Source organism: Pseudomonas sp. LBUM1663, assembly GCF_059695905.1.
In genome coordinates, this window is record NZ_CP166792.1 from 228,996 (window position 1) to 285,761 (window position 56,766).

Sequence of the window (56,766 nt, forward strand, 5' to 3'; positions counted from 1 at the left end):
TTCTTTGGCCAGGGCTTCGGAGAACTCGACTTCGAAACCGGCCAGTTTGCCGTCGGCGTCGACGAAGCTGAACGGTGGGTAGGTGCCTTCCAGACCGACGTTGATCACGCCTGCGTCCTTGATTTTTTGCAGCTGCTCACCGGCAACCGCTTGCCCCAGCAGACCGGCGCTCAGCGCCAGGCCCAGCGAACCGACCAGCAGATTTCGACGTAGTGCGGAAAAATTCATGACAAGCCCCTGTGTTTTCTTATGAAGACGCTTTTAGGAATGTTGGCAAAATCGGGATTTGGACGACTGCAATATCCTGCCCTAAAGCAGCGTATGCGTCTCGCTGCAAATTCGCCTGCGGCGTGACTATATGATGGCGCTTTTAGATAGGAAAATAATAAATATTATGTTTGTTATTGCTTAATTGCATATGCGATTCACACAATCCCCTGTGGCGAGGGAGCTTGCTCCCGTTCGACTGCGCAGCAGTCGCAAACGCAGTCTCCGCGTACAACTGAGAAACCGTGGTGCAGGTCTTGGGGGCGCTGCGCACCCCAGCGGGAGCAAGCTCCCTCGCCACAGGAAGACTTCAACTGGTCAGCGAATCTTTATAGGCAAACAACGCCGGCGCACCGCCCGTGTGCAGGAAGATGATCGGGCCGTCGTTAAAGCGCTGACGACCGATGCCATCAAGCAACCCGGCCATGGCTTTACCGGTGTAAACCGGATCCAGCAACAACCCTTCCTGACTCGCCACCAGCTTTACCGCCGCCAACGTCCCGGCATTCGGCTCGCCATAACGCGGGCCGAAATATTCGTCCCACAGTTCGATCTTGAAACTCGCCGGCAGGCTCACGCCCAGCAACTCGGCAGTGCGCTCGGCCAGGCCCTGGACTTTCGGCCGCTGATCCTCATCGCTGCGGGAAACCGTGACACCAATCACTGGCAAATCCGGCAGTGCTTCACTCAGTGCCAACGCCAGACCACTGTGGGTCCCGGCACTGCCCGAGGCCAGGACCACGGCAGCGAATTGCAGGCCGGTGTCCTTGATCTGCTCGGCCAGTTCCAGCCCGGCGCGCACATAACCCAAAGCGCCCAGCGCATTGGAGCCACCAATAGGCACTAGATAAGGCTTCTTGCCGTTGTTGCGCAGACGGTCGGCCAGGGCTTGCAGTTGCTCGTCGGCGTTGTCGAGGTTTTCCACCAGTTCGACCTTCGCATCGAACAGGTCGAGCAGCAGCCGATTGCCGTTGCCCAGGTAGTTGGCGTCGTCGGTGCCCAACGGGTTTTCCAGCAGCGCGACGCAGCTCAGGCCAAGCTTGGCTGCAATGGCGGCGGTCTGGCGCACGTGGTTGGACTGGAGCGCACCGGCGGTGATCAATGTGTCGGCGCCTTGGGCCAACGCATCGGCCGCCAGGTATTCGAGTTTGCGCAGCTTGTTGCCGCCCATGGCCAGCGGTGTCAGGTCATCGCGTTTGACGTACACATCACGGCCGAGCCAGGTCGACAGCCGTTCGAGTTTTTCAAGTGCGGTAGGGTGGCCGAGGAGGTCGAGGCGGTTAAAGCGGGCAAGCTGTTGTTTGATCATGGGTCCGTACTGGCCAAGGGAGATGTCAGGACTATAGGCACGCCTATATGCATGGGCAACCGCCAATCGCTTATATCCAAACGTGCGGAACACAGCACAATTGGTTCTTAATTCGGCTTCCAGACCTTGCCGTAAAGTAATCGCCGACAACGCGGCCAGACAGTCCGGCCGCCCGTGAGGAGTTTTTACCGTGAGCGAGCGTTCCAGCCATTGGCAATTGCAGACCATCGTCAGTCAACTGCGTACTGCGCGTGACCAGTGGCGCGCACAATACGGCCGCGCCAGCGGCGAGCAGGGCGGTCGCGAGTTGCCTTCCCGTGCCGCCATGGCGGAGATACTTGAAGCGCTGTGCGGTGCCCTGTTTCCGATGCGTCTGGGGCCGGTGGATTTGCGTGAGGAGAGTGAAGACTTCTACGTCGGCCACACCCTGGACGTCGCGTTGAATGCGTTGCTGGCGCAGGCGCGACTCGAACTGCGTTACGCCGCTCGCCACAGCGCCGAGGCCGACACCGAAGTCGAGGCCAAGACCATTGCGATCATTCAGGATTTCGCCCTCGCGTTGCCGGGGCTGCGCAGCTTGCTGGACACCGATGTGCTGGCGGCTTATCACGGTGACCCGGCAGCTCGTAGCGTCGATGAAGTGCTGCTGTGCTATCCCGGGATTCTGGCGGTGATCCACCATCGCCTGGCGCACCATTTGTACCGCGCGGGGCTGCCGCTGCTGGCACGGATCAGCGCAGAAATCGCCCACTCGGCCACCGGTATCGACATCCATCCGGGCGCACAGATCGGTCGCAGCTTCTTCATCGATCACGGGACGGGTGTGGTGATCGGCGAGACGGCGATCATTGGTGAGCGTGTGCGGATTTATCAGGCGGTGACCCTGGGCGCCAAGCGCTTCCCGTCGGATGAGGACGGCCAGTTGCAGAAGGGCCATCCGCGGCATCCGATCGTTGAGGATGATGTGGTGATCTATGCCGGCGCGACGATTTTGGGGCGGATCACCATTGGCAAGGGCTCGACCATTGGCGGCAACGTCTGGCTGACCCGTAGCGTGCCGCCGGGGTGCAACCTGACGCAGGCGAATTTGCAGCATGATGATGGGACGCAGAAGTAAGCCCCGGAATTTTCGCTGACTGAACCGGCCTCATCGCGAGCAGGCTCGCTCCCACAGGTATTGTGTCGAACGACAATTTTATGACCGACACAAAACTTGTGGGAGCGAGCCTGCTCGCGATTGGATTTCAAGGCGAACGCAAATACTGGCATTTAACTAATTTCCCGCTGAACGAATCCTCCCGATCCCCCGTCATACCCATCCTTGAGCTAGCGTAAAGGCACAAGATTTTGTGGCGAGGGAGCTTGCTCCCGCTCGGGTGCGAAGCAGCCGTAATTTTGCAAAAAACCGGGTGCCGCTGCGCGGCACAACGGGAGCAAGCTCCCTCGCCACAGGGTACCGCCGAGCCTTGCGATTAGTCCTTAGCAGCCTATTCATGTTTAACTTGAACGCTCATTCAAGTTAAACCGCCGGTTTGCTGCCCGTTCACAACAGGAGGCTTGCCTTGCCGAGTCCGTTACTGATTGCCCTGTTTCACCCCCTCGAGGTGCGCCTTTCATGAGTGCATCGTCCGTCCCTCCAAGCGGCCAGGTCCGCATGAATCCGCCGGTATTTTATTTCGCGGCGACCTTCATTCTGCTGTTCGGCATTGTCGTCATTGCCATGCCTGAACAGGCCGGCGCCTGGCTGCTGGAAGCGCAAAACTGGGCGGCCAATACGGTCGGCTGGTATTACATGCTCGCGATGACGCTGTATCTGGTCTTCGTGGTGGTCACCGCCTTATCTGGCTACGGCAAGATCAAGCTCGGTGCCGACCACGACGAGCCCGAATTCAGTTACCTGTCTTGGGCCGGCATGCTGTTCGCCGCCGGGATCAGCATCACGCTGTTCTTCTTTTGCGTGTCCGAACCGCTGACCCACTTGGCGCAACCGCCGCAAGGCGAGGCCGGCACGGCGGATGCGGCGCGTCAGGCGATGCAGATTCTGTTTCTGCACTGGGGCCTGCACGGCTGGGGCGTGTTCGCCTTTGTCGGTATGGCGCTGGCCTACTTCGCCTACCGCCACAACCTGCCGCTGGCCTTGCGCTCGGCGCTCTATCCGCTGATCGGCAAACGCATCAACGGCCCGATCGGATACGCCGTGGACGGCTTCGGCATCATCGCCACCGTGTTCGGCCTTGGCGCCGACATGGGCTTTGGCGTGTTGCACCTCAACTCGGGCCTGGACTACCTGTTCGGCATCGCTCACACCCAGTGGATCCAGGTCGGCCTGATCACGTTGATGATGGGCGCGGCGATCATCGTCGCGGTGTCCGGCGTCGATAAAGGCGTGCGTGTGATGTCTGACATCAACATGCTGCTGGCTTGTGCGCTGCTGCTGTTCGTGCTGTTCGCCGGTCCTACCCAGCACTTGCTCAACACCCTGATCCAGAACATCGGCGACTACCTCGGCGCCTTGCCGATGAAGAGTTTCGACCTGTACGCCTACGACAAACCCAGCGACTGGCTGGGTGGCTGGACCGTGTTCTATTGGGCCTGGTGGATCGCGTGGTCGCCGTTCGTGGGCCTGTTCATCGCCCGGATTTCCCGTGGCCGGACCATCCGCGAATTCGTCTTCGGCGTGTTGCTGATTCCGCTCGGTTTCACCCTGGCGTGGATGTCGATTTTCGGCAACAGCGCTATCGACCAGGTGCTCAACCATGGCATGAGCGCGCTTGGCATGTCGGCCATCGATAACCCGTCGATGACCCTCTACCTGCTGCTGGAAACCTACCCGTGGAGCAAAACCGTGATCGCGGTGACGGTATTCATCAGTTTCGTGTTCTTCGTCACCTCGGCCGATTCCGGCACCGTGGTGCTGTCGACGCTCTCCGCCAAGGGCGGCAACCCGGATGAAGACGGGCCGAAATGGCTGCGGGTGTTCTGGGGCGCGATGACGGCGCTGGTGACCAGTGCGCTGCTGTTCTCCGGCAGCATCGATGCGCTGAAATCAGCGGTGGTGCTGACCTCGTTGCCGTTCTCGATGATCTTGCTGCTGATGATGTGGGGGCTGCACAAGGCGTTCTATCTGGAGTCGCAGAAGCAGATCGCGCAGTTGCATTCCCTGGCGCCGGTGTCCGGCTCGCGGCGGGGCGGCTGGCGTCAACGCTTGACCCAGGCCGTGCATTTCCCGTCTCGCGATGAGGTCTATCGCTTCCTCGACACGACGGTGCGCCCCGCGATCGAAGAAGTCTCGGCAGTGTTCGTCGAGAAAGGGTTGAACGTGGTCACTCAGCCAGACCCGACCAATGACAACGTCAGCCTGGAAATCGGTCACGGCGAGGAGCATCCGTTTATCTATCAAGTGCAGATGCGCGGCTACTTCACGCCATCGTTTGCCCGTGGCGGCATGGGTTCCAAGGAACTCAACAACCGTCGTTACTACCGGGCCGAAGTGCATTTGAGCGAGGGCAGTCAAGACTACGATCTGGTGGGTTACACCAAGGAGCAGATCATCAACGACATCCTCGATCAGTACGAACGGCATTTGCAGTTCTTGCATCTGGTGCGTTGATCGTCGGGACGGTGCTGTTCATGCTTCGGTGCTCAGCACCATGAACAGCACGAGCGCCGCCACCGGCACACCGAACACGGCGCTGCCGACGACCAGTTCCGAGCTCAACGGCTGGCCGGCATTGACCATGCCGACTGCGCCGTTGATCAGCGTCAGGGCCAGCCACAGCACCACAAAACTGTAGGCCAGGGTCTGGCGGCTGAAGCCGATTTTCTCGCCGATGAACAGCATCAGTGCCAGCAGGATCAGGCCGAAGGTGATGATGATCGTGGTGTGCATGATGCGTGTCCTCCCTTGAGATGTGTTCTGCCCTCAAGACCGCCTTCGCGGGCAAGCCTCGCTCCTACAGATTGCGCGCACCCCCTATAGGAGCGAGGCTTGCCCGCGAAGGCGTCTGGCCTGCCTGCAAACCAGCTTAAACCAATCCACCATTAGCCCGCAGAATCTGTCCATTGACCCAGGCCGAATCCGGCCCAACCAGAAACGACACCACGCGAGCAATGTCCTCCGGCTGACCCAGACGCTCCAGCGGAGGCATCTTGGCGAAGGCCTGGATCTGCTCTTCGCTCTTGCCGTGCAAAAACAATTCGGTCGCCACTGGCCCGGGGGCTACTGCGTTGACGGTGATGTTGCGCCCGCGCATTTCCTTGGCGAACACCTGAGTCAGGGATTCCACGGCCGCTTTGCTGGCGATGTACACCGCGTAACCCGGTAGATTCATGCCGACCGTGCTGCTGGAGAAATTGACGATCCGCCCGCCGTTATTCAAACGCGTGGCCGCTTCGCGCAGGGTGTTGAAGGTGCCGCGCGCATGGATGTTGAAGGTCTGGTCGAACAGTTCGTCCGTGTGTTGCGCCAGCGGCATCACTTTGAGAATGCCGGCGTTATTGATCAGCACATCGACCTTGCCCAACTGTGTCTCGGTCTCGTCGAACATCCGGCGCACGTCATCGGCATTCGCTACGTCGGCCTTGACCGCTATGGCTTGATGGCCGGCCTGGCGCAATTCAACAACCAGCTTTGAGGCTTCGGTGGCGCTGCTGGCGTAGTTGATGGCGACGGCGAAACCTTCGCTGGCCAGTTGTCTGGCGATCACCGCGCCGATGCCGCGGGAGGCGCCGGTCACGATGGCAACTTTCTGAGTAGTCATGGCGTTGATTCCTGATGAGGTGGTTGTTCGGTGTGAAGCCAGATTCACATGTTTACTCAGGCCGATAAATGCACGAGAGTTGCCTTGACTGTTCAATAATCGCCAACAATCGAGCTTCAGGAGCAACGTCGTGGATCAAGTCAAAGCGATGAAGGTCTTCGTGCGGATCTATGAGCGCAGCAGCTTCACGCTGGCCGCCGAAGACCTGAACCTGCCGCGTGCGACGTTGACTCACACCTTGAACCAGTTCGAAGCGTGGCTGGGTACGCGTTTACTGGAGCGCAGCACGCGCAAAGTGCGCCCGACGCTGGACGGCGAGGCGTATTACCAGCGTTGTGTGCACTTGCTGGCAGAACTCGAAGAAGCCGAACTGGCGTTTCGCGGTTGCGCACCCAAAGGCCGTTTGCGCGTTGACTTGCATGGCACCCTGGCCAAGCATTTTGTGATCCCGGCATTGCCGCAATTCATGGAGCGTTACCCGGACATCGAGTTGTCCATCAGCGAGGCCGATCGTTTTGTCGACTTGATTGCCGAAGGCGTCGACTGCGTGCTGCGCGCCGGCACCTTGAGTGATTCGACACTGATCGGAAAACGCATCGCCAACCTGCGCCAGATCACCTGCGCCAGCCCCGCCTACCTGCGCAAATACGGCGAACCGAAAAGCCTGGAAGACCTGAAACACCACCGCGCGGTGAACTACGTCTCGCGCACCACCGCCAAGTTGTTCCCCTTCGAATTCATGGTCGATGGCGAGCTGAAAGAAGTCGCTATCGAAGGCGCGGTTTCCGTGTTCGGCGCGGAAATCTACGCGGCGTCGGCGATCGCCGGGCTCGGCCTGATCCAATGTCCGCATTACCGAATGGAAGCGCAGATTGCCCAAGGTCTTGTGCGAGAAGTCCTCATCGACACGCCACCCCCGCCGATGCCGGTGTCGGTGTTGTACCCCCACAACCGACACATGTCGCCACGGGTTCGGGTGTTTGTGGATTGGTTGGGGGAAGTGTTTGCCGGGGCTCGGTAGCCGCTGGTCCGGGGGCAAAATTGATCGTTCCCATGCTCCGCGTGGGAATGCCTCAACGGACGCTCCGCGTTCGGCTCTGGATGGGACGCGGAGCGTCCCGGGCTGCATTCCCACGCAGAGCGTGGGAACGATCATCTGTGAAACGTTTCAGCATTTTCTCGAGTCCGAGGTTTATCGGCGTTTGTCTGGGCGTATGCTGGGCAACTTGCGAAACAGTCGATACCAACTTCAAGACCGACAAGAGAGGATTCGATGACTTACACCGCTGCCGAAAACCGCTACGACTCTATCCCTTACCGCCGCGTAGGCCGCAGCGGTCTGGTGCTGCCGGCGCTGTCCCTGGGGCTGTGGCACAACTTCGGCGACAGCACGCCGATCGACACTCAGCGCTCGCTGTTGCGCACCGCCTTCGATCTGGGCATCAACCACTTCGACCTGGCCAACAACTATGGCCCGCCATATGGCAGCGCCGAGATCAACTTCGGTCGTTTGCTGCGTGAAGACTTCAAGCAGTATCGCGACGAGCTGATTATCTCGAGCAAGGCCGGTTGGGACATGTGGCCCGGTCCTTATGGCCAGGGCGGCGGTTCGCGCAAATACGTGCTGGCCAGCCTCGACCAGAGCCTGCAACGCCTGGGTCTGGATTACGTGGATATCTTTTATTCCCATCGCTTCGACCCGGACACGCCGCTGGAAGAAACTGCCAGTGCGCTGGCCACCGCTGTGCAGCAAGGCAAGGCGTTGTACATCGGTATCTCGTCGTACTCCGGGGTGAAAACCCGCGAGATGGCGGCGCTGTTGAAAGAGTGGAAAGTGCCGTTGCTGATTCACCAGCCGGCCTACAACCTGCTCAATCGCTGGATTGAAAAGGATTTGCTGGAGGTCACCGACGAACTCGGCACCGGCGTGATTGCGTTCACGCCATTGGCGCAGGGCTTGTTGACCGACAAATACCTCAATGGCATTCCGAAGGATGCGCGGGTTAACCGTCCGGGCGGTGGTTCGTTGCAGGAATCTCATCTGTCCGAAGCCAACATCGCCCATGTGCGTGGGCTCAACGAAATCGCCAAGCGTCGCGGTCAGAGCCTGGCGCAACTGGCGTTGGCATGGACGCTGCGCGATCCGCGCGTGACCTCGGCGCTGATCGGTGCGAGCCGGCCGGAGCAGATTATCGAGAACGTCGGAGCGTTGAAGAATTTGAGCTTCAGCGTGGAAGAGCTGGCGGAGATTGACCGGTTTGCCCAGGAAGGCGGGATCAATCTTTGGGAGAAGCCTTCGACGGCTGAATAGTGTTCGGCGCCGGGTCTTCCGGCGCCTGTTCCGGCTTCATCGCGAGCAGGCTCGCTCCCACAGGGTTTGTGCCAGACGCAAATCCATTGTGGGAGCGAGCCTGCTCGCGATGGGGCCAGAACAGGCGTAAAGAACTCAGGGCTCACCGAAAGAAAGGCACATCCCCCAACACCGTCGCTCGCTGCATCACCCGCCGCGCCGGCCGGTAATCATCCACGGCGTAATGCTGTGTCACACGGTTATCCCAGAACGCCACATCGTCTTTCTGCCAACGCCAGCGAATCGTAAATTCCGGCCGCGTTGCGTGAGCAAACAGAAACTTCAAAATCGCTTCGCTCTCGGCGTCAGACAGCTCATTGATCTTCGACGTGAAGCCTTCATTGACGAACAACGAGCGGCGCCCGCTCACCGGGTGTGTGCGGATCACCGGGTGTGACAGCGGCGGATTCTTTCTGCGTGCTTCTTCCCACTGGGCCAGGGCTTCAGGCGTGTTGCCATAACGTTCCAGGGGGAACGAGCGGGTGAAATCGTGAGTGGCCGTCAGGCCTTCGAGCAAACTTTTCATCGGCGCGGACAACGCTTCATACGCCGCAATGCCACTGGCCCACAGCGTGTCGCCACCAAATTCCGGCAGCAGCTTGGCGCTCAGCACCGCGCCCATGGCCGGGGTGGGCAGGAAGGTCACGTCGGTGTGCCAGATTGCGTTGTCGCGCACGTCGGTGACGGCGGTGTCGAGGATCAGCACTTCGGGCTGTTCCGGCACATTCGGGTAGATCGGATGGATGTGCAGATCGCCAAAATTCGCAGCGAATCGTGCCTGCTGCTGAGGCGTGATCGGCTGGTCGCGGAAGAACAATACTTGATGCTTGAGCAGGGCTTGCTCGATGGCATCGCGCTGTTCCTGATTCAGCGGTTGGCTCACGTCGATGCCGCTGATTTGCGCGCCGAGGGCCGAGCTTAGGGGGACGATGGTCAGGTTACTCATGGTCTTTCTCTTCAATCCGGGGTGCCGAGCTTTTTTGTGGGAGCGGGCTTGCTCGCGAATGCAGTGTTTCAGTGGAAGCAATGTTGTCTGACACACTGCCTTCGCGAGCAAGCCCGCTCCCACATGAGTATGTTCAGTGGGCCTGGCCGTGCCACGGCACCAGTTTGCGCTGCAGGGCGCGCAGGCCCATTTCCATGGCGAAGGCGATCAGTGCGATGACCAGAATCCCCAGCACCACCACATCGGTGACCAGGAATTGCGCGGCCGACTGCACCATAAATCCCAAGCCGCTGGTGGCGGCGATCAGTTCGGCGGCAACCAGCGTCGACCAACCCACGCCCAGCCCGATGCGCACACCGGTCAAAATGTCCGGTAAGGCACTCGGCAGAATCACATGGCGAATCAACTGCGCCCGGGTCGCTCCCAGCGACTGAGCGGCGCGCAACTTGGCCGGGTCAACCGTGCGCACGCCAGTCGCGGTGGCGATGGCGATCGGGGCAAAAATCGCCAGATAGATCAGCAAGACTTTCGACAACTCACCGATGCCGCACCAGATCACGATCAGCGGCAGATAAGCCAGCGGTGGAATCGGCCGGTAGAACTCGATCAACGGATCGAGCACGCCGCGAGCGATGCGGTTGTGGCCGATGGCGATGCCGACGGGCACGGCGGTCAGCACCGCGAAACCAAGGCCCAGACCGATACGGCTGAGGCTGGCGCCCAGGTGCTGCCACAACGTTGAATCCATGTAGCCACTGGTCACCAGCAGCCAGCCTTTTTGCAGGACGGCGGACGGTGGCGGCAGGAACAATGGCTCAATCATCCCCGTGGCGGTGACGGCCCACCAAATGCCAACAAGCGCCACCAGCGTCAGCACGCTGATCCACCGAGTGCTGAGGCTGCGGCGTACCGGGATGACCGTCGAACCTGGTTTCACCGCAACGGCGGGAATTTGATAGCTGCTCATGCGCGCTCCTGCCGCAGGGCGGTGCTGCGTTGGGAGAACACTTTGGCGAGCACGTGTTCGCGGGTTTCGATGAAGCGCGGGTCGGACTTGATCGAGCGCGCCGACTCACCGGCCGCATACCGCTGACCGAAATCCAGGCTCAGGCGCTCTACGATTTGCCCCGGATTCGGCGCCAGCAGAATCAAATCCGTGGCGAGGAACACCGCTTCTTCGATGTCGTGGGTAATCAGGAATACCGGTTTGGCGGTGCGCTGCCAGACTTGCAGCAGCAGCTCCTGCATCTGTTCGCGGGTGAAGGCATCGAGGGCGCCAAAGGGTTCGTCCATCAGCAAAACGCGCGGGTCGGCGGCCAGCGCGCGGGCCAAGCCGACACGCTGTTTCTGGCCGCCCGAGAGCTGCCAGATGCGGCGACTTTCGAAGCCGGAAAGGTCCACCAGTGCGAGCATTTCCCGAGCGCGCAGTTCACGTTTTTCCCGCGCAATGCCGGCCAGCTCCAGGCCGAAACCGACGTTGGCCAACACGTCCTGCCAAGGCAGCAGGGCGTCGTCCTGGAACACCACGCCGCGTTCAGCGCTCGGGCCTTTGACCGGCACGCCGTCAAGGGTGATGCGCCCGGCACTGGGCTCGACGAAACCGGCAATCAGGTTCAACAGCGAAGTCTTGCCACTGCCGGACGGACCGAGGGCAACCAGCAACTGCTGGGGGCCCAGGCTCAGGGAAATATCCGCCAGTACCGGTTCCGGGCTGCCGGGGTACTGTGCGCTGATGCGCTCCAGCTGTAGCAAAGCCATCGCGGTTAACTCCCGATCAGTTGGTGATGTACTTGGCGCTGACGTAAGGGGCGTAGTCCGGCAGCACAGCCTCGACCTTGCCTTGTTCCTTGAGGAAGGCGGCGGTGTCGGTAATGGCCTTGGTGGTCGGCGCGCCGAGGGTGATTACCTGGTCAGCCGCCAGCGGGAAGACGTTGCCTTGCAGCAGCAACGGAATATCGCTGGCCTTGGCGCCGGAGAGTTTCACCAGTTTGTCGACGTTGCTTTGATTGGCCAGCCAGGCTTTCGGGTCTTTGCGGTAATCGGCGTAGGCGTCCAGGGTCACTTTGGCGAACGCAGTGACGATCTCCGGGTGCTTCTCGGCGAAGTCTTTACGCACGATCCAGGCATCGAAGGTCGGCGCGCCGAACTTGGCCAGTTCGCCGGAGGTAATCAGCACTTTGCCGTTTTCCTTGGCGACACCGAGGGCTGGATCCCACACGTAAGTGGCGTCGATGTCACCGCGTTTCCACGCCGCGATGATGGCGGGCGGCGCGAGGTTGAGCACGGTGACTTTCGAAGGGTCGATGTTCCAGTGTTTCAGCGCGGCCAGCAGGCTGTAGTGGCCGGTGGAAACGAACGGCACGGCGATTTTTTTGCCGATCAGGTCCTGCGGGGTCTTGATCCCGGAACCGTCGCGGGCGACCAGAGCTTCAGCAGCACCGATCTGGGTGGCGATGAGGAAGGTTTCTACCGGGACTTTGCGGGTGATCGCCGCCGTGAGGGGGCTGGAACCGAGGTAGCCGATCTGCACGTCGCCGGAAGCGATGGCGGCGATGATGTCGGCGCCGTTGTCGAATTTTCGCCAGTCGATCTTGGCGTTGGTGGCTTTTTCGTAAGCGCCGTCGGCCTGGGCGACTTTCGCCGGGTCAACAGTGGTCTGGTAGGCGACGGTCACGTCAGCCGCCTGGGCAAAGAAGCTCGCCGCAGCCAGAGACGCGGCCGCCAGGAGGCGAAGAGGGAAATTCAGTTTCATTGAGAAGCTCCTTGTCAGGCGACCGAGAGTCGGCGTGAAAGGAGACTAAATGATCTAAGAATACGAAAATAAATAACTTTTTCGAATGAGCTTATGAGCGGAAAAATCTAAGCGAGCATAGTCGCGGATTGCTTTTGTGCCGAGGGAGCTTGCTCCCGCTGGAGGCCGAAGGACTCCCATTTGCGGCTGCTGCGCAGCCGAGCGGGAGCAATCTCCCTCGCCACAATGATTTGCAGTGACTGAGGGAGCATTTGCAGATTAGTTGCTGATCGCCAGAATGCTCGCCTGATACGACCCGACAAACACATCGAAATCGCCGACTTCGTTCTGTTCCAGCTCCACTTGCTCAGCCAGCGACGAACGCGCGCGTTCTTCAAACTTCGCCTGATCTTCGCTATTCAACGGCTTGCTACGGAAAAACTCCGCATGCACCTGGCTCTGACGCAGGGAGAACTGGGCAAAGCTCTCCTTGTTCTCGGCCATCGCCGCCAGCACCTGGGCCGATGGGGTCAGGGACGGGTCCCTGACCTTGGCAAGTTGCACATCCAATGCCTTGCTGTGGGCATCGCCGCCATGGCTTTGATCAAGCAGCGCTGCGAGCGGAGCTATTTTTTCCAACAATTCGCCGGCCCATTCCTTCAGGTCGACCGGTTTACCGTCACGCTGCAATTGCAGGCCCGGACGACGACCTTCCTTCACCACGCTGAGGAAGTTCGAGGTCGCGTTGCCGCATGAAGTATTGGTCAGCAGCGGGCTGTCGTTCAGCGCGCAATACAGCAGGAACGCATCAAGGAAGCGCGACTCTGGCAGGTCAATGCCCATTGGCAGGAACGGGTTGATGTCCAGGCAGCGTACTTCGACGTACTGAATACCGCGAGCCACCAGCGCCTGGATCGGCCGTTCGCCGGTATAGGTCACGCGTTTCGGGCGGATGTTGGAGTAGTACTCGTTTTCGATCTGCAGGATGTTGGTGTTGAGCTGAACCCACTCACCGTCCTGATGCGTGCCGATTTCGACGTAAGGCGGGTACGGCGTGGCGACCGCTTTGCGCAGGCTGTCGGTGTAGCTGGCCAGATCGTTGTAGCAAGGGGTCAAGCCGGCCTGGGCGTTGCTCTGGTAACCCAGGTCGCTCATGCGCAGGCTGGTGGCATACGGCAGGTATAAGGTGTCCGGGTCCAGTTGTTCCAGCTGATGCGAACGACCGCGCAGGAAGCCGCCATCCAGCGCAGGGGAGGCGCCGAACAGGTACATCAGCAGCCAGCTATAGCGACGGAAGTTGCGGATCAGCGCAATGTAGGCCGACGACTGATAGTCGCGGTCGGTGCCGACAAAGCCTTCAGACTCGCGAAGCAGTGGCCAGAGCTTTTCCGGGAGGGAAAAGTTGTAGTGAATCCCGGCGATGCACTGCATGGTTTTGCCGTATCGCAGGGCCAGGCCCTTGCGGTAGACGTACTTGAGCTGACCGATGTTCGACGTGCCGTAATAGGCGATCGGGATGTCTTCCTCGGCCGGCAACGGGCACGGCATCGATGGACTCCACAGAAACTCGTTGCCGAGCTTGCTGTAGGCAAAACGGTGAATCTTGTCCAGGCTCGCCAGCGTATCGGCCGGGTCTGGCAGGGCCGGGGTAATGAACTCCAGCAGCGACTCGGAATAGTCGGTGGTGATTTGTTCATTGGTCAGCGCGGAACCCAATTCTTCCGGGTGCGGCGTTTGCGCCAGGCGACCTTCGCCGGTCACGCGCAGGCATTCACGTTCGATGCCGTGAAGGCACTGTTCGAGCAGAGAGAGGTTAGCGCGCTCGCCAAGCAGAGCCAGGCGGCGATTGAGAAGTTCGCTCAAGTTGGATTCCTTCACGCGTCAGTCGCCCCAATATGGGGGTGGGCAAGACGGTCTACAAGGGTGAAGTTGAAACTGGCGTTTTCGCCTGGTTTTTGAGCAGCTCAGACTAATGTCAGTCAGCCAAGTCGCCACAATCCCTGTGGGAGCGAGCTGTGGCGAGGGGGCTTGCCCCCGTTTGAGTGCGTAGCGCTCACAAGATCCTGGAAATTCAGAGATTTTGGTGCTGCTTCGCAGCCCAACGGGGGCAAGCGCCCTCGCCACAGGCTCCCACAGGTTTTCTTAGAGCCGAAATTACCTCAAATGAGTGACATCTAGCTACAGGACAGCGAACGTGCCTTGTGCTTTTGCGACGAGTTTGTCGCCTTGCATCACGTCAGCTTCAACCACCAGCGTGCGGCGGCCCGGGTGAATCACCCGCGCCGTGCACATCACTTCACCGTCGGAAACGGCGCGAATGTAGTTGATCTTGCACTCGATGGTCGCGCTCTGCTGGTCAAAGCCGTGGGTGCTGGAACAGGCCAGCCCCATGGCAATGTCCACCAGACTGAACAAGGCCCCGCCGTGCAGCTTGCCGCCGCGATTGCGCAACTCTGGCTCAAGCGCGATGGCAACTTGCGCCACCCCGGTTTCCAGGCTGTGCAAGCGACAGCCCAGAAGCTTGAAAAACGCGCTTTCGGTCAGGCCGGCGGGAATCTCCATCAACGTTTCTTCAACTGCTTGGCGTTGGCGAACAGCGAAGCCATGGCGTTGTTGGCCGGAGCTGCCGCCGTGGTTTCTTTACGCGGTGCGTTGTTCTGGGACTGGCGTGGAGCCGACCCCGGACGTGCACCACGGGCACCGTCGATTTTCTCGCCCGGGGTGTCGCTCATGCGCATCGACAGACCCACGCGTTTACGCGGGATATCGACTTCCATGACCTTCACTTTCACCACGTCACCGGCCTTCACTGCTTCACGCGGATCTTTGATGAACTTCTCCGAAAGCGCAGAGATGTGCACCAAACCGTCCTGATGCACGCCTATATCGACGAAAGCGCCGAAGTTGGTCACGTTGGTCACCACGCCTTCGAGGATCATCCCCAACTGCAAGTCCTTGAGGTCTTCGACACCTTCCTGGAACTCGGCGGTCTTGAACTCGGGACGCGGGTCACGGCCCGGTTTTTCCAGCTCTTGCAGGATGTCGGTGACCGTCGGCAGGCCGAAGGTTTCGTCGGTGTACTTCTTCGGATCGAGACGCTTGAGGAAGCTCGCATCGCCAATCAACGAGCGAATATCGCGGTCGGTCTCAGCAGCAATGCGCTGCACCAGCGGATAGGCTTCCGGGTGAACCGCCGACGAATCCAGCGGGTTGTCACCGTTCATGACACGCAGGAAACCGGCCGCCTGTTCGAAGGTTTTCTCGCCCAGACGAGCGACTTTCTTCAGCGCTGCGCGGGTTTTGAACGCGCCGTGCTCGTCGCGGTGGCTGACGATGTTTTGCGCCAGGGTCGCGTTGAGGCCGGAGATGCGGGCCAGCAGCGCCACGGAGGCGGTGTTCACGTCCACGCCCACGGCGTTCACGCAGTCCTCGACCACGGCATCCAGGCCACGCGCCAGTTTCAGCTGCGACACGTCGTGCTGGTACTGGCCGACGCCGATGGATTTCGGATCGATCTTCACCAGTTCGGCCAGCGGATCCTGCAAGCGGCGGGCAATCGACACGGCGCCACGGATCGACACGTCGAGGTCCGGGAATTCCTTGGAAGCCAGTTCCGACGCCGAGTAAACCGATGCGCCGGCCTCGGAGACCATGACCTTGGTCATCTTCATCGCTGGGTATTTTTTGATCAGCTCAGCGGCGAGCTTGTCGGTTTCACGGCTGGCGGTGCCGTTGCCGATGGCGATCAGGTCCACTGCATGCTTGGCGCACAGGGCCGCCAGAATCGCGAGGGTCTGGTCCCACTTGTTGTGCGGGACGTGCGGGTAAACCGTGGCGTGATCCAGCAGCTTACCGGTGGAATCGACCACGGCGACTTTGCAACCGGTGCGCAGGCCCGGGTCGAGGCCCAGGGTGGCACGCGGGCCGGCCGGGGCCGACAGCAGCAAGTCGTGCAGGTTATGGGCGAACACGTTGATCGCTTCAGTTTCCGCGCCATCGCGCAGTTCGCCGAGCAAATCGGTTTCGAGATGGGTGTAGAGCTTGACCTTCCAGGTCCAGCGCACCACTTCGCCCAGCCATTTGTCGGCGGCGCGGTTCTGGTTCTGGATACCGAATTGCTGACCGATCATGCCTTCGCACGGGTGCATGGTGCCCGGCAGCTCGTCGCCGACTTTCAGCGCCGAACTCAGGATGCCTTCGTTGCGGCCACGGAAAATCGCCAGTGCGCGGTGCGACGGCATGCTTTTCAGCGGTTCGTCGTGTTCGAAGTAATCGCGGAACTTGGCGCCTTCCTCTTCCTTGCCGGCAATCACGCGGGCACTGAGGGTCGCTTCCTGCTTGAGATAGCTGCGCAGCTTCTCCAGCAGGCCGGCGTCTTCGGCGAAGCGTTCCATCAGGATGTATTTGGCGCCTTCGAGGGCTGCCTTCACATCGGCCACGCCTTTTTCGGCGTCGACGAAGCGTGCGGCTTCGGCGTCCGGTGTCAGGCTTGGATCGTTGAACAGGCCGTCGGCCAGCTCGCCGAGGCCGGCTTCCAGGGCGATCTGGCCCTTGGTGCGGCGCTTCTGCTTGTACGGCAAGTACAAGTCTTCGAGGCGGGTCTTGGTGTCGGCGAGTTTGATGTCGCGTTCGAGTTGCGGGGTCAGCTTGCCTTGCTCTTGAATGCTGGCAAGGATGCTGATGCGCCGTTCGTCGAGTTCTCGCAGGTAGCGCAGACGCTCTTCCAGATGACGCAACTGGATGTCATCGAGGCTGCCGGTCACTTCTTTCCGGTAACGGGCGATGAAGGGAACGGTAGAGCCTTCATCGAGTAGCGCGACGGCCGCTTCGACCTGTTGTGGGCGTACACCGAGTTCCTCGGCGATGCGGCTGTTGATGCTGTCCATAAAACCACCTGACAAATTGTGAAAGCAGGCTCGCAGGCGCAGGGATAAAGGCTCGGCGAGTCTGGTTGAGCGGCCTGGCGTGCGCCGCTACCTGGATCAACAGGTATCCCGTTGACCCGTGAAATCGAACAATGACTGCCGGCACCATGAAAATAAAAAGCGGCCACTTGCAGCCATGATCAGACGTTGCCTGACACAAAAGGCCGCGCATTATAACCAGCGTTCTATCATTCAGGGGCATCGCAGGCATTAGCGCGAAGGCTGGATTTCTGGCAGTGAAGGAAAAATCTGCTAACAATGCACACGGTGCGTATAACGGCAGCTACGCCATAATGCGCGCCGAGATCAAAGGAGCATCTAATGAGCAGCACTGCAAACAATGCTGAAGGCGAAAAAATTCTTATTGTTGACGACGATCCAGGGCTGAGCAGCCTGCTGGAACGTTTTTTCGTCAGCAAGGGCTACCGCGCCCGCGCCGTGCCGAACACCGAACAAATGGATCGCCTGCTGGCGCGTGAAGTGTTCAACCTGGTCGTCCTCGACCTGATGCTGCCCGGCGAAGACGGTCTGACCGCCTGCCGCCGGCTGCGCACGGCGAACAATCAGATCCCGATCATCATGCTGACCGCCAAAGGCGATGAGCTGAGCCGCATCAAGGGCCTGGAACTGGGCGCCGACGATTACCTGGCCAAGCCCTTCAACCCGGATGAGCTGATGGCCCGTGTCAAAGCGGTCCTGCGCCGTCAGTCGACACCTGTGCCGGGCGCACCGGGCAGCGAAGACGAAAGCGTGACCTTCGGTGATTACGAGCTGTCCCTGGCCACCCGCGAACTCAAGCGCGGTGACGAAGTGCACATGCTGACCACCGGTGAATTCGCGGTGCTCAAGGCCTTGGTCATGAACGCTCGTCAGCCACTGACTCGCGACAAGCTGATGAACCTGGCCCGGGGCCGCGAATGGGATGCCCTGGAGCGTTCCATCGACGTGCAGATTTCCCGTCTGCGCCGGATGATCGAGCCTGATCCATCCAAACCGCGTTACATCCAGACGGTCTGGGGCGTGGGCTACGTGTTCGTACCGGATGGCGCCGCCACCAAGTGATCGGCGATTTGTAGGAGCGGGTCTTGCGGACGATTGTCCGCAGACTCGCGATCCGCAATATGCGAGCATCGCTCGCTCCTGCAAGTGTGTAGCGGTTATTCATGAAAACCCCCGTTTGGTTCCCCCAGAGTTTCTTCTCCCGCACCCTGTGGCTGGTGCTGATCGTCGTCCTGTTTTCCAAGGCACTGACCCTGGTTTATCTGTTGATGAACGAAGACGTGCTGGTGGACCGCCAATACAGTCACGGCGTCGCCTTGACGCTGCGCGCTTATTGGGCCGCTGATGAAAAGAACCGAGAGAAAATCGCTGATGCCGCCACCCTGATCCGGGTCGTGGGCGCGGGTGTGCCGGAAGGCGAGCAACATTGGCCTTACAGCGAGATCTATCAGCGGCAGATGCAGGCTGAGTTGGGTGCCGACACCGAAGTGCGATTACGCATGCACTCACCGCCGGCCCTGTGGGTTCGGGCACCTAGCCTGGGTGATGGCTGGCTGAAAGTGCCGCTGTATCCGCATCCGTTGCGCGGCCAGAAAATCTGGAACGTACTCGGCTGGTTCCTTGCTATCGGCTTGCTGTCCACCGCCTCGGCGTGGATCTTCGTCAGCCAGCTCAATCAACCGTTGAAACGTCTGGTGTATGCCGCACGGCAACTCGGCCAGGGGCGCAGTGTGCGCCTGCCGATCAGTGACACGCCGAGCGAGATGACCGAGGTGTATCGCGCCTTCAACCAGATGGCTGAAGACGTTGAGCAGGCCGGTCGCGAGCGCGAGCTGATGCTGGCGGGGGTGTCACACGACCTGCGTACACCGTTGACTCGTTTGCGCTTGTCCCTGGAATTGATGGGCGACCACAACGACCTCACCGACGCGATGGTGCGCGACATCGAAGACATGGACGCAATCCTCGACCAGTTCCTGGCATTTATCCGCGATGGTCGTGACGAGTCTGTCGAAGAAGTGGACCTGAGTGACCTGGTTCGTGAAGTCGCTGCTCCCTATAACCAGAACGAAGAAAAAGTGCGTCTGCGCCTGGAACCGATCCAGGCGTTTCCCCTGCGTCGGGTGTCGATGAAGCGGTTGCTGAACAATTTGATCGGCAACGCTTTGCACCATGCTGGCAGCGGGGTTGAGGTGGCAGCTTATGTCTCCGGTGATACCAGCGCCCCGTATGTGGTGCTGAGCGTCATGGACCGTGGGGCGGGGATTGATCCGTCGGAGCTGGAGGCGATCTTCAATCCGTTCACTCGAGGTGATCGTGCCCGGGGCGGGAAGGGGACAGGACTTGGACTGGCCATCGTGAAGCGGATTGCTTCGATGCATGGCGGGAATGTCGAGTTGCGCAATCGGTCGGGTGGCGGGCTTGAAGCGCGGGTGCGGTTGCCGCTTGGGTTGATGCTGCCGCGGGATGCGGTGTAAAGACTGATAACTCCGTTGCAGCGGAGGGCCTCATCGCGAGCAGGCTCGCTCCCACATTGGAATGCATTTCCCTTGTGGGAGCGAGCCTGCTCGCGATGGCGGCATCACTGCCGCCGCAAAGAATAGGATCAGCCCTTGCCTTTAGTGCGCGTCATATTCGGCCCGCCATTCTTCTCAAGATGCTCAATGATGATCCCCGCCACGTTCTTCCCGGTGGTGGTCTCGATCCCTTCCAGCCCCGGCGACGAGTTCACTTCCATCACCAGCGGCCCGTGATTGGAGCGCAGGATATCCACGCCCGCGACCGCCAAACCCATGACCTTCGCTGCGCGCAACGCCGTCATGCGTTCTTCCGGGGTGATCTTGATCAGGCTGGCACTGCCACCGCGATGCAGGTTGGAGCGGAACTCCCCCGGCTTGGCCTGGCGCTTCATCGCCGCGATCACCTTGTCGCCCACCACGAAGCAGCGAATGTCCGCGCCCCCGGCTTCCTTGATGTATTCCTGAACCATGATGTTCTGCTTCAGGCCCATGAAGGCCTCAATCACCGACTCTGCCGCCGTCGCGGTTTCACACAACACCACACCGATGCCTTGCGTACCTTCCAGCACCTTGATCACCAGCGGTGCGCCGTTGACCATGTCGATCAGGTCGGGAATATCATCCGGTGAGTGCGCAAACCCGGTCACCGGCAAACCGATGCCGCGGCGCGAGAGCAATTGCAACGACCGCAGTTTGTCCCGCGAACGGGCAATGGCCACCGATTCATTGAGTGGGAAAACCCCCATCATTTCGAACTGGCGCAACACCGCGCAGCCATAAAACGTCACAGACGCACCGATCCGCGGGATCACCGCGTCGAAACCCTCCAGCGGCTTGCCGCGGTAGTGGATCTGCGGCTTGTGGCTGGCGATGTTCATATAGGCGCGCAGGGTGTCGATCACCACCATTTCATGGCCACGCTCGGTACCGGCTTCGACCAGACGACGAGTGGAATACAGACGCGGGTTCCGCGACAGCACAGCGATCTTCATGCAACACCTGTGGAAGAGGTAGATACCGGGAACACCGGCTTGTCTTGTACATATTTAATGCCCGGATTGACCACCAGTTGGCCGTCGATCAGGGCTTTGGAGCCAAGCAGCAGGCGATAACGCATGGACTTGCGGCAGGCGAGGGTGAATTCGACCCGCCATACCCGATCACCCAGGGCCAGTGTGGTGCTGACCACGTAACGCATCTGCGCGTGACCGTTGGAGCTCTTGATGGTTTTGCGCGTCACCAGTGGCGCCTCGCAGCGTCGATGACGCAATTGCACCACCGTGCCCAGGTGCGCGGTGAAGCGCACCCAGCTTTCTCCGTCGCGCTCGAACGGCTCGATGTCGGTGGCATGCAGGCTTGAGGTGCTGGCGCCGGTGTCGATTTTTGCGCGCAGGCCCGCAACTCCCAGATCCGGGAGCGCCACCCACTCGCGCAGACCGATAACGGTCAAATGGTCAAATGTCTTCAATAGGAAAAAAACCGGCGATTAACGCGTCCAGGCCTCAGGTGTTACCTGGGCCAACGCTTTGAATGCAGGCTTGGCGAACCAGTAACCCTGCATCAGAAATATTCCACAGTCCGCCAGGAAATCCCGTTCTCCGGCGCTTTCGATGCCTTCGGCGATGACTGTAACGTTCAACTCCGCACACATTGTGACAACTGCTCGAACGATAGCCTGACGAACACGGTCGCGATCGACATCGCGGATCAGTGCCATGTCGAGTTTGATCAGGTCCGGTTGGAAATCAGCCAGCAGATTGAGCCCCGAGTAGCCCGCGCCGAAATCGTCGATGGCGGTCTTGAAGCCGAATTCGCGGTATTCACGCAGAATATTAGTCAAATGGCGATAGTTATCTACGTGCTGGCTTTCCAGCGTTTCGAAAATCAGACGGTTGATGGGGAAGTTGTGTTTTTTCGCGGCCTCCAGAGTGGTGCGGATGCACAGCTCCGGGCGGTACACGGCGTTGGGCATGAAGTTGATGGACAAGTGTGTCTGCATGTTTAGATTGGCCGCCCCTTCAATGGCGCGGGTCCGGCAGAGCTGGTCGAAACGGTAGCGATTCTTCTCGTTGACCTGGTCGAGCACCGACAGTGCGCCTTCCCCGGCAATGCCGCGTACCAACGCTTCATGAGCGAAAATCGACCGGTCGCGCAGATCGACGATCGGTTGGAAGGCAAAAGAAAAATCGAAGCCCAGCGGCTCACTTTGCTGACAGCCCTGGCAGCCGCCCTGCGGCGAGGTCAATGAAGACGGAAATATTGTCACTCGATCACTCCATGCCGGAACGCCGGCCAAGATCACAGTCTATCTGGAGGGCCCGGTTCTTGCGCCCGACAGAAACGGTAGTACAGTTCCGACTATGGGCTGAAAGAGGAATTCAAGTGGCACAAAAAAACGAAGAGGACGACAAGGTCCGTCTCGATAAGTGGTTGTGGGCCGCGCGTTTTTATAAAACACGTGCCTTGGCCAAGGCAGCGATTGAAAGTGGCAAGGTGCATTGCCGGGGTGAGCGCTGCAAACCGGGCAAGGAACCGAGGGTGGGCGACGAGTTCCAGATTCGTGTGGGGTTCGAGGAACGCACGGTGGTAGTTCAGGCGCTTTCGATTGTGCGCCGTGGCGCGCCAGAGGCTCAGACATTGTATGCGGAAACCGATGCCAGCATTGTCAAGCGCGAAGCGGCCGCGGCCATGCGCAAGGCCGGCGCGTTGGGCGTGAGCACCGACGGCAAGCCGAGCAAGAAACAGCGGCGGGATTTGTTCAAGTTTCGTGGGAGCAGTAACGACGAGTGAGGTAGATGCTTCTGTGTCGTCTGGGCTGACGTCTTCGCGGGCAAGCCACACGCTCCCACAGGTATAGCGCAGACCTTTGTGGGAGTGAGCCTGCTCGAGATCGAGTGCGCAGCACTCGCCGGCAGCACCACAAAATCAGTCGCTAAGCACCACACTCATCCGCGAAACTCCCCACATCGAATGGACGCAGACTTGCAATCGCCCAGATGCGTAGCCATATCGGGTTGCTGGCCAGCGGCGCATTCAGCAGATGAAACAGCCACTCGTCGAAAATCACACGCAGCATCTGACCCGTAGGCCATAACCAGAAGGTCAGCAGTGCCAGAGGCACGAAATTGCACAGAGCCAGCCGGCGCAGGTTCCACCTTGTTTGGAACAAGCCCGGATTGTTCATAAAATGCCTCCCGTGGCTGAACATCGCGCACCAAAATGGTGCCGCAAAGGCGCAATTTCACGACCTGTAACCATTTTGTCATTACTTCAGAACCCAGACCTATGACCGATCTAACGGATACCGACTACACCCAACGCTTCATCTTCGATGACAGCGACACCCGCGGCGAGCTGGTTTCGTTGGAACGGAGTTACGCCGAAGTCCTCGCCAAACATCCGTATCCTGAGCCGGTCGCGCAACTGCTCGGCGAGCTGATGGCGGCTGCGTCGTTGCTGGTCGGCACCTTGAAGTTCGATGGCTTGCTGATTCTTCAGGCCCGTTCCGAAGGTCCGATTCCGCTGCTGATGATCGAGTGCTCAAGCGAGCGTGAAATCCGTGGCCTGGCCCGTTACGAAGCCGACCGGATTGCCCCCGACGCGACACTCGCCGACCTGATGCCCAACGGCGTTCTGGCACTGACCATCGACCCGACTCAAGGTCAGCGTTACCAAGGCATTGTTGATCTGGATGGTGAAACTCTGTCGGAGTGCTTCACTAATTACTTCGTCATGTCGCAACAGGTTGGCACCCGTTTCTGGCTGTACGCCGATGGCCGTCGTGCCCGTGGCCTGTTGCTGCAGCAACTGCCTGCCGACCGCTTGAAAGACGAAGAAGAACGCGCCGCCAGCTGGCAGCACATCACTGCGCTGGGTAACACCCTGACTGCCGACGAATTGCTGAGCCTGGACAACGAAACCGTGCTGCATCGTCTCTACCATGAAGAACAGGTGCGCCTGTTCGATGTGCAGAGACTGCGTTTCCGTTGCAGTTGCTCGCGAGAACGTTCGGGCAATGCTCTGGTCAGTTTGGGTATGGAAGACGCGCAGGCGCTGGTCATCGAGCACGGCGGCAACATCGAGATTGATTGCCAATTCTGTAACCAGCGCTACCTGTTTGATGCGGCCGATATCACCCAACTGTTCGCCGGTGCGGGTGTCGATACGCCGTCAGATACCCGTCACTAAAACGGTTCAGCGCAGGTAAATTCACTGCTTAGCGCCGGAATAACGCCGTTACGACGGGAGGGCCCTACTATTTTTGGGCGTTTCTGGCATAATCCGGCCCACTTTTTGTCGCGGTAGTAGTGCACGACTTTCTACTACAAAACGTTTGGAGCACACTCGGCCACTGGCCGACGGGGAATCTCATGACGCAAGCCAATAACGCCGTGTACACCGATCTGAGTGTTGATGATCTGGTAAAAGAAGCTCTGAGTCGCGGTGAAGGCGAGCTTGCCGACACTGGCGCGCTGGTTGTTCGCACCGGTCACCGTACCGGCCGTTCGCCAGTCGACCGTTTCATCGTTGAAGAGCCGTCCACTCAGGCCGCCATTGCCTGGGGCCCGATCAACCGCAAGTTCCCGGCCGACAAGTTCGACGCCCTGTGGGACCGCGTCGAGGCCTTCAACAACGCGCAAGAACATTTCGTTTCCCACGTTCACGTAGGTGCGTCGGAAGATCACTACCTGCCCGTGAAAATGACCACGCAGACTGCCTGGCAGAACCTGTTCGGTCGTTGCCTGTTCATCAATCCGGCCCAGTACAACCCGGCTGGTCGTGATGAGTGGCAGGTGCTCAACGTCGCCAACTTCGAATGCGTTCCAGAGCGCGACGGCACTAACTCCGACGGTTGCGTGATCCTCAACTTCGCACAGAAGAAAGTGCTGATCGCCGGCATGCGTTACGCCGGTGAAATGAAGAAAGCCATGTTCTCGGTGCAGAACTTCCTGCTGCCGGCCGCCGATGTGCTGCCAATGCACTGCGCCGCCAACATCGGTGAAGCGGGCGACGTAACCTTGTTCTTCGGTCTGTCCGGCACCGGTAAAACCACCCTGTCCGCCGACGAAAGCCGTTACCTGATCGGTGACGATGAACACGGTTGGGGCGAAGGCGTTGTCTTCAACATCGAAGGCGGCTGCTACGCCAAGTGCATCGACTTGTCCGAGAAGAACGAGCCGGTCATCTGGAAAGCCATCAAGCACGGCGCAGTCCTGGAAAACGTCGTTATCGATGACGCCAAGCACGCCGACTACGCCGACGTCAGCCTGACCCAGAACAGCCGCGCGGCCTATCCGCTGGAGCACGTTGCCAAGCGTTCCGAGAAGAACCTCGGTGGCGAGCCAAACGCTGTGATCTTCCTGACCTGCGACCTGACCGGCGTACTGCCGCCAGTCTCGATTCTCAGCGAAGAACAAGCGGCCTACCACTTCCTGTCCGGCTACACCGCACTGGTGGGCTCGACCGAAATGGGTTCCGGCAGCGGCATCAAGTCGACTTTCTCCACCTGCTTCGGCGCACCGTTCTTCCCGCGTCCGGCCGGCGAATACGCAGAACTGCTGATCAAACGCATCCGCGGCTTCGGCTCCAAGGTCTACCTGGTCAACACCGGCTGGACCGGCGGCGGCTACGGCGTTGGCAAACGCTTCAACATCCCGACCACCCGTGGCGTGATTGCAGCGATCCAGAGCGGCGCGTTGATCGGTGCTGAAACCGAGCACCTCGACACCATCAACCTGGACGTGCCGTTGGCAGTGCCGGGCGTTGAGACTGGCCTGTTGAACCCACGTAATACCTGGGCTGACAAGGCTGCTTACGATGAAGCGGCTAAGGCACTGGCTGGGTTGTTTGTTGAGAACTTCAAGAAGTTTGAGGTTAGTGACGCGATCAAGGCTGCGGGTCCTAAGCTGTAAGGCTTGGATTTAGCGAATGAAAAAGCCGCCCTTTGAGGGCGGCTTTTTTGTGGGCGTTCGGTTCAGGTTTTCAGGTGTAAAACGAACGCTCCGACCAACACCAAAACCACGCCCAGCACCTGTAATTTCGCCAGCCTCTCCTTGAAGAATACGTATCCCAGAATAGCCGCAATGCCTCCGGATAGTGTGCTGATAACTGTCACCACGGAAACCGATCCTGCCACCGCGCCCCAAGCGAATGATGAGAATCCGCCAAGGTTCATGAGACTGGCACCGGTCAGCGTCATGCAGTTCTTCAGTGGTGGAATTTTCAGACCATCCTTTACCCTCAACACGATGACCACCAGCACGATCAGCCCGATCAGATACGCGAGCCAAAGCATCGTCACCGGACCCAGCACCGGAAGCACGAAGCGACCTTGCAGCCAGAAACTGGTGCCATAAAAAACAGCCGCCAACAGTGCATAGGCAATCGAACTGCTGGCCTGGGTGGTGTGTGGAAGTTTCGAGTCCGAGTGGATGCTGGAAAGGACAACCCCGATCACGCACAGCGCGATGCACAGCAGTTGGATCAGACTGATCTGTTCACCGCCCGCCCAGGACAGCAGCGTGGTGACCACGCCGTAAGAGGTCACCAACGGTGCGACGATAGAGGCTTTGCCGAGGGCGAACGCCTTGGACAAGGCCAGCGCTCCAGACACGGTCAACACAGCGGCGAGAATGCCGATCAGCCAGGCATCGAGCGATGCCGACATGGATTTGAGAATGAAGGCAGGAAAGGCGATCAGTAACAAGGTCATGATGCTGAAGCCCAGTGCCTGACCGAAATACACCGCGCGTTTGACGCCGACTGCGCGGGCGTTCAAACCCACCAGAAAATCCGTGCCGCCCCAAAGCAAGGCGGCGAGCAAACCCATCAATACGTCCACGCTATGTCCTTATAGGTGTGCGCTGCGGACGTTAGAGGCTTTCCAGCGTCTGAGTGTCCCAGCGTTGGGCCTTGATGGCCGGGTAGAGCATTTGGATGGTCAGCGACAGTCTGGCGGCGCGTCCCTTGGCTCGGTGTTTTAGAAACACATCGTAGCCTTGCGGGTGGAAGTCGCGATAGGCGTCTTGTTCGATGACAAAGGGCGAATGGTTACGCATCGCCTCCTCACCGCTATTTACCAGGCAGGCGAAACGCCGGAGCCATTTTGTCCTGTTCACGCTTAGATAGTCCCGCCGCGCTGGCCACTTTTGGCCACTGGCTCACCACTTCTTGGAAACGCTCAATAATCTCTTGCGCATCATCACGGCTGACTCGGAAGATCTCGGCGACTTCGCGAGCGAGTTCGAGATCTAACGCATTGTCGGCTTCGGTAATGTTGAGCTTCAACCCATCGGCATGTGCGACCGGATTCATGTCGTAGGCATCTGACAAACGCCATCCACGCCCAGGATCAAGAAGAAAACCATGGTTACGCATGTGGTCGTCGGTGTTGGAAACCAGGATGTTGAATACGATCCGCGACCACAACTCGCGGAGATCTTCGTCGGGTTCTGAGCCGTGCTGCACGAGTACTTCAGCCAACTCAAGGTAGCTGGCGCCTACCGACGCATCATCACCGTCCACGCGGTCGGTCATGGTCATGGCTGAGGCGAAATGCAGTCGCCCACTCGTTGCGGTGCGGTCGAAGCGTTTGACCATGAAGCAGTGATGGTCGCTCGCATAACGTTGCGCCATCCCCCTGGCCACTCGCAGACCACATTGTTCCGCCAGGGCATTCACCACGAATTCCCAGCCGCCGACGTCATAGTCGTCGCGCGTGCTCGGGAACTTGGCGATCCACAGATGACCGTTCTTGTCAGCAACGCTGGCCTTGGGTCTGGCGCCACCCAGTGAGCCACCGGGGGCGATCAACATTCTCAACCACTCACGCCCATCGAGCGAGGTGTTGTCCGGATCGTTTTCCAGCGCGCGACTTGCCTGTTCCAGTTCACGTAACTTGATAAAGGGCGGCGCTGCCAACCCATCTCGATCGTCCAGAAAACTACCTTCGTCATTCAATTTGTAGCGAATAGCACCCACTCGATAGAGGTCATGAACACCTAGCAGGTAATCCGACTCGTATAGTTTTGTGCCTTTCGGGATGAGTCCGTCGCGGATGTCTCGCTCCAGTCGGCGCTTCATCAGCAATTGACCCCAGCGATCGGGGCTTGAGTCAGCAAAAACGCCAAAGCGGGTCTGGTGCTGCCCTGGGAATTGTCGTCCTTCGAAGAGCCCGATGCGGGGATCCAGCGTCGTGAAGTTCAACTCGGGATCGGCCAAAGCAGCAGGGTCGTATTCAAACTCGAACACGTTGGTGGAGCGAGCCTTTCGGGCATGGAGAAATCCAAGACGCCTTGGTCCGTTCAGGGTTTCCCAATCGGCATACACCGCGATCAGAGTCATTTTTCAATCCGTCTCAGGCTTGGTTTTTTTCGTGGTAAACAACTTGGAAAACGAATGGGTGTTCAACGGGAAATCAACCTCAATGTCCGAATCGGAAATGGGGCTTTCCGATGCTTCCTCCGTCCTGTCGCGAATCGGTGACGACGTTTTCGTTGCCGTCATGTTGCGTACTCGTTGACGTTTACTGGCTGCTGCGTTCGCTTGTGGAGTTAAACGCGCGTCTTGCAGCTGGCGTCCCAACTCATCCGTTGCTGCGAGCTTGCTCAAGTCTTTCTCCAAGCCCAGCACCTGCATCACGGACAGGTAGGCGCCCATCGTCACGCCTGAACCGCCTGACTCCAGAGAGCGAAGCGTTGTCAGCGACATGCCCGCCCTTTCGGCGACTTGCTTTGCGGTCAGCCTGCGACGCAGTCGAGCGAGTTTCAGGCGTTCGCCAAACTCCGCGAGCAGTCTGGATGCGGATGGCATGAGAGGCGCTGTTTTCTTAGCCATGTGCCATTATTCCTTCACTTTTAGGCGTTAACTGCCAGAATAATAGCACTTATGTGATGATTTGCAGGGCATTGCTTACTCTGTTTTCGGGACAGCCGCCATCGGCGGGGTGAAATACAGTTTTTGTAACTGTCATTATTCGATCTGAATCCGCAATAAACTGCCAGAATAATGGCACTTATGAGCTCGGCTAGAGACCTTCCAGAGTGTGCGTTTCCCAGCGCTGTACTTTGACCGCGTGGTAAAGCATGCCAATGGTCAGCGGGACTTTGTCACCGCGACCTTTTGCCCTTCGCTTTAGATGCACATCAAATCCTTCCGGCTGAAAGTAGCGATAGGCGTCGTAGTCCACGAGGTCGATCCCGAACTGTTCTTCCAACGCTTCCATCAAATGCCGTGCATCAGCGCCCTTGCAGCCAAGGTCGAAGTTGATCGAGGTGGTGAGGCTGATGGTTTTGCGTTCTGGCAGGCCGAGTTCCTCGTGCAGCAGCTGCATAAGCAAGTGCATGGTGTGGTCGTCGGGGAAGTTGGGGGCGAGGTGCATGATTGCGTCCAGTGGGAGGAAAGGATGGCGCTGATGTGCTCAGCGCCTCCTTTCAATAACGAGCAGTTGCGTCGATCTATCCGGGCCCTTGCTGGCCTCAAACTTAGGGGCGTCTGCGGTTGATCTAGTCACGGCCATTGTCGTCTCGCATGCAGTACCCGCATTACCACTACCGCGTGTGGCAGGACTGTATAGACCATGAAGTAATTGGGTGTGGCGACTATCTCATGAGTGCCAAAAATTCTGCCTTTTCTATAAAGCTTTGGATGCTGGCAAGCTTGCTCTGATTTGGACTCAAAGACTTCGTCTAAAGCAATGGCCGCGTAAGGGTTATCTTCGCTAATGTAATTCAGGATGTCGTCCCGGTCAGTCAGCGCCGTGGGGCGCCAAATCACCCGCATTAGCGCGCCCGTTGACGTATGGCATCACGTTTTGCCGCAAAGATTCGGCGCGCCTCTTCGTCGCTCACACTTGGCCGGGGATCATCGATGCTGGCTTGAACCTGCTTCCTGAACCATTCGTCGTAAGCCGCTGCATCGTGAACTTGCTTCAGTGCCTCGGAACGGTCAGGGCGAGAATAGGTTTTTAATTGTAGTGGGTCGTAACCAGAGGTATCGACATCGAAATGGCAGATGCCTATTCCTTGCAAATAGATCACTAGGGTTTCGAGACGCTTAAATAAGCGAATTTGCTGGCTGCGTTGCGCTGCCAGGGAATGCGTTTGTGATCCATGTTGAACTTGAACTGCCCACCCACCTTGCTTGGCTGAAATGTGAGTGGCGTTAACAGCGCCGCTTTCAACCAGTTTGACGAGCGCGGTGTGATCGATCGTTTCGGTAGTCATAAGAAGGAGCCCATGGCTGATCAGTGGCCCACATGCTACGCAATCAATAATAGTTTGCAATCTTCAATCTCCATTGAGGGTGTAGGAATTAGTATCCTTTTTTCATGGGCAGCCAGCTCACAGTGAGGCTGGCATGCCCTTGAAACACAACTTCTTAGGTAGGCGCTTTCCAGCCCATCATGCGTTGTTGGGCAACTTGCAGCAGGTCGCAGCCGTCTTGGGTCAGCAAGTAGACTGCGTGGGTGATGTGCGGGATGTCTTCGACATCGCCGTGCTTAAAGCATTGGCAATGCAGGGTCTGGAGGAGGTCGCTGGAGGCTCGGATGCGCTGGAGGGCGGCTTCGAGGATGTCCTGGGGGTTGGCCTCTGTGTCGATGATCAGGGGCGGGGAATCGGTGAGAGTTGTTTTGAGTGGGCGGTAGCGATCAAAAAGAGGATTTAACGTTGTCACTGAGTTACACCTTTATTAGTTAGAAATGTGTGCTCTCTTTGTCGAGTGACCAAGCCCGAGCCGCTGAACCTTCAGCGACACCCGGAACTATAGATGTGAGCCAACGGGTAGCGATAGACGACAAGGAGTCGTTGTTTGTAGGAACGGGATGAGGTTTCTATGAGGTCATTCCTACGAATCTGCCCGCGTATTCAACGAATGTGCTTATAAGCCCCCACATCCTGCAGGCCAGTGGTCAACCCAGTCACCGGCGCGTAGATCGTGCCTTTCACTGCCGAGAACTTGACCCCGTTGCTGCCCAGCGAAACGTAGCGCTCGCCCTGGTCCAGTTCGGTGAAGAAGGTGTACGAGCACTTTTCCATCGCTTTGTATTTCGCGGTGGCGCTGGCCATGGCGTTGTGGTGGTTTTGCAGGTCGGTCGGGGTCAGGTTGCTGGTTTTGTTCAGCGGCACACCCCAGCGTTTCAAGCACACTTCGGCAAAGTGGCGGACGATCAGGCCGGGTTCGGCCAGCGCTTTAGGGCCGCTGACACCATCGGCGGCGGCGTTGCCGACCAGCGTGCCGTGGCGGCCAGGCATCGGGTAGATGTGGGTGCGGGTGCCGGTGGCTGTTTGCGGGATGACGCAGCTGAAACCTTTGGAGCGTTCGTCTCGGGCGTAGAAGCCAACGTATTCTTTTACGTTGGCATTCAGTTTGACTTTTTCTTCTTGGAAGTTACCGATGCCCGGTACCGGGTCAATGGCAAAGATGTTCACTGGAATGTTCTTTAGTGCGCTGTCCTTGAACATGGCATTGGCCAGCATATGGCAACTAATGCCGCCGCGGCTCCAACCGACCAAGTTGACTTTAGTGGGGGTGATGCCGTCCTTGCGGAATGTTTTGATGATTTGTTCCTGCAACTTCTGTTGGGTCACGCTGCGGTCGCCGTAGTTGTACTTGCGCCACATCCAGGAACCTTCGACGATCACATCTTCAATGGGAATACCGGCAGCCTTGAGACGGTTGTATTCAGCCTCGGTCAGTTTTTCACGCTCCCAGTCGCACTTGCCTTTGATGATGTTGATGGCGTGTTTGACGTTCTCTTCCCAGCCCTTGCCGAACAGCGTGCCGCTCAGGCCGTAGTCCCCGGATTTGGTGAACAGTTCGTCGGCTTGCAGGTTACTGGTGCCGGGGCCATCGATCACGATCCATTCGGCAAATTCGCGGCCACCGTGATGGGAAGCCAATGTCGAAACCAGTTCGCCGTTCCAGTAAGTTGGGTTCTGGTTGTCGAATTTGGTCGAGCCGGTGCCGCAGAAGAAAATAGTTAATGTAGTCATTGTCGTGCTCTTGATTGATTTAAGAGCTTGCAGACTAATGTTTGTTGTTTGTAAGTTGAAGAGGTTAGTTGTTTCTGTGTTTGTGTTTTTAAAGTTATATTCGTTGTCTTGCAACTTCAAGAAGTTCGCAGCCATCCTGCGTTAGTAAATAAAGTGCATTCACTATATGAGGAATGTCTTTCACATCAGCCTGTTTGAAGCACAAGCAGTAAAGTGTTTCGAGCAGGTCGCTGGCGGCGCGCAGACGTTGATGAGCGGCGTCGAGGACGGCGCCGGTGCTGGCTGCAGTGTCGATGACCAACACGGGCGTTTCGCTGTAGCTGGTTTTGAGCGGGCGATAGCGGTCTTGCATGAGGTCAGTCCTGTGTTCAGCGGCGCGGCAAACTATAGAGGCGCGCATCCAGGCGTCGCAATACCGCGTAAATGGACAGGTTTTGTAGGGGATTTACCGGCTTTGTGGCCTTTTGCCTACGTGTAACCCGAGGCACTTTTCAGCAATTCCCCTAGAGGTCGAATTTCCTACGTGTTTGTCAGGCGCATCGCGGTAAACCTCTGTATGGTGCGCGCCAGAATCAGTAGGACGTTTCAAAAACGTCTGTCCAACGCTTAAAGGGAATTAGGTATGCAATGGCTACGTATGGCCTCGATTTTGTTGCTGTGGGCGGGTGTTTGTCGTTTGGCCGGGGCGGCTGACGCGAGCAACCCGATGGGCCTTGCCAATATGGATCGCACCGGTTGGCCAGAGGCCCTGACCAGCCAGGCGAACGTGGACACGGCCTCCCGCGCCGAGGTGTTGATGTTTGGCAAGGCACTGCTGGCCAGCGAAATGCTCGACGAACAAAGTCTGAAACAGCGACTGGGCGTGCAGGATGTAAAGCTCAAGTCGGTCAGGCAGGTGCGTGACGGGTTGTGGGATCGGTTGCTGGTCACCTACCGCAGCGCCAGTCAGAGCTGCGACGGCGAACCCTTCTGCCCTCGCGTGCGAAGCGTCGCCGATTTGCGCCAGTTGGCGGCGGCTTTCACGGGGGAAATCAGCCCGGCCCATGCGGTTTGGGCGAGCAAGAGCCAAACCTTTCATGAGCAGGCGCTGAATGAGCAACTGCGGGTGGCGGTGTTGGTGCCCTGAGTTAATTCCTGTTGTTGCGCTGACTGGGCTGGCCGCTTCGCGAGCAAGTTCCCTCCCACATTAGACCGCGTTGCCCGCGAACCCTGCGTTGCATCCGCTGTATCATCCCGTATCGTTTTGGCCCCCGACCTTTTCTCGACTCGCTGCGTTTGCCGGCTAGGCTTTGGGCTTCGCAGCGGTCAACGGAGTGACAGCTTATGCACAACACCCTGGAACAGGTTTTCGGTTATCCACAGTTTCGGCCCGGCCAGGAGGCGGCGGTCAGCGCGGTGTTGGCCGGGCGCTCGGCGGCGGCGATTTTCCCCACCGGCTCGGGCAAGTCCCTTTGTTATCAATTGCCGGCCCTGTTGCTGCCGCACCTGACGCTGGTGGTCTCGCCACTGCTGGCGTTGATGCAAGATCAGTTGGCGTTCCTTCAACGTCATGGCATTGCAGCGGGCAGCATCGATTCGGCCCAGAGTCGTGACGACGCAAGCGATGTGATGGCCCGGGCCAGGTCCGGCGAGCTGAAGATTTTGATGATCTCTGTGGAGCGCTTGAAGAACGAGCGCTTCCGCAATTTCCTGCAGCAGGTGCCGATCTCGTTGTTGGTGGTGGACGAGGCGCACTGCATCTCGGAGTGGGGCCACAATTTCCGTCCCGACTACCTCAAGCTTCCCGACTACCAGCGCCAGTTCAGCATTCCGCAGGCGCTGCTGCTGACCGCCACTGCGACGCCCAAAGTGATCGCGGACATGGAGGCAAAATTCGCCATCGCTCCCGAAGACGTGGTGACCACCGGTTTCTACAGGCCAAACCTGAATTTGCTGGTCGAGCCGGTACGTGGTCAGGACAAACGCCGACGACTCGTCGAATGGATGAGCGAACGTCCCGGTCAGCCGAGCATCGTCTACGTCACCCTGCAAAAAACCGCCGAGCACATCGCCGAACACCTGGGACGCAACGGCATCCAGGCCGAGGCCTATCACGCCGGTTTGCCCCACGAACAACGCGAAGCCATCCAGAAACGCTTCATGGGCGGGCAGTCGAATTGCATCGTTGCCACCATCGCCTTCGGCATGGGCATCGACAAGAGCGACATCCGCAACGTCGTGCATTTCGACCTGCCCAAATCCATCGAAAACTACAGCCAGGAAATCGGCCGCGCCGGGCGTGACGGGCACCCGTCCGACTGCCTGGTATTGGCAAACCGCGACAGCCTCAACGTGCTGGAAAACTTCGTCTACGGCGACACGCCAGAACTGGACGGCATTCGCTGTGTGCTCGATGAGATGCAAGCTGCTGCGCCGGAGGGGCAGTGGGAGTTTCTGTTGGGGCCCTTGTCGGACCAGAGCAACATTCGCCAGCTGCCGCTCAAGACCTTGCTGGTGCAACTCGAACTGCGTGGTTTGATTGCCCCGCGTTACGCCTATTACGCCGAATACCGCTTCAAGTATTTGCAAGAACCGGAAGCTTTGCTGGCCCGCTTCGAGGGCGAGCGCAAAGACTTTGTCGCGGCCATTATCCAGACCTCCAGCCGCGCCCGAACCTGGGCTACGGTGAATTTCGACGCGCTCTATGAACAGCATCAAGCCGAGCGCAACCGGGTGGTCAAGGCGCTGGATTATTTCCAGGAGAAAGGCTGGATCGAGCTGGAAAGCAAGCAAATGACCGAGGTCTACAGCCTGCTGCAAGTGAATGTCGACAGTCAGGCACTGAGCGCTGAACTGCACGCCTATTTCACCCAGCATGAACGTACTGAGATTGCCCGGATTCACGCGATGCTGGATCTGTTCGCCACCGACCATTGCCTGGGCTATCGCCTGGCCGAGTACTTCGGCGATGAAAACGCGCCTCGTCAGTGCGGGCATTGTTCGGTGTGTCATGGGCACGTGGCGCGGCTGCCATCGCCGCCGGAATTGCCGGCGCTTGTGGATAAAAACTTCGAAGCGCTGTGCGGTGATTTTATCCACAGGCATGAGCAGTACACCGGCAATGTACCGTCGGCCGAACGCGTAACGCGGTTTTTGTGCGGGATCAGCGTGCCGCTCTTTACCAAGCTCAAGGCGCGTTCGATATCGGGATTTGCGGCGCTGGAAAATTATCCGTATGCCGACGTGCGGGAGTGGGCTGAAGCGCATCTGCCGAGTTGAAACGCGGACCAATGTGGGAGCGGCGGTGCGACGATTCGACTTGCTCGCGAAAGCGGAGTGTCAGTCGACATCATCACTGACTGTCACACCGCTTTCGCGAGCAAGCCCGCTCCCACAGGGATCTTTGGTGTATTCGCGGGTAGATCCATCCGCTGAATGTTGCTCATCACAGGAATAAATTTCAAAAATACCCGGCGGCTGACTATGGTGAGGTCTGTCTATGGATCGCCAACAAGAGAGCAAACATGAGCCAGACACCGTTCAACATTCAGCGCGCCGCCGTGATCGGTGCAGGCACCATGGGCCGTGGCATTGTCATGTGCCTGGCCAACGCCGGCGTTCCGGTGCAGTGGGTCGACAACAATCCGCAGATGCTGGAACAGGCGCTGGCCACCGTGGCGGACACCTACGCACACAATGTGCGCCAGGGCCGCATCGATCAGGCCGAGGCGGATGCGCGCATCGCACGGGTCACGGCGGCGGCCGGATATGCGTCGATCCGTGAGGTTGATCTGGTGATCGAAGCGGTTTACGAAAATCTTGAACTCAAGCAAAAGATCTTCCGTGAACTGGACGGTCTGCTCAAACCCGAAGCCATTCTGGCCAGTAACACTTCAGCGCTGGATATCGACGCCATCGCCGCGGCGACTCGCCGTCCGGCTCAGGTCCTGGGGCTGCACTTCTTCAGCCCGGCGCACATCATGAAATTGCTGGAAATCGTTCGCGGTGCGCAGACTTCGCCCGCCGTACTCGATGCGGCGCTGGAGCTGGGCAAGCGCATGGGCAAGGTCAGCGTGGTGGCGGGCAACTGCGATGGTTTCATCGGCAACCGCATGCTCAATACCTACGTGCTTGAAGCGCGCAAGATGCTCTTGGAGGGTGCTTATCCCTATCAGGTGGATGCGGCACTGCAAGGTTTCGGTTTTGCCATGGGGCCGTTTCGCATGTACGACGTGGTTGGCGTCGATCTGGGATGGCGCGCTCGCGAGCTGTCAGGCAAAGGGCAGGATGCGCCAGAGGTTCAGGTGGATAACCGCTTGTGCGAATTGGAGCGTTTTGGTCAGAAGAGCGGCAATGGCTATTACCACTATGAACCGGGCAGTCGACAGGCTGAACACGATCCTGAAGTCGATGCGCTGGTGCTAAATGTTAGCGAAGGGCTTGGCTTCCAGCGTCGGGAGATAAGCCCTGAGGAGATTCTCGAGCGCTGTCTGCTGGCGCTGGTCAATGAAGGCGCGAAGATCCTTCAGGAAGGTATTGCTGGGTCGGCGCACGACATCGATCTGGTGTACCTCAACGGGTACGGTTTCCCGGCGGACAAGGGCGGGCCAATGGCGTGGGCGGATCAGCAAGGGCTGGCGGATATTCATCAGCGTTTGATGGCGCTGGAGACCCGCCAGGGCGATCACTGGAAGCCGGCGCGCCTGATTGGTGAGTTAGAGGCGGTGGGTAAAGGGTTTGCGGATCGGTAGACTTCATCCACTTCAAGACGAGAGCTGCGCATGAACCAACGCACCGACTACCCGCACTTCCAGCCCATCACCACCCGCTGGCACGACAACGACGCCTACGGTCACGTCAACAATGTCACTTACTACAGTTTTTTCGACACGGCAGTGAACACCTACCTGATCGAAGTCGGTGACCTGGATATCCATGACGGCGAGGTGGTGGGTTTTGTGGTGAGTTCGTCTTGCGATTACTTCGCCTCTATCGCCTTTCCGGATCGGATCGAGATCGGTCTGCGGGTGGGCAAGTTGGGCAACAGCTCGGTGCAGTACGAACTGGCGGTGTTCAAGGCCGGGGAAGACGAGGCCTGTGCGGCGGGGCGCTTCGTGCATGTGTTTGTGGATCGGACGTCGAATCAACCGGTGGCGATCCCTGCCGGATTGCGTGATGCATTGGAGCGCCTGGTGGTTTGACGGACAAAAAAAATCGCAGCCCTTGGGCTGCGATTTTTTATCAATCTGTCAGCGAAGCCGTTCAGGCCTCAATGATGACGATTGTGCTTGTAATGTTTGCGATGACCATAGGCATGGCCTCGGCCCGGGTGGCCGTCACGGTAGTAACGACGGTCATCACGGTCGCCGCGATAGGAGCGACGATCATCGTCTTCATCGCTCTTGTTGCCCATGTAGTTACCCAGCGCGCCACCGGCGCCGCCGCCTGCTGCGGAGCCGATCAGGCTGCCGGTGGTGCCGCCCATGCTGCGGCCGACCACGTTACCGCCTGCTGCGCCCAACGCACCGCCAATGGCGGCTTCGCCACGGCTGCGTTTGTCTGCGCCGACGGCGCTACCACCTGCGCCGCCCAGGGCCGCGCCAATAGTGGAACCTGTATTGCCGCCCAGCGACTGACCGACGACCGAGCCAAGAACCCCGCCCAATGCGCCGCCCACACCTGCTTCGGTGGTGCCTCCGGCAGAAGCGAAGCCACTGACCAGGCCAAGGGACAACAAGAGAATCGAGGAGAACTTCATAGAGGAACCTCAAGGGGATGACGGCGCGATCCTGAGGCTGTGTCCTGGTCGTGACAATCGAAATCCGACGAGTAACACGACTTGAGCACATTTCTATAAGTTACTGTTTTTTGGGCGGAACTTAAGGGTTTTTCGCCGGTCTTTAGCTACTTCGGAAAGGCCGTTTTTGTGAAAAAACGGCCTTTTTTGTGGGCGATTGGAAAGTTGCCTGCAGCTGAATTGGCAGGCGACATTTTCCTGTGGCGAGGGAGCTTGCTCCCGTTGGGTCGCGAAGCGGCCCCAAAAAACAGCGAACCCAATCTATCGGTCAGATTGGGTTGCCAGGTTTGCGGCTGCTGCGCAGCCGAACGGGAGCAAGCTCCCTCGCCACAATGGTGGTTGCGCGCGTCAGGCCGACTTGGCCAAAATCAACCCAGTCTCACTCGCCATCTCCAACCGGATCGCCACAAACTTCGACGTTGGCGTATGGCTGCCATCCCCGGTGCTTTCCAGTGGCACCAGCGGATTCACTTCTGGATAGTAAGCAGCCGCCTGCCCCGCAGGAATATCAAACGCCAGCAGCGTAAAGCCCTTCACCCGACGCTCACGCCCATCGTCCCAGATCGAAACGATGTCAGCCTTCTGCCCAGGCTTGAACCCCAGGCGGATGATGTCTGCTTCATTGACGAACAACACATCCCGCTGACCCTTCACGCCACGATAACGGTCATCCAGCCCATAAATCGTGGTGTTGTACTGATCGTGAGAACGCATCGATTGCATGATCAGGTCCGGCAACACGCCCGTAGCGCGGGTGCGTTCGTGCACCAGGTCTTTGGGCAGGACGTTCGGCCGGAAATTGGCGCGCCCTGACGGGGTGTTCCACTTGCGTGCACCGGCGCTGTTGCCGAGGTAGAAACCGCCCGGGTTCTTGATCTTCTCGTTGAAGTCGCGAAAGCCCGGAATGGTATCGGCGATCAGATCGCGAATGCGGCTGTAATCGGCCACGAGCCAGTTCCAGTCCACCGGTTTGCTGCCCAGGGTCGCGGCAGCGATGCCGGCGATGATCCACGGCTCCGAGCGCATCTGATTCGACAGTGCCTGCAACTGGCCGTTGGAGGCGTGGACCATGCTGAACGAATCTTCGACGGTCACCGCTTGCGCGCCTTCGGTCTGGATGTCGATGTCGGTACGGCCCAGGCACGGCAGGATCAGCGCCTCTTTACCGTGGGCCAAATGGCTGCGGTTGAGCTTGGTGCTGATCTGCACGGTCAGGTCGCAATTGCTCAGGGCCTGGAAGGTGCGTGGGCTGTCCGGGGTTGCCTGGGCGAAGTTGCCGCCCAGACCGATAAAGACCTTGGCGCGACCTTCGGCCATCGCGTGGATCGCCTCGACCACGTTATGACCGTTTTCACGCGGCACCCTGAACTGGAAGCGCCGCTCCAGGGAATCGAGGAACGCCACTGGCGGACGTTCGTTGATGCCCATCGTCCGGTCGCCTTGCACGTTACTGTGGCCGCGCACCGGGCACAGGCCGGCGCCCGGCCGGCCGATGTTGCCGCGCAGCAGCATCAGGTTGGCGATTTCCTGGATGGTTGCCACCGAGTGGCGGTGTTGGGTGATGCCCATAGCCCAACACATGATGACGTTCTTGCCCTTGGCGTACATGCGCGCCGCTTGCTCGATTTCCACCAGGGTCAGGCCGGATTGCTCGACGATCTGCGCCCACGGCGTGTCATCGATGGCGCCCAGGTATTCCAACACGTCGGCGCTGTGTTCATTGAGGAAGTCGTGATCGAACACGGAAGGGTTACCGGTCTGCTGCGCTTCGCGCTCCCAATGCAGCAGGAATTTCGCCATGCCGCGCAACACCGCCATGTCGCCGCCGAGCGCCGGGCGGAAGTAGGCGGTGTTAGTCGGCTTGTCGCCGTTGGTGAGCATTTCGATCGGGTGCTGCGGGTGCTGGAAGCGTTCCAGGCCCCGCTCTTTCAGTGGGTTGACGCACACCACTTGCGCGCCGCGTTTCACCGCTTCGCGCAAAGGTTCGAGCATCCGCGGATGATTGGTGCCCGGGTTCTGGCCCCAGACAAAAATCGCATCGGCGTGTTCGAAGTCGTCGAAGGTCACGGTGCCTTTGCCGACGCCGACGCTTTGGGCCAGTGCCACACCGCTGGCCTCGTGGCACATGTTCGAACAGTCGGGGAAATTGTTGGTGCCGTAGGTGCGCACGAACAGCTGATACAGGTACGCCGCTTCGTTGCTGGCGCGGCCCGAGGTGTAGAACTCGGCCTGATTCGGGCTCGACAGGCCCTGCAAATGTTTGGCAATCAAGGCGAACGCCGCTTCCCAGCTGATCGGCTTGTAGCGATCAGTTTCGGCGTCATAGCTTAATGGCTCGGTCAGACGACCTTGATACTCCAGCCAATAGTCACTTTGTTCCAGCAACGAACTGACGCTGTGTTTAGCAAAGAAAGCACCGTCGACACGCCGTTTGGTCGCTTCCCAATTCACCGCTTTGGCGCCGTTCTCGCAGAACGCCACCATGCCGGCTTCGTTGGAGTCGCCCCAGGCGCAACCCGGGCAATCGAACCCGCCGTTCTTGTTGGTTTTGAGCATCATGCGCAGGTTTTTCAGCGCGTTGTCACTGGTCAACCAGGCCCGGGCAACGCTGGCCAGTGCGCCCCAGCCACCGGCCGGGCCTTTATAGGGCTTGTAGCGAGGGACGGGTTTCTGGTCGGCTTGACGGTGTTGACTCACGCTTGATTCTCCAATGCCGGGCTGTAGACCCGTGGTGCATTTTTTTGGGGCAGATGGATGAGATTGAGGTTGTGACGACGGGCCCATTGCACGGCGAGACCCGTGGGCGACGACAGGCTGACCAGGGTCTGGATGCCGGCGCGCAGTACTTTTTGAATCAATTCGAGGCTGCAACGGCTGGTGACAATCGCCAGGCCGCCTTCAGTCGGGATCTTCTGGCGAATCAAACCGCCAATCAGTTTGTCGAGGGCGTTGTGCCGGCCGATGTCTTCGCGGCCCAGCAGCAATTCGCCCTGACCGTTCATGAACACCGCCGCATGCACCGCCCCGGAGTACTGGCCAAGAGGCTGGAACGCACCGATGCGCTGGCGCAAACCGTCCAGCCATTCGGCGGGAGGCAGGGGGGCTCCGGGCAACACTTTGAGATCTGGCAATGCTTGTTCCACCGCCTCTACGCCGCAGAGCCCGCAGCCGCTGGTGCCGGCCATTTGCCGACGCTGCTGCTTGAGGTTCCAGAACGCGCGATTGGCGACGGTCACTTGCGCGTATTGCGCCGAGCCCGAACCGCTGAGTTGCAGGTCATAGATGTCGGACGCGTCTTCGATGATGCCGCTGCCAAGGCTGAAACCGACGATGAAGTCTTCAAGATCAGTCGGCGTGACCAACATCACCGCCTGGCTGATGCCGTTATAAGCGATCGCCAACGCGACTTCCTCGGCGAGCGCGGTGCTGGCCGATTCGGTGTATTGAAGGTCGCTATAACTGTAGGTCTGGCTGGCGGCGGGCGCGGGCGTTTCTGTGGCCGGCACCGCGCAGGCAGGGCGCTTGGCATTCATGGGCATCACCGACGGTTTGGTCAGGTTTAAGCCTAGGCGCGTCAACCTGTCGCGTCTAATCGCTATTACTGATCTGCCGATAGATGACGTCGATCAAGACGCTGTCAGCGATTTCTGATAGATCGCAAAACAGGCTTCGGCCAGCGCCGAACGCGGGGCACTGCGACGCATGATCAGCCCAAGCCGGGCGAGGGTCTTGGCGTTTTCGATGGGTTGCAGACGCAAGTGATCGGTGAGGTTTTCCAGGCCGCCATCCAAAGGCATCACCGCGCAGCAGAGGCCGCCGTGCACCGCTTGTAACAATTGATGGACGGCGTCGGTTTGCAGAAGCGGCTGGGGCGTCAGGCCGCGGCTGTGGAAATTGTGATCGATGGACTGGCGAAAATGCATGCCGCTGGTGAGCATGCCCAGGGGCAGTTCTATCAATGACTCCCAACTCAACGGCGCCTCGCCGAAGCTGAAGAAGCGCTGATCGTAGAGCAGGCCCATGCGAGTTTCGCTGAAGGCCAGGGAGTCGAAACGCTCGTTGTCCAGTCGCTCCAGGTACGACACGCCGAGGTCCAGGCGATTGTTCGCCAGTTGCTCGAGGATTTGTTCGGAGCTCAGGGCCGAGAGTTCAAAGCGCAGGTTCGGGTGTTCGGCATGCAGGCGTTGCATCAACGGCAGCGGATCGAAGCTCGACAGCGGCACCACGCCCAACCGCAGCGTACCGACCAGATTGCCGCGACAGGCGGCGGCCTCGGCCTGCAAGCCGTCGTAGGCCGCCAGCACCGTGCGCGCCCACGCCAACACGCGCTCGCCGGGTGCGGTGAAGCCCTCGAAGCGCTGGCCGCGGTTGACCAGCGGCAGGTCGAGTTCTTCTTCGAGGCTGCGCAGGCGCATGGACAGGGTCGGCTGGGTGATATGGCAGCGCGCCGCGGCCTGGCCGAAGTGGCGGGTTTCGTCGAGGGCGATGAGGAATTTCAGCTGCTTGATGTCCATCTTCGCTCCAGGGCGCGGTGAGGGTGGCGATTTTAGCGCTTGCGATGGATCGACGTCATTGGTCGGGTTGGAACCGGGGCTTGCAACCTTGGTCTAGGCTTTTGCGTCTGGAAACTAAATCCCAAGGAGAGTGCATCATGAGTCTTTTGAGCTTTGTGAAAGAAGCGGGCGAAAAACTGCTGGATCTGCTGACACCCGGCAATGCCAATGCCAGTGAGCAGTTGAAGGAACACATCAGCAAGGTCGGCCTGGGTAATCCGAACGTGCAGGCCACGGTAGATGGCGACAAAGTCACCGTCACCGGTGAAGTGGCAACCCAGGAGGAGAAGGAAAAAATTCTGCTGGCTGTGGGCAATATCGCTGGCGTTGGTAGTGTTGATGATCAGATTACCGTCGCCGGTGGGGCGACGCTGGTGGAGGCGAAGTTCGTTGTGGTTGAGAAGGGCGACACCCTCAGCGCGATTTCCCTGCGCGTGTACGGCGACGCCAACAAGTATCAAAAAATCTTCGATGCAAACAAACCGATGCTCAAGGACGTGAACAAGATCTATCCGGGGCAGTCATTGCGGATTCCTGAATAATCTTGAGATCGCTTTCGCGGGCAAGCCTCGCTCCTACAGTTTTAGGTCGTACGCAGACCTCGCGAACGGCACGGACTTGTAGGAGCGAGGCTTGCCCGCGAACCAGGCGCCTCGGTCTCAAAGCCCTGCGATGAGCTCCCGATAATCGACTACCGCCGCAAACTCCGCCGTATCCTTCGGCCCCTTGCGGCTGTCCGGCTCACTCACCGCCAGCAGATGCGCCACCCCAAAACTGCGCGCGCTGCGCAGGATCGGCAACGTATCGTCGATAAACAGACTGCGCGCCGGATCAAAACCGATGTCCGCCTGCAACGCCTCCCAGAACTGCGGATTCTCCTTGGGGAAACCGTAGTCATGCGAGCTGATCAAGCGCTCGAAGTACGGCGCCAGTTCAATCCTTTCCAGCTTCAATGACAGCGAATCACGGTGCGCATTGGTGATCATCACCACGCGCTTGCCGGCCTGTTTGATCGCCGCCAGAAAGGTATCCGCGTCCGGGCGCAGCGCGATGAGGTGCGCAGTCTCCAGTTTCAACTCACGCACCGGCAGCTTCAGCTCGGCGCTCCAGAAATCCAGGCAATACCACTGCAACTGACCGGCATTGCGCTCGAACAGCGGCTGCAATTCCATCTCGGCCATGGCCCGGCTGACCCCGTGCAACTCGGCATAACGCTGAGGCAGGTGCTCCATCCAGAAATGGTTGTCGTAGTGCAGGTCCAGCAGCGTGCCGTCCATATCCAGCAGAACGGTGTCGATGTCGCGCCAGGGCAGCAGGGACATAAAAAACTTCTCCAGCGGTAATAAAGATATCCGAGGTCAACAATCAGGATAGGCCGGGTATAGTAACCCGCTTACGCCAAGGAGCCTTTCATGCGCCAGAAACCCACCGTACTCGCCCGCGAGATCGTCGCCACCAGCCGTTTATTCTGCGTCGAGGAGCTGAAGCTGCGCTTTTCCAATGGCGTGGAACGCACCTACGAGCGCTTGGTCGGCAAAGGCGCGGGGTATGGCGCGGTGATGATCGTGGCGATGCTCGATGCGGATCACGCCGTATTGGTCGAAGAGTATTGCGGCGGCACCGATGCCTATGAATTGTCGTTGCCCAAAGGTTTGATCGAGCCGGGCGAGGACGTGCTGGCGGCGGCCGAGCGCGAGCTCAAGGAAGAGGCCGGGTATGGCGCGCGGCAACTGGAACATCTGACCGAGTTGTCGTTGTCGCCCGGTTACATGAGCCAGAAGATCCAGGTGGTGCTGGCCACCGATCTGTACGAAGAACGCCTGGAAGGCGACGAACCGGAGCCGATGGGTGTGGATAAGATCAACCTGCGCGAGCTGTCGGCCCTGGCGCAGAACCCGCGATTCACGGAGGGCCGTGCCTTGGCGGCGCTGTACCTGGCCCGTGATCTGTTGACTCAGCGCGGGGTGTTTCTGCCATGAATTTCCCGCATCCGTTGATGGCGCCGGTGGTTGAACTGGCGTTGAAGGCTGGCGACGCGATTTTGCCGTTCTGGCGCACGGGGACTGCGGTGACGGCGAAGGCTGACGATTCACCGGTCACCGCCGCTGACCTGGCGGCTCATCACCTGATTCTGGCCGGGTTGACGGCGCTGGATCCGAGCATTCCGGTGCTGTCCGAAGAAGACGCCAACATCCCCCAGAGTGTGCGCGCCGGCTGGCAGCGTTGGTGGCTGGTGGACCCGCTGGACGGGACCAAGGAGTTCATCTCCGGCAGCGAAGAGTTCACCGTCAACATCGCGCTGATCGAACAGGGCCGGGTGGTGTTTGGCGTGGTGTCGATGCCGACCAACGGACGCTTTTATGTGGGGGGCGCGGGACTGGGCGCGTGGCGTGGCGACAAAGATGCCGAGGCGTTGCCGATTCAGGTGCGCGACGTGCCGGCGCCGGGCGAGGCGTTTACCGTGGTAGCCAGCCGTCGGCATTCAAGCCCCGAGCAGGAGCGCTTGCTGGCCGGGTTGAGTGCCAGCCTGGGTGAGCTGCAATTGGCGAACATCGGCAGTTCGTTGAAGTTTTGCCTGTTGGCGGAAGGCGCGGCGGATTGTTATCCACGGTTGGCGCCGACTTCGCAGTGGGACACGGCGGCGGCTCAAGGCGTGCTGGAAGGCGCGGGCGGTGAAGTGCTGGATTTGAGCGGGAAGCCGTTTTGTTATCCGGCGCGGGAATCGTTGTTGAATGAGTTCTTTTTGGCGTTGCCGGTGAAGGCAGCGTGGCGGGAGAAGTTACTGGAACTGGCTCGATCCTGAGTTCACCCAAACCTGCAACTCAATTACACCAGGCAAACAGTGGTGACAGGAATGGGAGTGCTGCGCACTCCAACGGGAGCAAGCTCCCTCGCCACAGGTTTTGTGTCTTTATCGGTGCAAGACGTACTGCCCGGTAAACCTCACCGCATCGTCATTGCTATCGGCATTGACGATCCGTGAATGCAACGCCAACCGTGCCCGTCCGTATCGCTGGTATGTCGCCAGAAACTTCTTCCACACCACCGCGCTCGGTGCCTGACAGATCGCGATCGCGTCCATGGTCACCGGCAGCGGATAAGTGATGTGCCCCTCGTGAATCACGATGTGTCCGCCTTCAACCCCTTCTTCATGCAAGCGCAAATGCAGCCAGCCCCAGCCGGCCAGCACCGCGCCGCAATACAGGCTGCCGCCGAACATGGTGCTTTTGTGATTGACGTTGGCCTCAAGCGGCATATGCAGGCGCAGTTGCTGGTCGTGCCAGTCGAGCACTTTGAGGCCCATGTCCCGGGTCAAAGGAATATCGCGATGAAGGACTGATTCCAGGTGACGACTGTCGCGGCTCATTCAGGGGCCTCTTGTTTGAAGATGATGGTTTGACGGTAGCTCAATCGAGTTCGTCGGTGTGGCTGCTGGCGCCACCGTCGGCGAAGTTCAGGCCGTGCTTGCGCAGTTTGTCGTGCAGGGTCTTGCGCGGAATGCCGAGGGCTTCGGCGAGGCTACGTACCGAGCTGTGAGGGCGCGCCAGTTCGGCGGCAATCAACGATTTCTCGAAGTTTTCCACTTGCTCGCTCAGACCACCGCCGACCGCTTCGACCGTCATGCCGGCAGCCCCCTCCGGCGTGTTGTTATCCAACGCCAGTTCCAGGCCCAAGGCAAAGCGTTCGGCGGCGTTTTGCAGTTCCCGCACGTTGCCCGGCCAGGTGTGGCGCAGCAGCAGGGCGCGTTGACCCGGTTGCAGTTCATGGGGCGGCAAGCCGTGGCGGGCGCTGGCTTCGTCGGCGAAATGCTGGAACAGCATCAGCGCGTCTTCGCCGCGTTCACGCAGCGGCGGAATACGCAGCGGCGCGACGTTCAGGCGGTAATACAAGTCGGCCCTGAAGCGCCCTTGATCGGCGGACTGGCGCAGGTCTTCCTTGGTTGCGGCGATGATGCGGATGTCCAGCGGGATCAGCTGATTACCGCCCAAGCGCTCGACGACACGTTCCTGCAGCAAGCGCAGCAATTTCACCTGCACATCCAGGCTCATGCTTTCGATTTCATCGAGGAACAACGTGCCGCCGTTGGCGAATTCGAACTTGCCGATGCGGCGCTTTTGCGCGCCGGTGAACGCCCCCGGCTCGTGACCGAACAGCTCGCTTTCCACCACAGACTCAGCCAATGCCCCGGCGTTGATCGCCACGAATGGGCCGTTACGCCGGTTCGACAAATCATGCAGCGCCCGGGCCACGACTTCTTTGCCGGCACCGGTTTCGCCAAGAATCAGCACGTCAGCCTTGGTCGCCGCCAATGCACCAATCTGCTCTCGCAAGCGCAGCATCGGCGCCGATTGCCCGACCAGTCGGGTGCTCAGTTCATTGCGATCGCTCAGGGCCAGACGCAGGCTGCGGTTATCCAGCACCAGTCGGCGCAGGGCCAATGCGCGGCGCACGCTGTCGAGCAGCGCGTCGCTGGCGAAGGGTTTTTCCAGGAAGTCATACGCCCCGGCGCGCATCGCTTGCACGGCCAGCGGCACATCGCCGTGGCCGGTGATCAGCAATACGGGCAATTCCGGGTCCTGGGCATGCAGTTCGGTCAGCAGTTCGAGGCCGTCCATGCCCGGCATGCGGATGTCGCTGACCACCACGCCCGGCCAGTCGCGCTCCAGTTGCCCGGCCAGGCCTTTCGCTTCGGCCAATGGCAGGATTTTCAGGCCCGCCAGATCCAGCGTCTGGCTCAAGGCCTGACGCAGGTGGGGATCGTCGTCGATCAGCACGACCTGGACACGGTTATCGATGGTCATGCACTTCGGTCCTCGGACGGTTGCAGGCTCACACCCGGTGCGCCTGCGCGCAACTTCAGGGTAATCAGGGCGCCGCCTTCCTTGTGGTTGGCGAACGACAGTTCACCGCCGAAGGCGCGCATCAGGGTTTCGCAAATCGCCAGCCCCAGGCCAAGCCCCTGGGTGCGGGTCTTGGTGGTGTAGAAGGGCTCGCTGGCGCGACCAAGGGCTTCCATGCAAAAGCCGGGGCCGTTGTCGCGAATGTACAGAATGACGCCGTCCGCGGTGGATTGGGCACTCAACCAGAGTTTACGCGGCGGTCCTTTTTCGGTCAGCGCGTCCAGTGCGTTGGCCAACAGGTTGCCGAGCACCTGGCGCAGACGGGTTTCCCCAGCCTCGACCCACAACGTGGCCGCCGGCAAATCGCGGATCAGTTCGACTTCCATGCTGCGCCGACGCTTGGCCAGCAACGCCAGGGCGTCATCCAGCGCCGGTTGCAGGGCGACACTTTCCGGCGCATGGCGATCGCGCCGGGCGAAGGCACGCAGATGAGCGATGATCGATGCCATGCGCCCGGTCAGTTCGCTGATCAGCTTGAGGTTGCCGCGGGCATCGTCGGTGCGCTGATGATCGAGCAGCACTTCGGCATTTTCCGCGTAGCTGCGAATGGCGGCGAGCGGTTGATTCAATTCGTGGCTGATGCTCGCGGACATCGTCCCCAGCGCTGATAACTTGCCGGCCTGCACCAGGTCGTCCTGGGCGCGCACCAGTTCCTGCTGGGCATGTTCGCGCTCCAGCACTTCCTGTTTCAGTCGACGGTTGAGGCCTTCGAGGTCGCTGGTCCGTTCGGCGACCCGGCCTTCCAGCTCACGCCGGGCCTTGGCTTCGAAGGCGATGCGTTCGAGGTAATGGCGACGGCGCTGCATCATCAGGCCGAGCAGCAACATCAAGACCAGCAACGTCGCGCCGCCAATGGCGACGACGGTGCGCACCGGGCGGTCGATCAGGGTGCGTGGGGCGAGGATGCTGACGTTCCAGCCGGTTTCGGCGATCTGCTGGGTTTGGGTCAGCCAGGCGTTGGGGTTGAGCCGCAACGGTTTCGGGTCGCGGGTCGGGTACGGCTGGATCGCGGTGATCGCTTTGCTTTCGGCTTCGCTCAGGGGGCGAGTCGAGCGGAATCGCCACTCAGGCCGCGACGTGAGGATGACTACGCCGTTATGGTCAGTCAGCAGCAGTTGTTCCGGGGTTTTGCCCCACAGGCTTTCGGTGTGGTCCAGGTCGACCTTGACCACCAGCACGCCGATGATTTTCTCGCCGTTGCGCACGGCGGCGGCGAAGAAATAGCCACGTTTGGCTGACGTGGTGCCTAAGCCAAAAAAGCGCCCGAGCCGCCCGGCCATCGCTTCGCTGAAATACGGCCGGAAGGAAAAATTACGCCCGACGAAACTGTCGTGTTTGTCCCAGTTCGAGGCGGCCAGGGTCTTGCCCGTGGTGTCCATCAGGTACATGACTTCGGCGCCGGTCTGGGCGCTGATGTTTTTCAACAGGCGATTGGCATTGCCTTGGGTGACGCTGTCGTCCGGCGCCCCGAGCACCGCGCGCAGGGCCGGCAGGTCGCCGAGGATCTGCGGCAACACTTCATAACGGTGCAGCGTACCCAGCAGGTTGGCGACATAAAGGTCGAGGGTCTGACGGTTCTGCCCGGCCAGCTCGCTGCGGTAATAACGCTCGGCCAGATGTTCCAGCGGCCACAGCAACGGCGCCAGGCACAGCGCAAGCAGTGCGAGGCTGCGCCAGCGGGGTCTGCGGGGAAGGGTCGAAGTCATGAGCATCGGGCGCCTGTGGGTACAGGCGCATTATGCCTAGGCTTGCTCGGCAAGACACTCGCGCAGCGCGGTTTGCCAATCAGGCTGGCTGACGCCCCATTCGTGTTGCAGACGGCTGCAATCCAGGCGCGAGTTCAGCGGCCGGGTGGCCGGCGTCGGATAGTCGCTGGAGGGGATCGGCAGCAGGTTGGCGCAAGGCTTGCCCTGTTCCCGCAGTGCTTCGCCGATGGCTTGGGCGAAACCGAACCAGGAAGTCTCACCCTGAGCGGTCAGGTGATAAGTGCCCCAAGCCCCGGTCTGTCCCGCTTGCCAGCGTTCGATCAGTGCAAGGGTGCTGGCAGCGATGGTGCCGGCCCAGGTGGGTGCACCGATCTGGTCAGCGACAATGCGCATCTCCGGTTTTTCTTGCAGCAGGCGTTGCATGGTCAACAGGAAATTACGGCCGTGGGTCGAGTAAACCCAACTGGTCCGCAGGATCAGGTGCTGGCTTTGAACTGCGGTGATCGCTTGTTCGCCGGCCAGCTTACTCTTGCCGTAAACGCCGAGCGGGTTAGGCGCGTCGGCTTCGTCGTAAGGCTCGGTTTTACTGCCATCGAACACGTAATCGGTGGAGTAGTGAATCAGCGGGATGCCCAGTGCCAATGCTTCTTCGGCCAAAACGCCCGGGCCGGTCGCGTTGATGGCAAACGCCAGTTCCGGCTCGTTTTCAGCTTGATCGACCGCTGTATGAGCGGCTGCGTTGATGATCAGGTCGGGACGAACTCGTTGCACTTGCTGACGAATCTGCAGCGGTTGAGCCAGATCGAGTTGATCACGCCCCAAAACCACCAACTCGCCGACAGCACCCAAGCGGCGTTGCAATTCACGCGAAACCTGACCGTGTTGACCGCTGATTAAAATTCTCATGGAAACAGATCAGCCTCTTTCAACCTTTTGCCGTTCTGATCCTTGGCCGAAAGCTTGGGCGCTTCATCCAGTTGCCAGTCGATGGCCAGCGTCGGATCGTCCCAGCGAATGCAACGCTCAGCGGACGGTGCGTAATAGTCCGTAGTCTTGTAGAGAAACTCGGCGAAATCGCTGAGCACCACAAACCCATGGGCAAAACCTTCCGGGACCCAAAGTTGGCGACGGTTTTCTGCGGACAAGCGTAAGGCTTCCCACTGACCGAAATTCGGCGAACTGCGACGGATATCCACCGCCACGTCGAGCACTTCACCGACGGTCACCCGCACCAGTTTCCCCTGGGTATTTTCCAGCTGATAGTGCAGGCCGCGCAGCACCCCTTTCTGCGAGCGGGAGTGGTTGTCCTGTACGAATGGCGTGTTCACGCCTGTCGCTTCTTCAAACAATTTGGCATTGAAGCTTTCGTAGAAAAAGCCGCGCTCGTCACCGAAGACCGTGGGCTCGATGATCAATACGCCGGGAAGAGAGGTTTCAATTACGTTCATTGTTCTTCCCCGGCCAGTTTGAAGAGGTACTGGCCATAGCCGGTCTTGCCGAAATAGCTGGCGCGCTCCAACAGTTGTTCGCGGTTGATCCAGCCATTTTCGTAGGCGATTTCTTCGAGGCAGGCGACTTTCAGGCCCTGGCGGTGCTCGATGGTTTGCACGTATTGCGAGGCTTCGAGCAGGCTGTCGTGAGTGCCGGTGTCGAGCCAGGCGAAACCGCGACCGAAGCGCTCGACCTGCAGATCGCCGCGTTGCAGGTAGGCATTGTTGACGTCGGTGATCTCCAGCTCGCCGCGAGGCGAAGGCTTCACGGCTTTGGCGATCTCGATCACATCGTTGTCGTAGAAATACAGGCCGGTCACGGCATAGCTGGATTTCGGTTTTTTCGGCTTCTCTTCGATCGACAGGGCACGGCCTTCGCTGTCGAAATCAATCACGCCGAAGCGCTCCGGATCCTTGACCCAATAGCCAAACACGGTGGCGCCGGAAGGGCGTATGGCGGCGTTCTTCAACTGGTCACCAAAGTGCTGACCGTGGAAGATGTTATCGCCCAGGATGAGGCATACCGAATCGTCACCGATGAATTCTTCACCAATCAGAAAGGCCTGCGCCAAGCCATCTGGCGAAGGCTGTTCGGCGTAGTTGAAATTGACCCCGAACTGACTGCCGTCACCCAGCAGGTTGCGGTACTGCGGCAGATCCTGAGGCGTGGAGATCAGCAAAATATCTTTGATGCCGGCCAGCATCAGGACCGAGATCGGGTAGTAGATCATCGGTTTGTCGTACACCGGCAACAGCTGTTTGGAGACGCCGAGCGTAATCGGGTGCAGACGCGTTCCCGAGCCTCCGGCCAAAACGATGCCTTTCATCATGCGATCAGCTCCTTGGTATTGAGGGCGCCCAGGCGTTCGCCCTGATAGCTGCCGTCCTGAACACGACGGCACCACTCCAGGTTATCGAGGTACCACTGAACGGTTTTGCGCAGTCCGGTTTCGAAGGTTTCTTCAGGCACCCAACCCAGTTCGCGCTCGATCTTGCTCGCGTCGATGGCGTAGCGCAGGTCGTGACCCGGTCGGTCTTGGACGAAGGTAATGAGGTCGGCGAAGTGCGCCACGCCTTCAGGCTTGTTCGGCGCCAGCTCTTCGAGCAACGCGCAGATGCCACGCACCACGTCGATGTTCTTCTGTTCGTTGTGACCGCCAATATTGTAGGTCTCGCCGACCACGCCTTCGGTGACCACTTTGAGCAGCGCCCGGGCGTGATCCTCGACAAACAGCCAGTCGCGCACTTGCAGGCCGTTACCGTAAACAGGCAGCGGCTTGCCGGCCAAGGCGTTGAGGATTACCAGCGGAATCAGCTTCTCGGGGAAGTGGAACGGGCCGTAATTGTTCGAGCAATTGGTCAGCAGCACCGGCAGACCGTAGGTTCGCTGCCAGGCGCGAACCAGATGGTCGGACGCCGCTTTGCTCGCCGAATACGGCGAGCTCGGCGCGTAGGGCGTGGTTTCGGTGAACAGATCATCGACGCCGTGCAGGTCGCCGTAGACCTCATCAGTGGAGATGTGATGGAAGCGCAAGGCGCTTTTTTCCGGCTCGGCCAGCGCCTGCCAGTAAGCGCGAGTGGCCTCCAGCAGGCTGTAGGTGCCGACGATATTGGTCTGGATGAAATCCGACGGACCGTCGATGGAACGGTCGACATGGGATTCTGCTGCCAGGTGCATGATCGCGTGCGGCTGGAAACGTGCCAGTACCGCACTCACGGTGGCCTGGTCGACGATATCGGCCTGGACGAACTCGTAGCGGGTGTCGGTGGCAATGCTGTTCAGCGACTCGAGATTGCCGGCGTAAGTCAGCTTGTCCAGATTGAGCACTTCATGTTCGGTGTGCCGAATCAGGTGGCGAATCAGGGCAGAGCCAATGAAACCGGCACCGCCGGTGATGAGAATACGCATGTTGGCCGGCCTTTTTCTGTAAGACGATAAAGCGAATGAGCACAGCTTGTCGGCAGGAGCAGGGCGGTGCAAGAGGGTTGTTGGTCGTATTTGGCATTTGCCGCGCCGTCGGGGGTTGATTATCGACCGATGCAGTGGCGATATAAGCGCCTAATAAAATTTCAGGGGTCGTTGTATGCCGCTCGCCACGTTGATTCACCGCGCCAGTTTGCCCAGCCCGCAAGTGTCTGCGGAGCAAGCGCTCGAGCTACTGGAGGGACATTACGGGCTGAGTGGAAGGTTGCACGCCTTGGGCAGCCAGCAGGACCTCAACTTTCGGGTCGATAGCGATCAAGGGCGTTTCGTCCTGAAAATCTGCCGTGGCGACTATTCGGCGCTGGAGCTGCAAGCCCAACATGCCGGACTCAAGCAGTTGGGTGAACACTCCGGCGTGCATGTGCCGCGAGTGATCCCTGCAAAAAACGGAGCTGATCTGCTCACGCTGGAAGTCGATGGTCAGGCCGTGCATGTGCGCCTGCTCGATTACATCGAAGGCCAGTCGCTGACGCACCTTAATCATTTGCCCGGCCCGGTGGTGGCCGGTTTCGGTCGGCTCTGCGGCGAAATGGACCTGGCGCTGGCCGCTTTCGAGCATCCGGGCCTTGAGCGCACGTTGCAGTGGGACGCCCGCCACGCCAGCGCGCTGATTGGCCATTTGCTGCCAGTAATCAAGGATGACGCGCAACGCCGGTTGATCGCCGACGCGGCGGAACGGGCCGAGCATCATTTGCTGCCGCTGGTGGACAAGCTGCCGGTGCAGGCGATTCACATGGACATCACCGACGACAACGTGGTCTGGCAGCGCGACTCGCAACGCCAGTGGCAGTTGCAGGGCGTGATTGATTTCGGCGACCTGATCCGCACTTGGCGCATTACCGATCTGTCGGTCACCTGCGCGGCGTTGCTGCATCACGCCGGTGGCGATCCTTTCTACATTTTGCCGGCGGTCCGGGCTTATCACGCCGTCAATCCGCTCACTCATGAAGAACTGCTGGCGCTGTGGCCGCTGATCGTCGCGCGCGCGGCGGTGCTGGTGCTCAGTGGCGAACAGCAAGTCAGCATCGATCCGGGCAATGATTACAGCCGCGACAACCTGACCCACGAGTGGGAAATCTTCCGCGTGGCCACGTCGCTGCCGCTGGAATTAATGGAAGCGGCGATTCTGACGTCGGTCGGCCAGACGCTGCCAAACATTGGCAGCGAAGGTTTCGCACCGTTGCTGCCGAGCCTGGTGGGGCGTGAATTTGCCTTGATCGATCTGGGCGTGCTGAGCCCGCATTTTGAGGCGGGCAACTGGGAACAGGAGGGGATTGATCAGCGTTTGTTGACTGAAGCTGCTGCGACTCACGGATTGGCAGCCAGTCGCTATGGTCAATATCGTTTGTCCCGCACCCAACCGGACAGCGCCGCAGAGCCCGACACTTGCCCGTTGCACGTGGAGTTGCGCGTGCCGCACGGCACGGCGGTCGAATCGCCATTTGCCGGCGTGGTGCATCAGCCGGCGGCGGGTGTGCTGCAACTGGACGGCCCGCAACTGAGCGTGCGGTTGTGGGGCGTGACGCCGTCGCTGCACACCGGTGCGGCGTTGGTCAAAGGTCAGGTGTTGGGCGCGGTCAGCGGGCCGTTGATTGTGCAGTTGTGCCGAGGCGCTTCGTTCGATGCGCCGTTGTTTTGCACGCCGTCCCGCGCACCGGCCTGGCAAGCATTGTGCCCGTCACCGGCGGCGCTGCTGGGGCTGGCTTGCGATGCTGAAGCCGAGCTCGATTCGCAGACATTGCTGGCGCGCCGCGACGCCAGTTTCGCGCGTACGCAGAAGCATTATTACGTCGACCCGCCGCGCATCGAGCGCGGCTGGCGCAATCACCTGATCGACATGCAGGGCCGCTCCTACCTCGACATGCTCAACAACGTCGCAGTGCTTGGTCACGGGCATCCGCGCATGGCGGCAGTGGCCAGCCGCCAGTGGTCGTTGCTCAATACCAACTCGCGCTTCAACTACGCCGCGGTGGCCGAGTTTTCCGAGCGCTTGCTGAAGTTGTCGCCGGAGGGCATGGACCGGGTGTTTTTGGTCAACAGCGGCAGCGAGGCCAATGACCTGGCGATCCGGCTGGCGTGGGCTTACAGCGGCGGTCGCGACATGCTCAGCGTGTTGGAGGCCTATCACGGCTGGACCGTGGGCGCGGACGCGGTCTCGACGTCGATTGCCGACAACCCGAAAGCCTTGAGCAGCCGTCCCGATTGGGTGCATCCGGTGAGCGCGCCGAATACCTATCGCGGCGAATTCCGCGGCCCGGGCAGCGCGCCGGACTACGTGCGCAGCGTCGAACACAACCTGGCAAAAATCGCTGAGCAGAAACGCCCGTTGGCCGGTTTCATCTGCGAGCCGGTGTACGGCAATGCCGGCGGGATCTCGCTGCCACCGGGTTATCTGAAACAGGTCTATGCGCTGGTTCGCGCGCAGGGAGGTGTGTGTATTGCCGACGAAGTGCAGGTTGGTTACGGGCGCATGGGCCATTTCTTCTGGGGCTTCGAGGAGCAAGGCGTGGTGCCGGACATCATCACCATGGCCAAAGGCATGGGCAACGGCCAGCCGTTGGGCGCGGTCATCACCCGCCGGGAAATCGCCGAAGCGCTGGAGGCCGAGGGTTACTTCTTCTCGTCGGCCGGTGGCAGTCCGGTCAGTTGCCAGATCGGCATGGCGGTGCTGGATGTGATGGAGGAAGAAAAGCTCTGGGAAAACGCTCAGGTGGTGGGCGGGTATTTCAAGGAGCGGCTTGAAGCGCTGATCGATATTCATCCGTTGGTGGGCGCGGTGCATGGTTCCGGCTTCTATCTGGGTGTCGAGCTGATCCGCAACCGCGAGACCCTGGAACCGGCGACCGAAGAAACCACGGCGCTGTGTGACCGGTTGCGGGAGTTGGGGATTTTCATGCAGCCGACAGGGGATTACCTGAACGTGCTCAAGATCAAACCGCCGATGGTGACCTCGCGCCGGAGTGTGGATTTCTTTGTCGATATGCTTTCGAAGGTATTGAGCGAAGGTCTTTGATCAGAATCGTCGCCCTTGCGTAGGAGCTCTGAGAGAAAGAGAGGGTAACAATATCGATTGTTATCGGCTTTATCTGGGTGAAATTTAGACGGAAGGCATTTTTTTAGCTTCTATCGCCGATATTTATCGGCTATAAAGTCGCCGTTGCCTACCTATAAAAAGATCCAGGGAGATGATTCATGAGTCGTATCGTTACCGTCGCCGCCACCCAGATGGCCTGTTCCTGGGACCTTGAAGCCAACATCGAGACCGCTGAAAGGCTGGTACGCGAGGCCGCGGCCAAAGGCGCGCAGATCATCCTGATCCAGGAACTGTTCGAGGCGCCGTACTTCTGCCAGAAGCCGAACCCGGATTACCTGCAACTGGCCACGACGGTTGAAGATAACGTCGCCATCAAGCATTTCCAGAAAGTCGCCAAGGAACTGCAAGTGGTGCTGCCGATCAGCTTCTATGAACTGGCTGGCCGCGCTCGTTTCAACAGCATCGCGATCATCGATGCCGACGGCAGCAACCTCGGGATTTATCGTAAAAGCCACATCCCGGATGGCCCGGGTTACCACGAAAAGTATTACTTCAACCCGGGCGATACCGGCTTCAAAGTCTGGAACACCCGTTACGCGAAAATCGGTGTGGGCATCTGCTGGGATCAGTGGTTCCCGGAGTGCGCCCGCAGCATGGCGTTGCTGGGCGCGGAAATCCTGTTCTACCCGACCGCCATTGGCAGCGAGCCGCACGACAAAACCATCTCGTCCCGCGACCACTGGCAACGCGTGCAACAAGGCCATGCCGGCGCCAACCTGATGCCGCTGATCGCCAGCAACCGCATCGGCAACGAAGAACAGGACGGCTACGACATCACGTTCTACGGCTCGTCGTTCATTGCCAACCAGTTCGGCGAGAAGGTCCAGGAACTCGACAAGACCGAGGAAGGCGTGTTGGTTCAGAGCTTCGACCTCGACGAGCTGGAGCACATTCGCAGCGCGTGGGGATCGTTCCGTGATCGTCGCCCGAACCTATACAATGCGCTCAAAACCCTCGACGGTTCCCTGGAGTCCTGATCGCATGACCACTTTAAACAGCACCCCGCGCGCCGACGGCTTCTACATGCCCGCCGAGTGGGCGCCACAAACCCAGACCTGGATGATCTGGCCGGAGCGTCCGGACAACTGGCGCCTGGGCGGTAAACCCGCGCAAGCCGCGCACGTGGCCGTCGCCAAAGCCATCGCCCGTTTCGAGCCGGTGACCGTGGCGGTCTCCGCCGGCCAATACGAAAACGCCCGGGCCCGCCTCGATGTGCCAAATATTCGTGTGGTCGAGATGTCCAGCGACGACGCCTGGGTTCGCGACACCGGCCCGACGTTCGTCATCAATAACAGTGGCGAAGTCCGTGGTGTGAACTGGGACTTCAACTCGTGGGGCGGTTTCGATGGCGGTTTGTACTCGCCGTGGAACCGCGACTCGCAGGTGGGCGGCAAGATCCTCGAGATCGAGCGCAGCCAGCGCTACCGTACCGAAGGCTTTGTGCTTGAAGGCGGTTCGATTC

Annotated in this window: 54 protein-coding genes and 2 pseudogenes (2 of these 56 running past the window's edge); 19 read left to right on the forward strand and 37 right to left on the reverse strand. The window is 59.6% G+C overall.

The annotated features are described in order from the left end of the window. A protein-coding gene (gene tcyJ, locus ACA075_RS01040) for a cystine ABC transporter substrate-binding protein (RefSeq protein ID WP_219093208.1) crosses the window boundary here: on the reverse strand, window positions 1–228 show its beginning. It extends 573 nt beyond the left edge of the window; only the first 228 of its 801 coding nucleotides appear in the window; the start codon lies at window positions 226–228; its stop codon lies off the left edge, out of view. A gap of 349 nt (window positions 229–577) precedes the next feature. Next, on the reverse strand, window positions 578–1,576 hold the full coding sequence (locus tag ACA075_RS01045; RefSeq protein ID WP_497296936.1) for a D-cysteine desulfhydrase: 999 nt from the start codon (window positions 1,574–1,576) through the stop codon (window positions 578–580). Between the two features lie 190 nt (window positions 1,577–1,766). On the opposite strand from ACA075_RS01045, the gene epsC reads away from it, so the two are divergent. Next, the gene (gene epsC, locus ACA075_RS01050; protein WP_497296937.1) at window positions 1,767–2,693 is read left to right on the forward strand and encodes a serine O-acetyltransferase EpsC; all 927 of its coding nucleotides are present in this window, start codon (window positions 1,767–1,769) and stop codon (window positions 2,691–2,693) included. A gap of 537 nt (window positions 2,694–3,230) precedes the next feature. Then, window positions 3,231–5,186, forward strand: a complete 1,956-nt coding sequence (betT, locus tag ACA075_RS01055; RefSeq protein WP_497299182.1) for a choline transporter BetT — start codon at window positions 3,231–3,233, stop codon at window positions 5,184–5,186. Window positions 5,187–5,204: 18 nt separating this feature from the next. Here betT and ACA075_RS01060 read toward each other — a convergent pair whose 3' ends face one another. Both ACA075_RS01060 and ACA075_RS01065 read right to left on the reverse strand, forming a co-directional pair. Then, complete coding sequence (locus tag ACA075_RS01060; RefSeq protein WP_497296938.1) at window positions 5,205–5,465, reverse strand: hypothetical protein; 261 nt, start codon at window positions 5,463–5,465, stop codon at window positions 5,205–5,207. Between the two features lie 136 nt (window positions 5,466–5,601). Then, complete coding sequence (locus ACA075_RS01065; RefSeq protein WP_497296939.1) at window positions 5,602–6,336, reverse strand: SDR family oxidoreductase; 735 nt, start codon at window positions 6,334–6,336, stop codon at window positions 5,602–5,604. A 130-nt stretch (window positions 6,337–6,466) separates the two neighbouring features. Here ACA075_RS01065 and ACA075_RS01070 point away from each other — a divergent pair, with 130 nt between their 5' ends. Further along, a complete protein-coding gene (locus ACA075_RS01070; RefSeq protein ID WP_497296940.1) occupies window positions 6,467–7,357 on the forward strand; it encodes a LysR family transcriptional regulator in 891 nt (296 codons plus the stop codon). Window positions 7,358–7,609: 252 nt separating this feature from the next. Then, window positions 7,610–8,647 (forward strand): L-glyceraldehyde 3-phosphate reductase, encoded by a 1,038-nt coding sequence (gene mgrA / locus ACA075_RS01075; RefSeq protein ID WP_497296941.1) that lies wholly within the window; start codon window positions 7,610–7,612, stop codon window positions 8,645–8,647. Between the two features lie 142 nt (window positions 8,648–8,789). Here the strand turns inward: mgrA and tauD are convergent, their stop codons facing one another. From tauD to ACA075_RS01110, 7 genes are all read right to left on the reverse strand, one after another. Then, entirely contained in the window at window positions 8,790–9,632 is an 843-nt protein-coding gene (gene tauD / locus ACA075_RS01080; protein WP_497296942.1) for a taurine dioxygenase, read from the reverse strand. Window positions 9,633–9,765: 133 nt separating this feature from the next. Further along, window positions 9,766–10,599, reverse strand: a complete 834-nt coding sequence (tauC, locus tag ACA075_RS01085; RefSeq protein ID WP_497296943.1) for a taurine ABC transporter permease TauC — start codon at window positions 10,597–10,599, stop codon at window positions 9,766–9,768. Next, window positions 10,596–11,390, reverse strand: coding sequence for a taurine ABC transporter ATP-binding subunit (gene tauB, locus ACA075_RS01090; protein WP_497296944.1), 795 nt, complete (start codon window positions 11,388–11,390; stop codon window positions 10,596–10,598). Before tauB ends, tauC begins: the two co-directional genes overlap by 4 nt. Window positions 11,391–11,406: 16 nt before the next feature. Then, window positions 11,407–12,384: a taurine ABC transporter substrate-binding protein gene (tauA, locus tag ACA075_RS01095; protein WP_219093226.1), complete on the reverse strand. Its 978-nt coding sequence runs from the start codon at window positions 12,382–12,384 to the stop codon at window positions 11,407–11,409. Window positions 12,385–12,642: 258 nt separating this feature from the next. Then, window positions 12,643–14,226, reverse strand: coding sequence for a glutamate--cysteine ligase (gshA, locus tag ACA075_RS01100; protein WP_497296945.1), 1,584 nt, complete (start codon window positions 14,224–14,226; stop codon window positions 12,643–12,645). Between the two features lie 315 nt (window positions 14,227–14,541). Beyond that, the gene (locus ACA075_RS01105; RefSeq protein WP_497296946.1) at window positions 14,542–14,925 is read right to left on the reverse strand and encodes a PaaI family thioesterase; all 384 of its coding nucleotides are present in this window, start codon (window positions 14,923–14,925) and stop codon (window positions 14,542–14,544) included. Then, on the reverse strand, window positions 14,925–17,249 hold the full coding sequence (locus tag ACA075_RS01110) for a Tex family protein (protein ID WP_497296947.1): 2,325 nt from the start codon (window positions 17,247–17,249) through the stop codon (window positions 14,925–14,927). The genes ACA075_RS01105 and ACA075_RS01110 overlap by 1 nt, the downstream gene beginning before the upstream one ends. A gap of 360 nt (window positions 17,250–17,609) precedes the next feature. Here ACA075_RS01110 and ompR point away from each other — a divergent pair, with 360 nt between their 5' ends. Then, window positions 17,610–18,350 carry an osmolarity response regulator transcription factor OmpR gene (gene ompR / locus ACA075_RS01115; protein WP_010464774.1) on the forward strand — a complete coding sequence of 247 codons (741 nt, stop codon included), beginning with the start codon at window positions 17,610–17,612 and terminating at the stop codon, window positions 18,348–18,350. Between the two features lie 101 nt (window positions 18,351–18,451). Further along, window positions 18,452–19,765 (forward strand): ATP-binding protein, encoded by a 1,314-nt coding sequence (locus ACA075_RS01120; protein WP_219093232.1) that lies wholly within the window; start codon window positions 18,452–18,454, stop codon window positions 19,763–19,765. A gap of 128 nt (window positions 19,766–19,893) precedes the next feature. On the opposite strand, the gene rimK is transcribed toward ACA075_RS01120, so the two are convergent. Genes rimK through rimA form a run of 3 tightly spaced genes read right to left on the reverse strand, consistent with a single transcriptional unit; the run spans window position 19,894 to window position 22,073 of the window. Further along, a complete protein-coding gene (gene rimK / locus ACA075_RS01125) occupies window positions 19,894–20,799 on the reverse strand; it encodes a 30S ribosomal protein S6--L-glutamate ligase (protein ID WP_007949201.1) in 906 nt (301 codons plus the stop codon). Further along, window positions 20,796–21,275, reverse strand: a complete 480-nt coding sequence (gene rimB / locus ACA075_RS01130; RefSeq protein WP_010464766.1) for a retropepsin-like aspartic endopeptidase RimB — start codon at window positions 21,273–21,275, stop codon at window positions 20,796–20,798. Before rimB ends, rimK begins: the two co-directional genes overlap by 4 nt. An 18-nt stretch (window positions 21,276–21,293) precedes the next feature. After that, window positions 21,294–22,073, reverse strand: a complete 780-nt coding sequence (gene rimA, locus ACA075_RS01135; RefSeq protein ID WP_497296948.1) for a S6 modification regulatory phosphodiesterase RimA — start codon at window positions 22,071–22,073, stop codon at window positions 21,294–21,296. A gap of 116 nt (window positions 22,074–22,189) precedes the next feature. Between rimA and ACA075_RS01140 the strand changes: the two genes are divergently transcribed. Next, window positions 22,190–22,597 (forward strand): RNA-binding S4 domain-containing protein, encoded by a 408-nt coding sequence (locus tag ACA075_RS01140; protein ID WP_497296949.1) that lies wholly within the window; start codon window positions 22,190–22,192, stop codon window positions 22,595–22,597. A 175-nt stretch (window positions 22,598–22,772) separates the two neighbouring features. Here the strand turns inward: ACA075_RS01140 and ACA075_RS01145 are convergent. Continuing rightward, a pseudogene (locus tag ACA075_RS01145) lies at window positions 22,773–22,991 on the reverse strand (phosphatase PAP2 family protein); the annotation flags it as partial. A 101-nt stretch (window positions 22,992–23,092) separates the two neighbouring features. On the opposite strand from ACA075_RS01145, the gene hslO reads away from it, so the two are divergent. Then, window positions 23,093–23,995 (forward strand): Hsp33 family molecular chaperone HslO, encoded by a 903-nt coding sequence (hslO, locus tag ACA075_RS01150; protein ID WP_497296950.1) that lies wholly within the window; start codon window positions 23,093–23,095, stop codon window positions 23,993–23,995. Window positions 23,996–24,177: 182 nt separating this feature from the next. Beyond that, window positions 24,178–25,719: a phosphoenolpyruvate carboxykinase gene (locus ACA075_RS01155; protein WP_497296951.1), complete on the forward strand. Its 1,542-nt coding sequence runs from the start codon at window positions 24,178–24,180 to the stop codon at window positions 25,717–25,719. A gap of 62 nt (window positions 25,720–25,781) precedes the next feature. On the opposite strand, the gene ACA075_RS01160 is transcribed toward ACA075_RS01155, so the two are convergent. From ACA075_RS01160 to ACA075_RS01205, 10 genes and pseudogenes are all read right to left on the reverse strand, one after another. Further along, window positions 25,782–26,636, reverse strand: coding sequence for a DMT family transporter (locus tag ACA075_RS01160; protein WP_497296952.1), 855 nt, complete (start codon window positions 26,634–26,636; stop codon window positions 25,782–25,784). A gap of 43 nt (window positions 26,637–26,679) precedes the next feature. Beyond that, a pseudogene (locus ACA075_RS01165) lies at window positions 26,680–26,841 on the reverse strand (DUF1493 family protein); the annotation flags it as partial. Window positions 26,842–26,878: 37 nt separating this feature from the next. Next, complete coding sequence (locus ACA075_RS01170; RefSeq protein WP_497296953.1) at window positions 26,879–28,150, reverse strand: type II toxin-antitoxin system HipA family toxin; 1,272 nt, start codon at window positions 28,148–28,150, stop codon at window positions 26,879–26,881. Window positions 28,151–28,153: 3 nt separating this feature from the next. Beyond that, window positions 28,154–28,642: a helix-turn-helix domain-containing protein gene (locus tag ACA075_RS01175; RefSeq protein WP_497296954.1), complete on the reverse strand. Its 489-nt coding sequence runs from the start codon at window positions 28,640–28,642 to the stop codon at window positions 28,154–28,156. A 190-nt stretch (window positions 28,643–28,832) separates the two neighbouring features. Then, window positions 28,833–29,186 carry a DUF1493 family protein gene (locus tag ACA075_RS01180; protein WP_497296956.1) on the reverse strand — a complete coding sequence of 118 codons (354 nt, stop codon included), beginning with the start codon at window positions 29,184–29,186 and terminating at the stop codon, window positions 28,833–28,835. A 128-nt stretch (window positions 29,187–29,314) separates the two neighbouring features. Continuing rightward, on the reverse strand, window positions 29,315–29,587 hold the full coding sequence (locus ACA075_RS01185; protein ID WP_497296957.1) for a type II toxin-antitoxin system RelE/ParE family toxin: 273 nt from the start codon (window positions 29,585–29,587) through the stop codon (window positions 29,315–29,317). Next, a complete protein-coding gene (locus tag ACA075_RS01190) occupies window positions 29,587–30,030 on the reverse strand; it encodes an antitoxin PaaA2 family protein (RefSeq protein WP_497296958.1) in 444 nt (147 codons plus the stop codon). The genes ACA075_RS01185 and ACA075_RS01190 overlap by 1 nt, the downstream gene beginning before the upstream one ends. 154 nt (window positions 30,031–30,184) lie before the next feature. Next, window positions 30,185–30,481, reverse strand: coding sequence for a hypothetical protein (locus tag ACA075_RS01195; protein WP_497296959.1), 297 nt, complete (start codon window positions 30,479–30,481; stop codon window positions 30,185–30,187). 191 nt (window positions 30,482–30,672) lie between these two features. After that, window positions 30,673–31,800 (reverse strand): hypothetical protein, encoded by a 1,128-nt coding sequence (locus ACA075_RS01200; RefSeq protein WP_497296960.1) that lies wholly within the window; start codon window positions 31,798–31,800, stop codon window positions 30,673–30,675. A gap of 94 nt (window positions 31,801–31,894) precedes the next feature. Beyond that, the gene (locus ACA075_RS01205; RefSeq protein ID WP_497296961.1) at window positions 31,895–32,152 is read right to left on the reverse strand and encodes a hypothetical protein; all 258 of its coding nucleotides are present in this window, start codon (window positions 32,150–32,152) and stop codon (window positions 31,895–31,897) included. Between the two features lie 270 nt (window positions 32,153–32,422). Between ACA075_RS01205 and ACA075_RS01210 the strand changes: the two genes are divergently transcribed. The 4 genes from ACA075_RS01210 to ACA075_RS01225 all read left to right on the forward strand — a co-directional run bounded on the left by ACA075_RS01210 (window position 32,423) and on the right by ACA075_RS01225 (window position 36,980). After that, entirely contained in the window at window positions 32,423–32,926 is a 504-nt protein-coding gene (locus ACA075_RS01210) for a polysaccharide deacetylase (protein ID WP_497296962.1), read from the forward strand. A gap of 197 nt (window positions 32,927–33,123) precedes the next feature. Continuing rightward, window positions 33,124–35,058 (forward strand): RecQ family ATP-dependent DNA helicase, encoded by a 1,935-nt coding sequence (locus ACA075_RS01215; RefSeq protein WP_497296963.1) that lies wholly within the window; start codon window positions 33,124–33,126, stop codon window positions 35,056–35,058. A 245-nt stretch (window positions 35,059–35,303) separates the two neighbouring features. Continuing rightward, entirely contained in the window at window positions 35,304–36,530 is a 1,227-nt protein-coding gene (locus tag ACA075_RS01220; RefSeq protein WP_497296964.1) for a 3-hydroxyacyl-CoA dehydrogenase, read from the forward strand. Between the two features lie 30 nt (window positions 36,531–36,560). Further along, complete coding sequence (locus ACA075_RS01225) at window positions 36,561–36,980, forward strand: acyl-CoA thioesterase (RefSeq protein WP_497296965.1); 420 nt, start codon at window positions 36,561–36,563, stop codon at window positions 36,978–36,980. Between the two features lie 68 nt (window positions 36,981–37,048). Here the strand turns inward: ACA075_RS01225 and ACA075_RS01230 are convergent, their stop codons facing one another. The 4 genes from ACA075_RS01230 to ACA075_RS01245 all read right to left on the reverse strand — a co-directional run bounded on the left by ACA075_RS01230 (window position 37,049) and on the right by ACA075_RS01245 (window position 42,090). Next, on the reverse strand, window positions 37,049–37,537 hold the full coding sequence (locus ACA075_RS01230; RefSeq protein ID WP_497296966.1) for a glycine zipper domain-containing protein: 489 nt from the start codon (window positions 37,535–37,537) through the stop codon (window positions 37,049–37,051). Between the two features lie 387 nt (window positions 37,538–37,924). After that, window positions 37,925–40,273, reverse strand: coding sequence for an FdhF/YdeP family oxidoreductase (locus tag ACA075_RS01235; RefSeq protein ID WP_497296967.1), 2,349 nt, complete (start codon window positions 40,271–40,273; stop codon window positions 37,925–37,927). Next, window positions 40,270–41,109 (reverse strand): formate dehydrogenase accessory sulfurtransferase FdhD, encoded by an 840-nt coding sequence (gene fdhD, locus ACA075_RS01240; RefSeq protein WP_497296968.1) that lies wholly within the window; start codon window positions 41,107–41,109, stop codon window positions 40,270–40,272. Before fdhD ends, ACA075_RS01235 begins: the two co-directional genes overlap by 4 nt. Before the next feature lie 93 nt (window positions 41,110–41,202). Beyond that, entirely contained in the window at window positions 41,203–42,090 is an 888-nt protein-coding gene (locus tag ACA075_RS01245) for a LysR family transcriptional regulator (protein ID WP_010464716.1), read from the reverse strand. A gap of 137 nt (window positions 42,091–42,227) precedes the next feature. On the opposite strand from ACA075_RS01245, the gene lysM reads away from it, so the two are divergent. Continuing rightward, complete coding sequence (lysM, locus tag ACA075_RS01250) at window positions 42,228–42,671, forward strand: peptidoglycan-binding protein LysM (protein WP_497296969.1); 444 nt, start codon at window positions 42,228–42,230, stop codon at window positions 42,669–42,671. A 117-nt stretch (window positions 42,672–42,788) separates the two neighbouring features. Here the strand turns inward: lysM and yrfG are convergent, their stop codons facing one another. Further along, the gene (gene yrfG / locus ACA075_RS01255; RefSeq protein WP_461956652.1) at window positions 42,789–43,451 is read right to left on the reverse strand and encodes a GMP/IMP nucleotidase; all 663 of its coding nucleotides are present in this window, start codon (window positions 43,449–43,451) and stop codon (window positions 42,789–42,791) included. A 90-nt stretch (window positions 43,452–43,541) separates the two neighbouring features. Between yrfG and nudE the strand changes: the two genes are divergently transcribed. After that, window positions 43,542–44,108, forward strand: a complete 567-nt coding sequence (gene nudE, locus ACA075_RS01260; RefSeq protein ID WP_223486444.1) for an ADP compounds hydrolase NudE — start codon at window positions 43,542–43,544, stop codon at window positions 44,106–44,108. Next, window positions 44,105–44,932, forward strand: a complete 828-nt coding sequence (cysQ, locus tag ACA075_RS01265) for a 3'(2'),5'-bisphosphate nucleotidase CysQ (RefSeq protein ID WP_497296970.1) — start codon at window positions 44,105–44,107, stop codon at window positions 44,930–44,932. Before nudE ends, cysQ begins: the two co-directional genes overlap by 4 nt. Before the next feature lie 108 nt (window positions 44,933–45,040). Here the strand turns inward: cysQ and ACA075_RS01270 are convergent, their stop codons facing one another. From ACA075_RS01270 to rfbB, 7 genes are read right to left on the reverse strand one after another with little or no spacing between them, the layout of a single operon-like run. Then, on the reverse strand, window positions 45,041–45,496 hold the full coding sequence (locus ACA075_RS01270) for a YiiD C-terminal domain-containing protein (protein WP_497296971.1): 456 nt from the start codon (window positions 45,494–45,496) through the stop codon (window positions 45,041–45,043). A 40-nt stretch (window positions 45,497–45,536) separates the two neighbouring features. Further along, the gene (locus ACA075_RS01275) at window positions 45,537–46,931 is read right to left on the reverse strand and encodes a sigma-54-dependent transcriptional regulator (RefSeq protein WP_497296972.1); all 1,395 of its coding nucleotides are present in this window, start codon (window positions 46,929–46,931) and stop codon (window positions 45,537–45,539) included. Continuing rightward, a complete protein-coding gene (locus ACA075_RS01280; protein WP_497296973.1) occupies window positions 46,928–48,736 on the reverse strand; it encodes a sensor histidine kinase in 1,809 nt (602 codons plus the stop codon). Before ACA075_RS01280 ends, ACA075_RS01275 begins: the two co-directional genes overlap by 4 nt. A gap of 36 nt (window positions 48,737–48,772) precedes the next feature. Next, window positions 48,773–49,642 carry a dTDP-4-dehydrorhamnose reductase gene (gene rfbD / locus ACA075_RS01285; protein ID WP_497296974.1) on the reverse strand — a complete coding sequence of 290 codons (870 nt, stop codon included), beginning with the start codon at window positions 49,640–49,642 and terminating at the stop codon, window positions 48,773–48,775. Beyond that, entirely contained in the window at window positions 49,639–50,184 is a 546-nt protein-coding gene (rfbC, locus tag ACA075_RS01290) for a dTDP-4-dehydrorhamnose 3,5-epimerase (protein ID WP_497296975.1), read from the reverse strand. Before rfbC ends, rfbD begins: the two co-directional genes overlap by 4 nt. Beyond that, a complete protein-coding gene (rfbA, locus tag ACA075_RS01295; RefSeq protein WP_497296976.1) occupies window positions 50,181–51,056 on the reverse strand; it encodes a glucose-1-phosphate thymidylyltransferase RfbA in 876 nt (291 codons plus the stop codon). Before rfbA ends, rfbC begins: the two co-directional genes overlap by 4 nt. Beyond that, window positions 51,053–52,135, reverse strand: a complete 1,083-nt coding sequence (gene rfbB, locus ACA075_RS01300) for a dTDP-glucose 4,6-dehydratase (RefSeq protein WP_497296977.1) — start codon at window positions 52,133–52,135, stop codon at window positions 51,053–51,055. Before rfbB ends, rfbA begins: the two co-directional genes overlap by 4 nt. 175 nt (window positions 52,136–52,310) lie before the next feature. Here rfbB and ACA075_RS01305 point away from each other — a divergent pair, with 175 nt between their 5' ends. From ACA075_RS01305 to aguA, 3 genes are all read left to right on the forward strand, one after another. Further along, window positions 52,311–55,223, forward strand: a complete 2,913-nt coding sequence (locus ACA075_RS01305) for an aminotransferase (RefSeq protein WP_497296978.1) — start codon at window positions 52,311–52,313, stop codon at window positions 55,221–55,223. Between the two features lie 179 nt (window positions 55,224–55,402). Next, on the forward strand, window positions 55,403–56,281 hold the full coding sequence (aguB, locus tag ACA075_RS01310; RefSeq protein ID WP_497296979.1) for an N-carbamoylputrescine amidase: 879 nt from the start codon (window positions 55,403–55,405) through the stop codon (window positions 56,279–56,281). A 4-nt stretch (window positions 56,282–56,285) separates the two neighbouring features. Beyond that, on the forward strand, window positions 56,286–56,766 hold the 5' end (the start) of the coding sequence (aguA, locus tag ACA075_RS01315; RefSeq protein ID WP_403104407.1) for an agmatine deiminase. 626 nt of this gene lie beyond the right edge of the window; 481 of the gene's 1,107 nt are visible here — the first part of the coding sequence; it begins with the start codon at window positions 56,286–56,288; the stop codon falls past the right edge of the window.

Bases quoted from the DNA above. Each gene is read 5' to 3' on its own strand.
- ACA075_RS01065 (WP_497296939.1), bottom strand. From the start codon at position 6,336: ATGACTACTCAGAAAGTTGCCATCGTGACCGGCGCCTCCCGCGGCATC.
- rfbB (WP_497296977.1), bottom strand. From the start codon at position 52,135: ATGCGTATTCTCATCACCGGCGGTGCCGGTTTCATTGGCTCTGCCCTG.
- ACA075_RS01245 (WP_010464716.1), bottom strand. From the start codon at position 42,090: ATGGACATCAAGCAGCTGAAATTCCTCATCGCCCTCGACGAAACCCGC.
- ACA075_RS01225 (WP_497296965.1), top strand. From the start codon at position 36,561: ATGAACCAACGCACCGACTACCCGCACTTCCAGCCCATCACCACCCGC.
- cysQ (WP_497296970.1), top strand. From the start codon at position 44,105: ATGAATTTCCCGCATCCGTTGATGGCGCCGGTGGTTGAACTGGCGTTG.
- ACA075_RS01060 (WP_497296938.1), bottom strand. From the start codon at position 5,465: ATGCACACCACGATCATCATCACCTTCGGCCTGATCCTGCTGGCACTG.
- ACA075_RS01110 (WP_497296947.1), bottom strand. From the start codon at position 17,249: ATGGACAGCATCAACAGCCGCATCGCCGAGGAACTCGGTGTACGCCCA.
- betT (WP_497299182.1), top strand. From the start codon at position 3,231: ATGAATCCGCCGGTATTTTATTTCGCGGCGACCTTCATTCTGCTGTTC.
- hslO (WP_497296950.1), top strand. From the start codon at position 23,093: ATGACCGATCTAACGGATACCGACTACACCCAACGCTTCATCTTCGAT.
- rimK (WP_007949201.1), bottom strand. From the start codon at position 20,799: ATGAAGATCGCTGTGCTGTCGCGGAACCCGCGTCTGTATTCCACTCGT.
- ACA075_RS01230 (WP_497296966.1), bottom strand. From the start codon at position 37,537: ATGAAGTTCTCCTCGATTCTCTTGTTGTCCCTTGGCCTGGTCAGTGGC.
- rfbD (WP_497296974.1), bottom strand. From the start codon at position 49,642: ATGAGAATTTTAATCAGCGGTCAACACGGTCAGGTTTCGCGTGAATTG.
- ACA075_RS01105 (WP_497296946.1), bottom strand. From the start codon at position 14,925: ATGGAGATTCCCGCCGGCCTGACCGAAAGCGCGTTTTTCAAGCTTCTG.
- rfbA (WP_497296976.1), bottom strand. From the start codon at position 51,056: ATGATGAAAGGCATCGTTTTGGCCGGAGGCTCGGGAACGCGTCTGCAC.
- aguB (WP_497296979.1), top strand. From the start codon at position 55,403: ATGAGTCGTATCGTTACCGTCGCCGCCACCCAGATGGCCTGTTCCTGG.
- ACA075_RS01170 (WP_497296953.1), bottom strand. From the start codon at position 28,150: ATGACTCTGATCGCGGTGTATGCCGATTGGGAAACCCTGAACGGACCA.
- ACA075_RS01160 (WP_497296952.1), bottom strand. From the start codon at position 26,636: ATGGGTTTGCTCGCCGCCTTGCTTTGGGGCGGCACGGATTTTCTGGTG.
- tauA (WP_219093226.1), bottom strand. From the start codon at position 12,384: ATGAAACTGAATTTCCCTCTTCGCCTCCTGGCGGCCGCGTCTCTGGCT.
- ACA075_RS01275 (WP_497296972.1), bottom strand. From the start codon at position 46,931: ATGACCATCGATAACCGTGTCCAGGTCGTGCTGATCGACGACGATCCC.
- ACA075_RS01155 (WP_497296951.1), top strand. From the start codon at position 24,178: ATGACGCAAGCCAATAACGCCGTGTACACCGATCTGAGTGTTGATGAT.
- ACA075_RS01205 (WP_497296961.1), bottom strand. From the start codon at position 32,152: ATGCAAGACCGCTATCGCCCGCTCAAAACCAGCTACAGCGAAACGCCC.
- ACA075_RS01180 (WP_497296956.1), bottom strand. From the start codon at position 29,186: ATGCACCTCGCCCCCAACTTCCCCGACGACCACACCATGCACTTGCTT.
- ACA075_RS01185 (WP_497296957.1), bottom strand. From the start codon at position 29,587: ATGCGGGTGATTTGGCGCCCCACGGCGCTGACTGACCGGGACGACATC.
- mgrA (WP_497296941.1), top strand. From the start codon at position 7,610: ATGACTTACACCGCTGCCGAAAACCGCTACGACTCTATCCCTTACCGC.
- ACA075_RS01270 (WP_497296971.1), bottom strand. From the start codon at position 45,496: ATGAGCCGCGACAGTCGTCACCTGGAATCAGTCCTTCATCGCGATATT.
- fdhD (WP_497296968.1), bottom strand. From the start codon at position 41,109: ATGAATGCCAAGCGCCCTGCCTGCGCGGTGCCGGCCACAGAAACGCCC.
- rfbC (WP_497296975.1), bottom strand. From the start codon at position 50,184: ATGAACGTAATTGAAACCTCTCTTCCCGGCGTATTGATCATCGAGCCC.
- ACA075_RS01210 (WP_497296962.1), top strand. From the start codon at position 32,423: ATGCAATGGCTACGTATGGCCTCGATTTTGTTGCTGTGGGCGGGTGTT.
- ACA075_RS01305 (WP_497296978.1), top strand. From the start codon at position 52,311: ATGCCGCTCGCCACGTTGATTCACCGCGCCAGTTTGCCCAGCCCGCAA.
- tauB (WP_497296944.1), bottom strand. From the start codon at position 11,390: ATGGCTTTGCTACAGCTGGAGCGCATCAGCGCACAGTACCCCGGCAGC.
- ACA075_RS01120 (WP_219093232.1), top strand. From the start codon at position 18,452: ATGAAAACCCCCGTTTGGTTCCCCCAGAGTTTCTTCTCCCGCACCCTG.
- ACA075_RS01190 (WP_497296958.1), bottom strand. From the start codon at position 30,030: ATGACTACCGAAACGATCGATCACACCGCGCTCGTCAAACTGGTTGAA.
- tauD (WP_497296942.1), bottom strand. From the start codon at position 9,632: ATGAGTAACCTGACCATCGTCCCCCTAAGCTCGGCCCTCGGCGCGCAA.
- lysM (WP_497296969.1), top strand. From the start codon at position 42,228: ATGAGTCTTTTGAGCTTTGTGAAAGAAGCGGGCGAAAAACTGCTGGAT.
- ACA075_RS01220 (WP_497296964.1), top strand. From the start codon at position 35,304: ATGAGCCAGACACCGTTCAACATTCAGCGCGCCGCCGTGATCGGTGCA.
- ACA075_RS01045 (WP_497296936.1), bottom strand. From the start codon at position 1,576: ATGATCAAACAACAGCTTGCCCGCTTTAACCGCCTCGACCTCCTCGGC.
- tauC (WP_497296943.1), bottom strand. From the start codon at position 10,599: ATGAGCAGCTATCAAATTCCCGCCGTTGCGGTGAAACCAGGTTCGACG.
- yrfG (WP_461956652.1), bottom strand. From the start codon at position 43,451: ATGTCCCTGCTGCCCTGGCGCGACATCGACACCGTTCTGCTGGATATG.
- ACA075_RS01215 (WP_497296963.1), top strand. From the start codon at position 33,124: ATGCACAACACCCTGGAACAGGTTTTCGGTTATCCACAGTTTCGGCCC.
- ompR (WP_010464774.1), top strand. From the start codon at position 17,610: ATGAGCAGCACTGCAAACAATGCTGAAGGCGAAAAAATTCTTATTGTT.
- ACA075_RS01200 (WP_497296960.1), bottom strand. From the start codon at position 31,800: ATGACTACATTAACTATTTTCTTCTGCGGCACCGGCTCGACCAAATTC.
- ACA075_RS01175 (WP_497296954.1), bottom strand. From the start codon at position 28,642: ATGGCTAAGAAAACAGCGCCTCTCATGCCATCCGCATCCAGACTGCTC.
- nudE (WP_223486444.1), top strand. From the start codon at position 43,542: ATGCGCCAGAAACCCACCGTACTCGCCCGCGAGATCGTCGCCACCAGC.
- ACA075_RS01280 (WP_497296973.1), bottom strand. From the start codon at position 48,736: ATGACTTCGACCCTTCCCCGCAGACCCCGCTGGCGCAGCCTCGCACTG.